Origin of the sequence: Klebsiella sp. KPN54798 (genome assembly GCF_021184225.1) — a bacterium.
In the GTDB taxonomy this organism is placed as follows: domain Bacteria; phylum Pseudomonadota; class Gammaproteobacteria; order Enterobacterales; family Enterobacteriaceae; genus Klebsiella; species Klebsiella pneumoniae.
Genome location: NZ_CP089234.1, coordinates 4,683,477 through 4,741,147, shown reverse-complemented (window position 1 = coordinate 4,741,147; position 57,671 = coordinate 4,683,477). Strand labels below are relative to the sequence as shown.

40 protein-coding genes, 1 tRNA gene, 3 rRNA genes and 11 pseudogenes (2 of these 55 cut by a window edge) are annotated in these 57,671 nt (G+C 55.6%); 24 read left to right on the top strand and 31 right to left on the bottom strand.

Features of this window, described 5'->3' with window-relative positions; all coding sequences use genetic code 11:
* From drmB to LPQ25_RS22795, 4 genes and pseudogenes are all read left to right on the top strand, one after another.
* On the top strand, window positions 1-179 hold the 3' portion of the coding sequence (gene drmB, locus LPQ25_RS22810) for a DUF1998 domain-containing protein (protein ID WP_012737313.1). Its footprint begins 1,693 nt before the window's first position; the window shows 179 of its 1,872 coding nt (coding positions 1,694-1,872); the start codon falls outside the window, past its left edge; the stop codon is at window positions 177-179.
* Window positions 172-933, top strand: coding sequence for a DISARM system phospholipase D-like protein DrmC (gene drmC, locus LPQ25_RS22805; RefSeq protein ID WP_012737314.1), 762 nt, complete (start codon window positions 172-174; stop codon window positions 931-933). The genes drmB and drmC overlap by 8 nt, the downstream gene beginning before the upstream one ends.
* A gap of 173 nt (window positions 934-1,106) precedes the next feature.
* Window positions 1,107-1,220, top strand: a pseudogene (locus LPQ25_RS22800) (FosA family fosfomycin resistance glutathione transferase); the annotation flags it as partial.
* A 325-nt stretch (window positions 1,221-1,545) separates the two neighbouring features.
* Window positions 1,546-1,656: pseudogene (locus tag LPQ25_RS22795) on the top strand (DUF4102 domain-containing protein); the annotation flags it as partial.
* A gap of 12 nt (window positions 1,657-1,668) precedes the next feature.
* Here the strand turns inward: LPQ25_RS22795 and LPQ25_RS22790 are convergent.
* The 3 genes and pseudogenes from LPQ25_RS22790 to LPQ25_RS22780 all read right to left on the bottom strand — a co-directional run.
* Window positions 1,669-1,815: pseudogene (locus LPQ25_RS22790) on the bottom strand (transposase); the annotation flags it as partial.
* Between the two features lie 132 nt (window positions 1,816-1,947).
* Window positions 1,948-2,211 (bottom strand): hypothetical protein, encoded by a 264-nt coding sequence (locus LPQ25_RS22785; protein ID WP_004192273.1) that lies wholly within the window; start codon window positions 2,209-2,211, stop codon window positions 1,948-1,950.
* Window positions 2,201-3,328 carry a PAAR domain-containing protein gene (locus tag LPQ25_RS22780; RefSeq protein WP_012737315.1) on the bottom strand — a complete coding sequence of 376 codons (1,128 nt, stop codon included), beginning with the start codon at window positions 3,326-3,328 and terminating at the stop codon, window positions 2,201-2,203. Before LPQ25_RS22780 ends, LPQ25_RS22785 begins: the two co-directional genes overlap by 11 nt.
* Before the next feature lie 653 nt (window positions 3,329-3,981).
* Here LPQ25_RS22780 and LPQ25_RS22775 point away from each other — a divergent pair.
* Window positions 3,982-5,071, top strand: a pseudogene (locus tag LPQ25_RS22775) (IS3 family transposase).
* A gap of 151 nt (window positions 5,072-5,222) precedes the next feature.
* Here LPQ25_RS22775 and LPQ25_RS22770 read toward each other — a convergent pair.
* The 3 pseudogenes from LPQ25_RS22770 to LPQ25_RS22760 form a co-directional block, all read right to left on the bottom strand.
* Window positions 5,223-6,821: pseudogene (locus LPQ25_RS22770) on the bottom strand (glycosyltransferase); the annotation flags it as partial.
* 51 nt (window positions 6,822-6,872) lie between these two features.
* Window positions 6,873-7,795: pseudogene (locus LPQ25_RS22765) on the bottom strand (IS5 family transposase).
* Between the two features lie 78 nt (window positions 7,796-7,873).
* Window positions 7,874-8,509, bottom strand: a pseudogene (locus tag LPQ25_RS22760) (glycosyltransferase); the annotation flags it as partial.
* A gap of 97 nt (window positions 8,510-8,606) precedes the next feature.
* Here LPQ25_RS22760 and LPQ25_RS22755 point away from each other — a divergent pair.
* A complete protein-coding gene (locus tag LPQ25_RS22755) occupies window positions 8,607-9,416 on the top strand; it encodes a polysaccharide pyruvyl transferase family protein (protein ID WP_004177598.1) in 810 nt (269 codons plus the stop codon).
* Between the two features lie 175 nt (window positions 9,417-9,591).
* Here LPQ25_RS22755 and LPQ25_RS22750 read toward each other — a convergent pair.
* Window positions 9,592-10,307, bottom strand: a pseudogene (locus LPQ25_RS22750) (IS256 family transposase); the annotation flags it as partial.
* 160 nt (window positions 10,308-10,467) lie between these two features.
* On the opposite strand from LPQ25_RS22750, the pseudogene LPQ25_RS22745 reads away from it, so the two are divergent.
* Window positions 10,468-11,105 (top strand): annotated as a pseudogene (locus LPQ25_RS22745) (HNH endonuclease).
* Between the two features lie 82 nt (window positions 11,106-11,187).
* Here LPQ25_RS22745 and LPQ25_RS22740 read toward each other — a convergent pair.
* Together LPQ25_RS22740 and LPQ25_RS22735 are read right to left on the bottom strand one after the other, a co-directional pair.
* Window positions 11,188-12,867, bottom strand: a complete 1,680-nt coding sequence (locus LPQ25_RS22740) for a glycoside hydrolase family 43 protein (protein WP_234599488.1) — start codon at window positions 12,865-12,867, stop codon at window positions 11,188-11,190.
* A 58-nt stretch (window positions 12,868-12,925) separates the two neighbouring features.
* Window positions 12,926-14,365: an MFS transporter gene (locus LPQ25_RS22735; protein WP_004153321.1), complete on the bottom strand. Its 1,440-nt coding sequence runs from the start codon at window positions 14,363-14,365 to the stop codon at window positions 12,926-12,928.
* A gap of 426 nt (window positions 14,366-14,791) precedes the next feature.
* Here LPQ25_RS22735 and xylA point away from each other — a divergent pair, with 426 nt between their 5' ends.
* Both xylA and LPQ25_RS22725 read left to right on the top strand, forming a co-directional pair.
* Entirely contained in the window at window positions 14,792-16,111 is a 1,320-nt protein-coding gene (gene xylA, locus LPQ25_RS22730) for a xylose isomerase (RefSeq protein ID WP_012737320.1), read from the top strand.
* Window positions 16,112-16,380: 269 nt separating this feature from the next.
* Window positions 16,381-17,762 (top strand): annotated as a pseudogene (locus LPQ25_RS22725) (carbohydrate porin).
* Window positions 17,763-18,065: 303 nt separating this feature from the next.
* Here the strand turns inward: LPQ25_RS22725 and LPQ25_RS22720 are convergent.
* The 11 genes from LPQ25_RS22720 to LPQ25_RS22670 form a co-directional block, all read right to left on the bottom strand.
* Window positions 18,066-19,429 (bottom strand): IS3-like element ISKpn1 family transposase gene (locus tag LPQ25_RS22720; RefSeq protein WP_085955203.1). Its coding sequence is split into 2 segments (ribosomal slippage): window positions 18,066-18,961 and window positions 18,961-19,429, totalling 1,365 coding nucleotides; the frame shifts between segments, so codons are not numbered across the junction.
* Window positions 19,430-19,514: 85 nt separating this feature from the next.
* On the bottom strand, window positions 19,515-20,474 hold the full coding sequence (locus LPQ25_RS22715; RefSeq protein ID WP_004178436.1) for a YbgA family protein: 960 nt from the start codon (window positions 20,472-20,474) through the stop codon (window positions 19,515-19,517).
* Entirely contained in the window at window positions 20,471-21,022 is a 552-nt protein-coding gene (locus tag LPQ25_RS22710; RefSeq protein WP_012737322.1) for a DUF3833 domain-containing protein, read from the bottom strand. Before LPQ25_RS22710 ends, LPQ25_RS22715 begins: the two co-directional genes overlap by 4 nt.
* Entirely contained in the window at window positions 21,019-21,543 is a 525-nt protein-coding gene (locus LPQ25_RS22705) for a hypothetical protein (RefSeq protein ID WP_012737323.1), read from the bottom strand. Before LPQ25_RS22705 ends, LPQ25_RS22710 begins: the two co-directional genes overlap by 4 nt.
* Window positions 21,540-22,025 carry a DUF2878 domain-containing protein gene (locus LPQ25_RS22700; protein ID WP_012737324.1) on the bottom strand — a complete coding sequence of 162 codons (486 nt, stop codon included), beginning with the start codon at window positions 22,023-22,025 and terminating at the stop codon, window positions 21,540-21,542. The genes LPQ25_RS22705 and LPQ25_RS22700 overlap by 4 nt, the downstream gene beginning before the upstream one ends.
* Complete coding sequence (locus tag LPQ25_RS22695; protein ID WP_012737325.1) at window positions 22,022-23,242, bottom strand: SAM-dependent methyltransferase; 1,221 nt, start codon at window positions 23,240-23,242, stop codon at window positions 22,022-22,024. Before LPQ25_RS22695 ends, LPQ25_RS22700 begins: the two co-directional genes overlap by 4 nt.
* A complete protein-coding gene (locus LPQ25_RS22690) occupies window positions 23,239-23,961 on the bottom strand; it encodes a DUF1365 domain-containing protein (protein ID WP_004177578.1) in 723 nt (240 codons plus the stop codon). Before LPQ25_RS22690 ends, LPQ25_RS22695 begins: the two co-directional genes overlap by 4 nt.
* Window position 23,962: 1 nt before the next feature.
* Window positions 23,963-25,222 carry an NAD(P)/FAD-dependent oxidoreductase gene (locus LPQ25_RS22685; protein WP_012737327.1) on the bottom strand — a complete coding sequence of 420 codons (1,260 nt, stop codon included), beginning with the start codon at window positions 25,220-25,222 and terminating at the stop codon, window positions 23,963-23,965.
* Window positions 25,219-25,938: an SDR family NAD(P)-dependent oxidoreductase gene (locus LPQ25_RS22680; RefSeq protein ID WP_004152218.1), complete on the bottom strand. Its 720-nt coding sequence runs from the start codon at window positions 25,936-25,938 to the stop codon at window positions 25,219-25,221. Before LPQ25_RS22680 ends, LPQ25_RS22685 begins: the two co-directional genes overlap by 4 nt.
* Window positions 25,935-26,369, bottom strand: coding sequence for a nuclear transport factor 2 family protein (locus tag LPQ25_RS22675; RefSeq protein ID WP_004178448.1), 435 nt, complete (start codon window positions 26,367-26,369; stop codon window positions 25,935-25,937). Before LPQ25_RS22675 ends, LPQ25_RS22680 begins: the two co-directional genes overlap by 4 nt.
* A 232-nt stretch (window positions 26,370-26,601) precedes the next feature.
* Complete coding sequence (locus tag LPQ25_RS22670) at window positions 26,602-27,330, bottom strand: MerR family transcriptional regulator (RefSeq protein WP_004192228.1); 729 nt, start codon at window positions 27,328-27,330, stop codon at window positions 26,602-26,604.
* A gap of 116 nt (window positions 27,331-27,446) precedes the next feature.
* On the opposite strand from LPQ25_RS22670, the gene LPQ25_RS22665 reads away from it, so the two are divergent.
* Window positions 27,447-27,980 carry a lipocalin family protein gene (locus tag LPQ25_RS22665; protein ID WP_002887259.1) on the top strand — a complete coding sequence of 178 codons (534 nt, stop codon included), beginning with the start codon at window positions 27,447-27,449 and terminating at the stop codon, window positions 27,978-27,980.
* A 9-nt stretch (window positions 27,981-27,989) separates the two neighbouring features.
* On the opposite strand, the gene LPQ25_RS22660 is transcribed toward LPQ25_RS22665, so the two are convergent.
* The 5 genes from LPQ25_RS22660 to LPQ25_RS22640 all read right to left on the bottom strand — a co-directional run bounded on the left by LPQ25_RS22660 (window position 27,990) and on the right by LPQ25_RS22640 (window position 34,626).
* A complete protein-coding gene (locus tag LPQ25_RS22660; RefSeq protein WP_004177568.1) occupies window positions 27,990-28,337 on the bottom strand; it encodes a DUF1294 domain-containing protein in 348 nt (115 codons plus the stop codon).
* Window positions 28,338-28,409: 72 nt separating this feature from the next.
* Window positions 28,410-31,559, bottom strand: a complete 3,150-nt coding sequence (locus LPQ25_RS22655; protein ID WP_012737329.1) for a CusA/CzcA family heavy metal efflux RND transporter — start codon at window positions 31,557-31,559, stop codon at window positions 28,410-28,412.
* An 11-nt stretch (window positions 31,560-31,570) separates the two neighbouring features.
* Window positions 31,571-32,833 carry an efflux RND transporter periplasmic adaptor subunit gene (locus LPQ25_RS22650; protein ID WP_004186840.1) on the bottom strand — a complete coding sequence of 421 codons (1,263 nt, stop codon included), beginning with the start codon at window positions 32,831-32,833 and terminating at the stop codon, window positions 31,571-31,573.
* Between the two features lie 45 nt (window positions 32,834-32,878).
* Window positions 32,879-33,223 carry a cation efflux system protein CusF gene (gene cusF, locus LPQ25_RS22645; RefSeq protein WP_012737331.1) on the bottom strand — a complete coding sequence of 115 codons (345 nt, stop codon included), beginning with the start codon at window positions 33,221-33,223 and terminating at the stop codon, window positions 32,879-32,881.
* 17 nt (window positions 33,224-33,240) lie between these two features.
* On the bottom strand, window positions 33,241-34,626 hold the full coding sequence (locus tag LPQ25_RS22640; protein WP_012737332.1) for an efflux transporter outer membrane subunit: 1,386 nt from the start codon (window positions 34,624-34,626) through the stop codon (window positions 33,241-33,243).
* A 171-nt stretch (window positions 34,627-34,797) separates the two neighbouring features.
* On the opposite strand from LPQ25_RS22640, the gene cusR reads away from it, so the two are divergent.
* The 4 genes and pseudogenes from cusR (at window position 34,798) to kacT (ending at window position 37,813) form a co-directional block, all read left to right on the top strand.
* Window positions 34,798-35,481 (top strand): copper response regulator transcription factor CusR, encoded by a 684-nt coding sequence (gene cusR, locus LPQ25_RS22635; RefSeq protein WP_002887273.1) that lies wholly within the window; start codon window positions 34,798-34,800, stop codon window positions 35,479-35,481.
* A complete protein-coding gene (locus tag LPQ25_RS22630) occupies window positions 35,471-36,904 on the top strand; it encodes a Cu(+)/Ag(+) sensor histidine kinase (protein ID WP_014908043.1) in 1,434 nt (477 codons plus the stop codon). The genes cusR and LPQ25_RS22630 overlap by 11 nt, the downstream gene beginning before the upstream one ends.
* A 102-nt stretch (window positions 36,905-37,006) precedes the next feature.
* A complete protein-coding gene (gene kacA, locus LPQ25_RS22625) occupies window positions 37,007-37,273 on the top strand; it encodes a type II toxin-antitoxin system antitoxin KacA (protein ID WP_002887278.1) in 267 nt (88 codons plus the stop codon).
* A 10-nt stretch (window positions 37,274-37,283) separates the two neighbouring features.
* Window positions 37,284-37,813 (top strand): annotated as a pseudogene (gene kacT / locus LPQ25_RS22620) (type II toxin-antitoxin system toxin KacT).
* A 47-nt stretch (window positions 37,814-37,860) separates the two neighbouring features.
* On the opposite strand, the gene LPQ25_RS22615 reads toward kacT, so the two are convergent.
* Window positions 37,861-38,982 (bottom strand): ribosomal protein uL16 3-hydroxylase, encoded by a 1,122-nt coding sequence (locus tag LPQ25_RS22615; protein WP_012737335.1) that lies wholly within the window; start codon window positions 38,980-38,982, stop codon window positions 37,861-37,863.
* Between the two features lie 591 nt (window positions 38,983-39,573).
* Between LPQ25_RS22615 and LPQ25_RS22610 the strand changes: the two genes are divergently transcribed.
* From LPQ25_RS22610 to LPQ25_RS22590, 5 genes are all read left to right on the top strand, one after another.
* Window positions 39,574-41,111 (top strand): 16S ribosomal RNA (locus LPQ25_RS22610).
* Between the two features lie 85 nt (window positions 41,112-41,196).
* Window positions 41,197-41,271: transfer RNA gene (locus LPQ25_RS22605), tRNA-Glu, on the top strand.
* Between the two features lie 182 nt (window positions 41,272-41,453).
* A 23S ribosomal RNA gene (locus LPQ25_RS22600) occupies window positions 41,454-44,349 on the top strand.
* A 100-nt stretch (window positions 44,350-44,449) separates the two neighbouring features.
* Window positions 44,450-44,565: ribosomal RNA gene (gene rrf, locus LPQ25_RS22595) — 5S ribosomal RNA — on the top strand.
* Together the 16S, 23S and 5S rRNA genes with 1 tRNA gene alongside form the textbook arrangement of a ribosomal RNA operon.
* 604 nt (window positions 44,566-45,169) lie before the next feature.
* Window positions 45,170-45,487, top strand: coding sequence for a hypothetical protein (locus LPQ25_RS22590; RefSeq protein ID WP_002887322.1), 318 nt, complete (start codon window positions 45,170-45,172; stop codon window positions 45,485-45,487).
* Between the two features lie 40 nt (window positions 45,488-45,527).
* Here the strand turns inward: LPQ25_RS22590 and LPQ25_RS22585 are convergent, their stop codons facing one another.
* The 4 genes from LPQ25_RS22585 to trpS all read right to left on the bottom strand — a co-directional run bounded on the left by LPQ25_RS22585 (window position 45,528) and on the right by trpS (window position 51,774).
* On the bottom strand, window positions 45,528-46,652 hold the full coding sequence (locus LPQ25_RS22585; protein ID WP_004178466.1) for an ABC transporter permease: 1,125 nt from the start codon (window positions 46,650-46,652) through the stop codon (window positions 45,528-45,530).
* Window positions 46,652-49,396 carry a ribosome-associated ATPase/putative transporter RbbA gene (gene rbbA, locus LPQ25_RS22580; protein WP_012737339.1) on the bottom strand — a complete coding sequence of 915 codons (2,745 nt, stop codon included), beginning with the start codon at window positions 49,394-49,396 and terminating at the stop codon, window positions 46,652-46,654. The genes LPQ25_RS22585 and rbbA overlap by 1 nt, the downstream gene beginning before the upstream one ends.
* Window positions 49,393-50,460: an HlyD family secretion protein gene (locus LPQ25_RS22575; protein WP_004152412.1), complete on the bottom strand. Its 1,068-nt coding sequence runs from the start codon at window positions 50,458-50,460 to the stop codon at window positions 49,393-49,395. Before LPQ25_RS22575 ends, rbbA begins: the two co-directional genes overlap by 4 nt.
* 306 nt (window positions 50,461-50,766) lie before the next feature.
* On the bottom strand, window positions 50,767-51,774 hold the full coding sequence (gene trpS / locus LPQ25_RS22570) for a tryptophan--tRNA ligase (RefSeq protein ID WP_012737340.1): 1,008 nt from the start codon (window positions 51,772-51,774) through the stop codon (window positions 50,767-50,769).
* Window positions 51,775-52,278: 504 nt separating this feature from the next.
* Here trpS and LPQ25_RS22565 point away from each other — a divergent pair.
* The 4 genes from LPQ25_RS22565 to LPQ25_RS22550 are packed head-to-tail and all read left to right on the top strand — an operon-like array spanning window position 52,279 to window position 56,714.
* Window positions 52,279-53,262 carry an autoinducer 2 ABC transporter substrate-binding protein gene (locus LPQ25_RS22565; RefSeq protein ID WP_014908038.1) on the top strand — a complete coding sequence of 328 codons (984 nt, stop codon included), beginning with the start codon at window positions 52,279-52,281 and terminating at the stop codon, window positions 53,260-53,262.
* A 50-nt stretch (window positions 53,263-53,312) separates the two neighbouring features.
* Entirely contained in the window at window positions 53,313-54,797 is a 1,485-nt protein-coding gene (locus LPQ25_RS22560; protein ID WP_012737342.1) for a sugar ABC transporter ATP-binding protein, read from the top strand.
* Entirely contained in the window at window positions 54,790-55,761 is a 972-nt protein-coding gene (locus LPQ25_RS22555; protein WP_004177551.1) for an ABC transporter permease, read from the top strand. Before LPQ25_RS22560 ends, LPQ25_RS22555 begins: the two co-directional genes overlap by 8 nt.
* Window positions 55,758-56,714, top strand: a complete 957-nt coding sequence (locus LPQ25_RS22550; RefSeq protein ID WP_002887352.1) for an ABC transporter permease — start codon at window positions 55,758-55,760, stop codon at window positions 56,712-56,714. Before LPQ25_RS22555 ends, LPQ25_RS22550 begins: the two co-directional genes overlap by 4 nt.
* Before the next feature lie 36 nt (window positions 56,715-56,750).
* On the opposite strand, the gene LPQ25_RS22545 is transcribed toward LPQ25_RS22550, so the two are convergent.
* On the bottom strand, window positions 56,751-57,533 hold the full coding sequence (locus LPQ25_RS22545) for an NAD(P)H-dependent oxidoreductase (protein WP_004177550.1): 783 nt from the start codon (window positions 57,531-57,533) through the stop codon (window positions 56,751-56,753).
* Window positions 57,534-57,619: 86 nt separating this feature from the next.
* On the opposite strand from LPQ25_RS22545, the gene LPQ25_RS22540 reads away from it, so the two are divergent.
* Window positions 57,620-57,671: the beginning of a LysR family transcriptional regulator gene (locus LPQ25_RS22540; RefSeq protein ID WP_012737343.1), read on the top strand. The gene runs 857 nt beyond the window's last position; the window shows 52 of its 909 coding nt (coding positions 1-52); the start codon lies at window positions 57,620-57,622; its stop codon lies off the right edge, out of view.

The following is a 57,671-nucleotide window of genomic DNA, read 5'->3' as shown; positions in this document are numbered from 1 at the left end:
TATGTTCAGAGCATGATCCAGAGAAGGATCGTTCGCTGCATGGAGCTGCTTGCCATGCCTGTAGCTTAGTTGCAGAAACCTCTTGCGAGAAAGGGAATCGCTATTTAGATAGAGCCCTGCTTGTACCAACACTGGAGCATACTGAAGCAGCTTTCTTCAAGGATTTATTAAATGGATGATCTTCTGGACGCTATTACAGCGCTGAGCTCTCTAATATCATCTGAAAAAATAAGAGCTATCGCTGAAAATATTAGCCATATTGATGATAATAAATCTATGGCCACATTATACAATGTGGTCAATACTCCAATAGCTGTAACAATAGTCAAACAACTCACTATGGCCTGGCAAAAAACGTCTGTCAGTTCTAGTGAGTTGGCTGCAATGCTCCTTACTGCCAGCCATGTCTATTCAAAAGCCACTTCAGAGCAATCTACCGAGTTAGTGTGGACGGGCCCCACAACACCATTTGTTTCAGCACGTCGTACTGAACAGGCTTTGCTTCAAGTTATTAGTACCGCTGAGCGCACTCTGTTTATAACCAGCTTCGTCGCTTATGATGTTTCAACGATAGTGAAAGCATTAAATGCTGCAAATGAACGCGGAGTTATGATCTCAATTTTACTTGAATTATCACAAGAGAAAGGTGGTAGTTTAAATTTTGATACCATTGAGAAGATGAGAATACAGGTCCCTTCAGCCAAACTTTATGTATGGAATAATAAAGATAATGAATATTATGGCGGATGTGTTCATGCAAAAGTTGCTGTTGCTGATGCTCGGGAGTGCTTTATCACTAGTGCAAACCTTACTGGGTATGCTATGGAAAAAAATATTGAAGCTGGGGTGCTTATTTCTGGCGGAAGTATTCCAAGGCAACTTAATGAGCATCTTTTTTCCCTTATTAAAACTAAAATTATCTGCTTGGTTTGATAATGCTACCTCAATGGCTTCGGTAACTTATTAAGAGAATGAGGTTCACATAGTCGTTTTCAAATGATGACTTTCCAGAGATGGGAGGGCTGAGAGTGAACCTTCTTAGCCATCATAGATTGAGCCCTAAATTATTACCGCTTATAGTTTGACGCTTCAGTAGCTAACAGGGCTTTCTTTACCCGTATGGTCACAAGCTGGAGCTACATGTGGGAGATTTATCATCTCGACTGGCACAATGTCGGGAGAAGCCTTACTCTGGAATGCGTTTCAGTCCTGGAAAATAATCATGCAACTTTGTGATCTTCCGCACAGTATTCATTTTTATGTCCCATTCTGGGGGCAAATCCCCAAAGTAGAATCTAACAACCCATTAATTTTCAATGAATTAAACGAAAAGGCGAGTCCGGCCTTCGCACCAAAAGATACAATCAAGTCGCTTAAGGGCAGCTTTTTTTGTGCCTGAAATCTAGTGCTTACTTGTCATTCCCGCGCCCGCGATTCTGGCTCTCTCAAGGTCAACCCACTTCAATGCACATCTACAACAGATATTGGTATAAATGATGGTATTCCAAGTTCGTTAACGCTGTTACCAGCAGGGAGGGGATAAGCATGGCGTTAAAAGATATCGAAGTCGGAACAGCTATGCCAGCGGACAAACAATATAAGCTGACCGATGGCAACGGTATGCATCTTTTCGTTCACCCTAATGGCTCTAAATATGGACTGACCCCACGCCCGTAGCCACTTGTAGAGGCTGTGTGCGGGAACGCCCCGACGATTAGATACTTCGGCAACAGAATCACCGCGTTCCATTATCTGACGGACGGCTTCTTCTTTAAATTCAAGTGTAAATCGTGGTGTGCCATACGCTCCTCCTATACTCAAACTTTAGGGCAGAATCGTCTACCGGAGTGGTGGGGGCAGTCCAGGGTGGACAAATTCAGTGTGCCACTACATATTGTCTAAAATGAGGGAGGAGGGAAAAGGCTGGATCTCTCCAGCCTTTGACGGTCATTTCACTTTCTTGAAGATGAGCAGGATCAGAGGGACGCAGACAGCGAAACCAATGATGGAGGCTAAAGCCGAATCAGAGTGATTTTGCGCTAGCTCCTTAACAAACCAGGTACATTGAGAAGGGGTAAATTCTCCGCCTTGACTCATTGTCTCTGTAAAGTTAAGAGCGAAGACCAGATCGAAATAAAGCACGATAGCGTAATACGCTGCACAGATCAGCGCGATACTCACCCATCTGATCCAGAACTTCTTATTCATCATCGTAAGTGCTTCCCAATGAACCGCCTACTGTACCGCCTGAGTAGGAGGATGTTGAGCCAGCAACAGCAGCGGAATCGGCAGCAGATTGTTGAATTTTTGCACTCCCTCCCATTGATTGAGGGCTTTTGTTTTCGGTGTTAGGGTACTGCTGTTTGAATGTATTAGTCATTTCGACAACGAGGATTGATGAGAAGTCTGCACTCTTTGATTCAAGATATCTTTGCAGTGAAACCGGAATAGTAAAATCTTCTTCTATGTCGATTGGTAGCTGTGTTGTCGTGGATGTGTAACCGTGTTCGAATACCTTTGAGCCAGCAAACTTGAGCCCCTCGACTGAGTGAGTGGTACAGTTGCTACCAGTGACATCATACTTATCAATGGTTCGGCCTCTTCGCTTTGTACCATCTTGCATATTTGGCGTTTGAATTGGTGTTACACCGCCATTCCAAAGGTTTTCGAAGAATTTACGGATTATTTTAGGATCTGCATCATCAATGCGGAAAGCGCGAGCTCCCATTTCATAAAGTTCGTATCGGTAATACTTACGCGCATCTTCATCCTGGAAAAAGTCTAAAATCCCATCCCCAGTGAAGGTACTTTTATCAGTGCGTCCATAGCGTCCATAGGTGTAGAGGAAGATATTGTTATTCTCATGCACTGAAACGAAAACATGACCTGCACTTGTCGTTTCAGTCCATATATAAACGCCGTTCAGCAGCGGGTTATCTTCTGACTTGCAGGTGTCAGTCACATTATCAGCTTGGGGATCATAAATCGGGCGGGGGAGAACGGGAAATTCGACGACTTGAGATTGGGCTGTGTCGGCTTTCGCTGCCCCTGTAGAAAATTCATAAGTGTCATCGATGGAAGGAATAAAACGTGATTTGCAGGGACAGGAACTACGGCTGTGCAGTGTTCCGGCTACTCTTTTACCATGTATTTCGTCACTATCAAGGCCACCGCAGATACGATAATGCCCTGGATGTTTGCCGCAGGTTACTTTATGGCCTTCACATGCCATATCTTTATCGAAAAATTGATGGTTGGGGCATCCTTCAAGAATCCTGCCACCGCAAGCGGTCTTATCGCCCCTAAATAAAAAATGACCAATAGCCATTCGTCCTTATCCTTATTTTTGCTTTTAATTCCATGTGGGAAGTGTAAGTTTTTGGTGTTGGCGAGTAAATGAGCAAATGTAATAAAATCAAAGTATGTTAATCAATGGGAGCAGGTCGCCAGCTATGGATAGTGTTTATCCGCACGGTCAGTTGCAGACGAGATTTCCACAATTGCCTGCATTCCAACAGAGCAAGAGCCTGTCTTTTGTGAAGCTGGATCAGGGCGACGGTATCGCGGACCGGTAAATTACTTGTGGTTACCTGTTAGCCGGTGTTGCTGGTAAAGCTGGTGACGCTGGAACTTATCTAGCGAGTATGTTCTTTCACCTTTGGTGGTTGCTTAGAATATGGCACCGCTTGGCCTGCAGTCTGGAGAACACTGGCCGGAACAGAAGGTCGTAAGTTGTTCCAGCAATGGCTGTTGCGGGCTAAGTGCCGACTAACAGATAGCTGTCATAATGGTCGGCTTCCGGCGTGAGAACGGAAGCTACAACCAATTCTTTGAAAATAAATAAAAGCAGGGCTAACGCCAATCGTTTCATTACATCCTTCCGCGAACTACGGTGGGGGTGTTGATCTCCTCCCTGAAAACAGTGCCGGGCTAAACTGAAGTCTCCGGTCTTTCTTCCATCTCACAGAGAGGCACATCGCCATGAAAAAGACCCGCTATACCGAAGAACAGATTGCGTTTGCTCTGAAACAGGCCGAAACCGGCACCCGCGACGGGGAAGTCTGCCGAAAGATGGGCATTTCTGAAGCCACTTTTTATAACTGGAAGAAGAAATTCGCCGGTCTGGGCGTGACCGAACTGCGGCGTCTGCGGCAACTGGAGGATGAAAATCTGCGGCTGAAGAAACTGGTGGCTGACCTGAGTCTGGACAAGGAGATGCTGCAGGAGGTACTGAAACAAAAGTTCTGAGGCCGGCTCAGAAACGTCAGGCGGTGCATTTTCTGCGGGGGGCTTACCGTATCAGTGTCCGACGGGGATGCGGACTGCTGATGCAGAGCAGAACCGTTTACCACTGGCAGAGCCGGCGGGATGATCGGGCGATAACCCTGCGTATCCGGTAAATAGCGGAAACTCGGATCCGCTACGGTTGCCCGCGTATTCATATTCAGCTGCGGCGGGAAGGCTGGCCTGTTAACCACAAGAAAACACACCGGATTTACTGTCTGGAAGGCCTCAACCTGCGCAAAAAGCGCCCCCGCATGCATGTCATCGTCAGCAACGTCCGGTCCTGATCGGTATCGATCAGTGCTGGAGTATGGATTTCGTGTCGGATAATCTGTTTAACGGAACACGTTTCCGGGCGCTGACTGTAGTGGATAATTTTAGTCGGGAGTGTGTGGCGATCCATGCCGGAAAGTCGCTGAAAGGTGAGTATGTGGTCGGTGTGATGGAAAGGTTGCGGGTGCTGGGCAAGCGTCTGCCGGTACGTATTCAGACAGATAACGGCAGCGAGTTTATTTTGAAAAGTCTGGATAAATGGGCGTATGAGCACGGTGTCACAATGGACTTATCCCGCCCCGGAAAACCAACGGATAACCCGTTTATTGAATCATTTAACGGCAGTCTGCGGGATGAATGCCTGAACATTCACTGGTTTCTCTCGCTGGAAGATGCGCAGGACAAACTCGACAACTGGCGTAGGGAATATAATCATGAGAGAACGCATTCATCATTAAATGACATGACTCCGGCTGAATTCATCCGAAGTCTCCGGAAAGACGAAGATCTCTGATTTAGCACTGCACTGAATTTGGGCCAGGGTCAAATCTGGCCGGGAACTCAAAAATGCATGCAACTAAAACAGGGTTATTTACAGACAAATTTAAAATTAGCTGAAAGTTAATATTATTTTTGCGGAGCCCTTTCGGGCCCCGAATATTACTTTATTTTAACATTGATTTCACTTTCCGGGCAACCCGGCGAACCAGGCTGGTGCCTCGTTTTGCGCCTTGGACATGAATTGCTTCATACAGAGCATTAAAACGGTCATGGGCCCAGCCATCTCTTTGCTGAGAAATAAGACCATCAACCTTATTATTTAAAAGTTGTAACTCGTTACTGACAGAATGACCACCATTGATGCTCCGCAAGCGATTCACTTCACTCTCAAGTTCTTGAATCTTCTCGAGGTAGGAAGGTATCAACCCCATTGCATAGTTATATTTAACATTCTCATCCATAAAAGGACGGAAACTGCGGTAGTTATTTTTACTCTTATTTCCACTTAACAACATGCAGGAGTTTGCAACTCTATACCAAAATAGAGGTTCCGGGACGATTTGCAATTTATATCCCTGTAATGATATTTTGGCAAAAAACTCCCAGTCTTCATGACCTAAACCGTAATCTTCAGTAAATCCGCCAACTTTTTCGAAAACCTCTTTTCTGATCAGCGCATTAGCATCGCCAAAGCAGTTACTAAAGCTGGCGATATTTAAATCAGGCCCTAACGGAAGCCAGCAGTGCGTCATTTTACGGAACGGAGAAGGGAACTCCTCACCAAAAATAAGATCGCTTGGTGTGGTTAACACATCGGCCCCAGAGTTTAATGCTGCAGTAACAAACGTTTCTACCTCAAAAGGCTTAGCAACATTATCATCGTCCATAAACATCAGATATTCGCCAGAGGCGTGTCGCGCAGCCAAATTCCTTGCAGCACCCAGATAGTTATTAGAACTACGGACAATTTTCCAGCCTCGAGAGTTAAAATCATTCTCGATGAGATTCAAATAACGATGAGAATCTTCTGTCGTACTTCCATCATCAACCAAGATGACCTCAATATTTTGGTACGTCTGAGATTTTATTGATGCGAGTGCTTGCTGAAGCAAATGGTGACGTTCGAAGTGAGTTATACACACGCTAACTAACGGGCTGTTAGCTTCATCGATTTTCTTGAATGCGCGGTTGTTTTTTCGTTCAACTGCGACAAACCAAGCTTCTTTAATATTGTCTTGTGATTCAGCAAGCCCTGGTTTTATATTTATATTTTTTAAGCGATAGTGGATTTTCCCGTATAAATCGACAGGTGTAGGAATAAATAGAACTTCCGCATGATGCTCCTGCGGAATAAGCTCTGGAATTCCACCAACGTTTGAAGCGAGGAAATTAACGTTATTAATCAAGCATTCATAAACAGTATAGGGTGAGTTTTCTACAAGTGATGGAATGATGACTAATACATTTTTTCTTTTTATATATTCATTAGCGTTGGTACGATCATAGTCGCTGATGACATTAACTGCGAGTCCCAAATTTTTAGTCTGATTCATAATATAAGTAAATGAATCAGTTTTCCCCATAGTGACATTTTTTCCGAGGAAGGTTACTCCAGAAATGCTCTCTTTATCTTCATCAGATAGTTTTCTTAATGCACGCAGGAATATGTCAAGTCCTTTACGGGTTTCAAGGCGGCCGAAAAATACAAGCTCAACGCCAGAAGCTGGCTTTTCATTTATTTTAACTGTAACATCATCTCGGCTTTGTTGAATAAATAAGATTTCGTGCGAACGACCCTGTAGCTGGCTGGATTTTCAGGCAATACGCACGCTTTCTGGCATCCCAGCCTTTGTCATCCTGTTCAACGCACGCACCATGGCCATAGCTTCCGCTACCTGACCATCGTAGTCACGCAGCGTCAGTGAATCTCCCAACAACTGCTTCATTCTGTACATTGCCGTTTCCGCTATCGAGCGACGGTTATATTCCGTTGTCCATTTCCACCGTGCATTGCTTCCGCTCAGCCGCTGATTAGCAACGGCACGGTTGCGGTCTGCGTACTCACCGGGCCAGTAACCTGCTCCTTTTCGGGGAGGAATAAGCGCGCTGATTTTTTTGCGGCGCATTTCATCGTGACAAAGCCGTGTATCGTAAGCCCCGTCTGCCGCGGCTGCCCTGATTTTTCTGTGAGTCTGCCGGATAAGGCCGGGAAGGCTTCTGAGTCCGTGACGTTATTCAGCGACAGGTCTGCACAGACAACTTCATGTGTGTTGCTGTCAACAGCAAGATGCAACTTTCGCCAGATACGACGGCGCTCTTTGCCGTGCTTTCTGACTTTCCATTCGCCTTCACCAAAGACCTTCAGCCCGGTGGAATCAATCACCAGGTGTGCGATTTCACCCCGGGTGGACGTTTTGAAACTGACATTAACCGACTTTGCCCGCTTACTGACACTGGTGTAATCCGGGCAGCGCAACGGAACGTTCATCAGGGCAAAAATGGAATCAATAAAACCCTGCGCAGCCCGCAGGGTCAGCCGGAATACGCGTTTAATCACCAGAACGGTGGTGATGGCGAGATCAGAATAGCGCTGGGGCCTTCCTCGTGATGAAGGCGTTGCCGACTCATACCAGGCCTGAATCGCCTCATCATCCAGCCAGAAAGTGAGGGAGCCACGGTTGATGAGAGCTTTGTTGTAAGTGGACCAGTTGGTGATTCTGAACTTTTGCTTTGCCACGGAATGGTCTGAGTTGTCGGGAGGATGCGTGATCTGATCCTTCAACTCAGCAAAAGTTCGATTTATTCAACAAAGCCCATCATCTCTCGTCACAAACCCTTGAAATGGCTCGCAATTTAAAATTACATGACGTTCTTCAGGAACATTCCAGTGCTTACTCAACATCCAATCAATTAAATACTGAGACGGACTAACAACTTCATCCGCCATTTCAACCACCATTTTCTCCATATAATAGAGTTCAAGATGGTTCTGATCATATGGAAGCTGGTAATTACCTTCATCAGCCCATAACGTTGAACTGTGAGTATTTACAATGAACTTTGTATTTTCAAAATCCGTTCCATTCTTTTTGCTTAATAAAGTGTAATAAAGATCTGCCTGCCACTCACAAGAAATAACAGTGTCATAGATGTTATTTTCTTTCAACCAGAGATAAATTGAATAACTTTTCCTTCTAAAATACGGTGCATCAATATTAATCTCTTTTATCAGTCCGGTTCTTAGCAGATTGATACCAAAGGTACTATAAATACGTGACCAGTCGCTAAATTTCGATACAGATGATTCAGAATAGTCGCCACATGTATACAATACATCAACATCATACCCCTTTTTTGCCAAAGTAGTGGCAAGGGCAGTGAAAGCAGTACCAATACCGCCGTTACGGACAGGCCCCTCAATGTCCGGCGTCATTATAAGAATTTTCTTCATTGTAACCCTTCCTTTGTAACCTAGACTTTTCTATGATATTAGTGAATTGAAGTAGTGTAAGATAGCAGTCGGTAGCTTCTGTTAAACAGGATAAAAAATGACCAATATGAAGTTAAAATTTGATTTGCTTCTAAAATCTTATCATCTATCTCATCGATTTGTCTATAAGGCAAACCCTGGTAATGCTGGTGATGGTGTAATTGCATCTGCGACGTATGACTTTTTTGAACGAAATGCTCTTACCTATATCCCTTACAGAGATGGCGAGCGCTACAGTTCTGAAACTGATATTTTAATTTTTGGAGGCGGAGGAAACCTGATAGAAGGATTGTATTCTGAAGGTCATGACTTTATCCAGAATAATATTGGGAAGTTTCATAAAGTAATAATAATGCCGTCGACAATCAGAGGGTATAGCGATTTATTCATCAACAATATTGATAAGTTTGTTGTTTTTTGTCGCGAAAATATCACCTTCGATTATATTAAATCTCTCAACTACGAACCAAACAAGAACGTATTCATTACTGATGATATGGCATTTTATCTCGATCTTAATAAATACCTGTCACTTAAACCCGTCTATAAAAAACAGGCCAACTGCTTCAGAACGGACTCCGAATCTCTAACTGGAGACTACAAAGAAAACAATCATGATATTTCGCTCACCTGGAATGGCGATTATTGGGATAATGAATTTCTGGCGCGTAATTCTACCCGTTGCATGATAAACTTTCTTGAAGAGTATAAAGTTGTCAATACCGACAGGCTGCATGTGGCAATTTTAGCATCTCTGCTTGGCAAAGAAGTCAACTTCTATCCTAACTCATATTACAAAAATGAAGCTGTTTACAATTATTCACTTTTTAATCGTTATCCAAAAACATGCTTTATTACGGCAAGTTGAAAAAGGCAGCGTATAATAATACGCTGCCTGAAAGCCATATAACTGTTACAGCATTGTTAATTATTGCCTGCCAGCCTTTAGGTGACTATTCATTCGCACGCCTATAGTCTGCAAAACTATCGATTATCGCAGTAAAAAACTTATCAATGAGTTTAGTCGTTGCACCGAGGTTTTAACTTTCCGCATCACTTTTCACGTACAGTATTTTACTGACTCCGTGTTTCTTAAATTCTATTGTATGCTGACAGATTTTCCCACTTGCGTCGTCACGACTTGAGCAACACTGGATACTGCTGATCCCATTTCGCTTCCAGCTCATCCAGCACCGTTTCTGCGGCTTCTTTCGACCCCGCGCGATATACCGGTTTCAGATCAGCCATAAAAGCTTTATGGTCATTTGAGGCCACGTATTTAATCGAGTTACTGATTTGGTGAATGACGCACAACTGAACCTCTGTCTGCGGATAAATGTTGTTTATCGCCTCCGGGAAGCCGGTCAGCCCGCCCACGCAGGCGATCAGGATGTCTTCAATGCCCCAGTTTTGCAGGTCGCTTAATATAGACAGCCAGAAGTTAGCGCCTTTACTTTCTGATAGATACCGGCCCAGAGTTTCTTTCTTGCCTGCCAGATTCAGCGCCATAACGGTATAAACCGTTTTGCTCTGATAACGGCCATTCTCACGGACTTTATAGTGAATACGTTCAGCCAGACGAAGGGGTAAACCTTTTCCAGCGGGTGCTGTTGCCACTGTTTTAGTTCAGGGATAACTTTATCGTACTACACTGATGGTGGCGGTTGACATGCTGAATGCATATAAATCTTCGAACTCTCGGCTAATGTCCTGGTAACTAATCCCCTGCGCAAAACAGCCGAATGATCTTGCGTTCAATAATAAATGCGATAATGCTCGCAAAATCCTTGCCGATCAACCCACCAGATGCGGCGATTCTACGTGGATCGCTATTTAACTATCACTGCTATTTATTTTTTCGAAAAGCCCATAGCTTTCTATTTATACTCAAGCTTCGCGCCATCAGATAGCTATGTCTTATGAAAAAACTACCGGACCATTTATCCAGGGAATGCATCATCGCCGCCATTCGCGCTTACGATGCAGGCGTTGCGCATCAGTTTAAAAACGCGCGTCTGTATGAGATCGAGTTTGAGGGCGTCGGTATCCTTCAAAAGCCATCGTCGGGTTAGCGGCAACGCTTGCCACGGGAACGGAATTTACCCCGGCGGATTTCAGCGGGGGGATTAAATCCAAATGCGTGCGCCTGTTACTGGAGCAAGGATTTACGATCGCGTCGCAGGGCGCTGGCGATGACGAGGCTGCGCTTTTCCCCGATGAGGGACAGACGACTATGGAGTTCGTGGAAGGGGCGGCGATGCAGGTGGTGGTCAATCGCTATGAGCGCGACCGTCAGGCTCGTCAGGCGGCGCTTCGCCTGCACGGCTGCCGGTGTCAGGTATGCGGTCTGGATATGGCCAGCCGCTATGGCGAAATCGGCCAGGGTTTTATCCATATCCACCATCTCATTCCGCTGTCCGGAATAAAGCAGGACTACCGTCTGAACCCTGAAACCGATCTGATCCCGGTTTGTCCCAACTGCCATGCAATGCTGCACCGGCGAGATCCGCCGTTTACCCCAGAAGAGCTGAAGGCCCGGCTGCGCCCCGCAGACTGACATCCGACAGCGCTCGCTTTAATTACATCAAACACACCACAAAACCCACGCTACCTCACCGGTAGCGTGGGCCCGCTCTCTCTTACTTATCCCGCGTCTCGCCAGCCTCCCAGCTGTAACTGCCATCGGCCGCTAACCTATCGCCCAGCTCCTGATACTCGAACTGATAAAACTCAGCCTGGGTGCCGTACCCGGCGTAGTCTACCGCCGCCAGGCCGACGAACGCCCCGGTAAAGAACCCGCCGTAGCTCTGCAACACATAGTCATCGGACAGTACCGCGGCATCCAGCAGGACCGGGATCTCGGTGAACGACACGCCATCGAAGCTGTATTCATAGCTGTAGGTCTGCTTGCGGACCTTGGTCCGGAACCAGACGTATTCCACGCCGTCCGGCACCTTGATGGCGTTATCTTTCAGGTACGACGTGTATTTACCGCGGTTATTTTCGCCGACTTCGATGACCTTGCCGTTAATTTCATTCCAGGTCAGGAAGACAAAGCTCCAGTGGCGGTCGTTATAGTAATTCGTTAACCCGGCCATCTGCTGATAGCTGAAGGGCTCGAATTTCACCTTCACCGCGGCGTCAAAATAGAAGGCCTGCCAGCGGCGGGCAATCAGCGACAGGTCATGCGTATTGGCTAACGAACCCTGGCCGATTAAGGTTAATTTGCCGTCGCCGGTGGTGCCCATTTTGGCCGTAAACGGCACTCGCAGGGTATTCCAGTTCGGGTCGAGCGCTGGCGAGGTAAAGTCATCCTGCTGGCTATTATCGCTGGCGCTTTCGGTGAAGATGGCGTCTTTCGGCCCTTCGACGAAGGTTTTCCCGCCGTGACCGCCTTCAATACGCGGCCAGCCCTTGTCGTCCCAGTACACTTTCTGGATCGCGGTTTCCCGGCCGAGGGTTGACCAGCCGCGCGGGTCGTAGATGGATTCCCCCGGGCGATTCCACGGCCGGGCGCAGAGCGAGGCGTAATACCATTCGCCTTCCGGGGTGGAGACCAGCGCGCCATGGCCCTGTTTCTGGATGTAGCTGTCCGGGGTATCGACGTTGGTTAAGAACACGTCGCCCGGCTCGGTTTCGAAGCTGTCGGCCTCGAGGGTTTTCGACCGCGCCACCACCTCCTGGTGGGTAAACACGGTGCCGCCCTGGGCGGCAAACAGATAGTAGTAGCCGTTCAGTTTATAGAGGTGCGGCCCCTCGACCAGCGCCACGGCGGTGCCGCGGTAGATGGTGCGCGCGGTTTCCGGCATTAACTTCAGCGTTTTGGTATCCAGCTCCGTTAAGGTAATGCCATCGAAGGGGTGATGATACTCCCGGTGATCCCAGGTTTGCTGGACGATATATTTCCGGCCATCGTCGTCATGGAACAGCGAGGCGTCAAACCCGACGCCGTTCAGCTTGATCGGGTCGCTCCACGGGCCCCGAATATCCTTCGCCGTGGTCAGGTAGTTGGTCATGTCTTTAAAGGCGCCTTCGGTGACCTTCACATCGGTATACACCAACCAGAATTGCCCGTCGGCCCAGGAGAGCGCCGGCGCCCAAATGCCGCCGGAGGAGGGGTTGCCCTTCATATCCAGCAGGGTGGTGGTGGAGAGCGGCGAAGGCAGCAGGTTCCAGTTTTTCAGGTCTTTGGACTCATGTAAACGCACGCCCGGGAACCACTCAAACGTCGAGTTGGCAATATAGTACGTATCCTCGACGCGAATAATACTGGGGTCGGCATTAAAGCCGCGTAATATCGGGTTTTGAATAAGTGACATTTCATTACACCTTTTAAAATGGAAAGTTAAGGATCGGTCTGATTTATAATTTTTTTAACTACACGCGGATCTCATCCAGCTGACGGTTGATGTCGGTAACATGTTTATCGGAGATCGGATAAACCTGCATGATCACCATCGAAATAGCGGCCAGCGCGATTGGGATCCACACCGCGGTCATAATGATCCCATCGATGGCGCTGGCGCTCTGCACGGCGCCGCTTTCATTAAATCCATACACCGCCAGCAGCCACAGCGGGATCGCGCCGCCGATGGTGAAGCCGATCTTGAAGAAGAGTCCCATAATGGCATTGATAATGGCGGCATTGCGTTTGCCCGATTTTAATTCGCCGTACGCGATAACTTCCGGTACCAGCGCCCACATAAAGCCGGTGGCGGAGGTTAAGCCCCACTGTTTAATAAAGGTGGCGATGTAGGCCAGCCACAGGGCGTCGTGCATCCCTTCGCGGGACCAGACGTAGGTCAGCAGTTCGCCGACGATGAACATGGCGAGGAACAGATGGAAGAAGCCTTTTTTACCAAAGATTTTTTTCAGTTTCGGCCAGAACACCGGGAAGGCGATGCCGGGAATAGACGCGACGAGACCCACGGCGCCCATCCATTCGGAATGGCCGACGACGAACTGGTTGAAGAAGCCGTTAACGGTGTTCATGAAGAACATGAAGGTAAAGGCCAGCATAAAGAACATGCCGAGAATAACCAGCGGACGGTTATGTCTGAGCTCGTGGAAAAGGTCGGTAGTTTTGACGTTGGCGGTCTGCTCGGCGGTCGCGACAACGCGTTCTTTGGTGCATTTGTAGCAGATAAACAGGGCCACCGCGCCGATGATCATATAGATGGCGTACACGCCGAACCAGGCGTAGTTCGCTGACGGATCGGTATAGTTGCCGAGATTCAGCTCAAGGCCAAAAAAGCCGGTGTCTTTCAGGCTGCGATCTTTCGGCGCCGCCATCTGCACAAACATCGGGAACAGGGTATAGACCAGCAGGTTGGCGCTGTTGGCCAGCATCATGCGGGTACTGGTCAGCTTATCGATCGATTCCGGGTCGCGGGTCAGCGACGCATTCAGCGAGCCATAGGGAATATTGACTAAGGAATAAACCAGGTCCAGCGCCAGATAAATAATAAAGGCGAAAGCCACCGAACCTTTCACCCCAGGGATTGGCGCGAACAGTAATGCCGACAGGATCACCAGCGGCACGCCGGCTCGTAACAGCCAGGGGCGATATTTCCCTGCTTTCGAGGTTCGTTTATCCACGTAGGTTCCGACCATCGGATCCCAAAACACATTAATGATGCGAACAAAAAGAAAAATAAAGCCTGCCGTTGCCGTGCTGATGGTATTTACCGTCAGCATATGCAAAGCCAGAAAACCCCCAATTGTGCCGAAAACCAGGTTTTGCGCAAAGTCGCCCATGCCATAACCAATTCGTTCTCCACGGGTTAATTTATGATATTCATCATGCCGACTGTGCATTATGTTTTTACTCATTCTAAGCAGACTCCGGTTTGTTTTGTGTAGGTGAAACACTTTCTGACACAGTTGACCTGGAAGAATCTATTACGTTTTTAAATTACGTAATTATGTTTTTTTACTTCTGTGATCCTCGAAGCAAAGGCCTGTATCGCCTGCGTTGAACCGTTATCCGCCGCTAATTTTTTGGCAGGCGGGCATTGTGACAAAATCGGCATTTTAATTTGGTATGGATACCTGAATTCCCCAGGAAGTGTACTCTATACGCGCGCGAAGCGAGATATTTAAAATAGTTTTATTTGCGAGATGGCTCACATTTGAGCATTTTCTCAATCGCCGAGTGAAATAACGTAATTGAGCAACCGACGATGAGAATACACGATGTGTCACAGTTGTTAATTTTCCTGTTTCTCAATTTCGGAGTTCATCATGCAAACCTATTTCGACCAGGTTGATCGCGTTCGCTTTGCCGGACCCATAACCGATAATCCGCTGGCGTTTCGCCACTATAATCCGGATGAAATCGTGCTGGGAAAACGCATGGCCGATCATCTGCGTTTTGCCGCCTGTTACTGGCATAATTTCTGCTGGAATGGCGCGGATATGTTTGGCGCCGGCTCGTTTGAGCGTCCCTGGCAGGCCGCGGGCGATGCGCTGGAAATGGCCAAACGCAAAGCGGACGTGGCGTTTGAATTTTTCTACAAGCTCAACGTGCCGTATTACTGCTTCCACGATGTCGACGTCTCGCCAGAAGGCGCGTCGCTGAAAGAGTATTTGCATAATTTCGCCGTGATGACCGAGGTACTGGCGGAGAAACAGCAGCAAACCGGCGTGAAACTGCTGTGGGGCACCGCCAACTGCTTTACCCACCCGCGCTATGGCGCCGGGGCGGCGACCAACCCCGACCCGGAGGTGTTTGCCTGGGCGGCCACGCAGGTGGTGACCGCCATGAACGCTACCCACCAGCTCGGCGGCGAAAACTATGTGCTGTGGGGCGGCCGCGAAGGTTACGAGTCCCTGCTGAATACCGATCTGCGCCAGGAGCGCGAGCAGATTGGCCGCTTCCTGCAGATGGTGGTGGAGCACAAGCATAAGATTGGCTTTGGCGGCACGCTGCTTATCGAGCCGAAACCGCAGGAGCCCACTAAGCATCAGTACGATTACGATGTCGCGACGGTGTATGGTTTCCTGAAGCAGTTTGGTCTGGAAAATGAGATCAAGGTGAACATTGAAGCCAACCACGCCACTCTGGCGGGGCACTCTTTCCACCATGAAATCGCCAGCGCCATCGCGCTGGGCATTTTCGGCTCCGTTGATGCCAACCGCGGCGATGCGCAGCTCGGCTGGGATACCGATCAGTTCCCGAACAGTATTGAAGAAAATACCCTGGTGATGTACGAGATCCTCAAAGCCGGGGGATTCACCACCGGTGGCCTGAACTTTGACGCCAAAGTTCGTCGGCAGAGCACCGACAAATACGACATGTTCTATGGCCATATTGGCGCCATGGACGTGATGGCGCTGTCCCTCAAGCTGGCCGCGCGCATGATTGAGGATGGCAAGCTCGATCAGGGTCTGGCAAAACGCTATGCCGGCTGGCAGGGCGAGCTGGGGCAGAAAATTATGAGCGGGCAGATGTCGCTGGATAATATTGCCCGATACGCTGAGCAGCATAATCTGAATCCGCAGCCTCAGAGCGGGCGTCAGGAATTACTCGAAAATCTCGTCAATACCTATATCTTTGGTTAATTTTTGCTGACATGCCCCGCGGGGCATGTATTCCGCCGTCTATCCGCTGCTGGGAAATAGCGTTTATTGGTTCGTGCTGTGTTTTTTTTGTTAGTCGCGAAAGACCATTTGTTTAATATCAGCGAAGGAGGAAGGGTAACGATAATTGTGTAACGCCTCTGTGACCGTACAAAATAAAAAATAACTTGTTCTGATGATAGCGACATATTCTGTCAGCTCAGAATAGGCTGGTTATTGTCTGAATAAAATTAACCTATATTGAGAAACTCATGACAATGATAAAAAAGCTTCCATTAACCATGGCGGTTATCGCCGCGTTTTTTCCGCTTACCTCTGTAATGGCGCAAGAATTTACTCAGGAACAGATCGACGCCATCGTCGCCAAAGCCGTTGATAAAGCGCTGGCCGACCGCCAGGCAAAAATCGACGCCGCGGCCAACAAAAAGGTCGACGTGATTACTAACCCGGAAACCACCGCCGCCTCGCCGGATATGGCCATTCCGTTCGGCCTCAAGTTCAGCGGCTATGCCCGCTATGGCGCCCACTTCCAGACCGGCGACCAGAAATATGTCGGCGTCGACGGCTCCTATAACGGCGCCTCGGCGATCGGCCGTCTGGGCAACGAAAGCAACGGCGGCGAATTCCAGATCAGCAAGGCCTTCAAAAGCGCGCAGGGGGCTATCTGGGATCTCAACGTGATGTTCGACCACTGGAGCGACGAAGTTAACCTGAAGAAGGCCTACGTCGGGGTCACCAACGTGCTGGAATCCAACCCCAACGCCTATATCTGGGCCGGCCGCGACTTCCACCAGCGTCCGCAACAGGGGATCAACGACTACTTCTGGATGAACCACGACGGCCAGGGCGCCGGGGTGAAGAACTTTGATATCGGCGGCGTGCAGTTCGACGTGGCGGCGGTCTCGCAGGTGAAATCCTGTAGCCCGGAAGTGATGGCCGATGAGACCAACCCGTCGCGCATCACCTGTACCGGCAGCTCCGACACCGGCGACAACGGCCACTACGCGCTGACCACTAAAACCCACAACATCAAGGCCGGGCCGATCGACGTCGAGGTGTACGCCAACTACGGCTTTGACTCAAAGGCGGTGGACAGCGACGCGCGTCTCGAAGCGTGGCAGGGCGGGCTGGTGCTGAGCCACACCAACGACAGCGGGGTGAACAAGGTGATCCTGCGCTACTCCGATAACTCGGATAACAGCGTCTATAACAAAACCGACGACCTGACCACGGTCTACGCCAGCTTCGAGGGCAGCCATAAGTTCACCCAGCAGGCGCAGATCGAGTATCTGCTGGCCTTCCATGACTACGACAACGGCAAGGATAATACCGACAACCGTAAAAACTACGGCGCCATCGTCCGGCCGATGTACTTCTGGAACGATGTGCACTCCACCTGGCTGGAAGCGGGCTACCAGCGCGTGGATTACGACCAGGGCGGGGATAACCACGGCTGGAAGCTGACGCTGTCGCAGAACATCGCCATCGGCATGGGCCGGAGTTCCGCCCGATGCTGCGCTTCTACGTGACCGGCGGCCAGGTGGATAACGAGCACACCGCGAAGGTAAACGGCACCCAGGACCAGCAGCTGGATTCGCTGAACGTCGGCGGGATGTTTGAGGCGTGGTTCTGATGCGATAGCGTTGTCGAAGGAGCGTTCCCGGCTGGCGCTACGCTTAGCCGGGCTACAACTGGTGCGCTCCATTTATGCCGGATGGCGGCATACATGCCTTATCCGGCCTGCGTTCCTTCCTGCGGGACCCCACCCCAGGACCGGCAAGCGCAGCGCCGCCGGGCGGTCAGGCTCCATACCTGCGATAGTGCCGGATGGCGGCATAAATGCCTTATCCGGCCTACGTTCCTTCCTGCGGGCTCACACCCCCCCGTAGGCCCGGCAAGCGCAGTGGACTGACCCCATAAAGTTGGATGGTTCATATTAAGCGGCTCTCAGAGCCTGGGTTCGGTACTCTACCGGACTCAGGCCTTTTAATTTCAGGCTTATCCGCTCGTTGTTGTAGTAATGGATATAGTCCTCTACGGCTTTTCTTAGCGCACTGACACTCCTGAACTCCCTCAGATAAAAACACTCCGATTTCAGGGTCCCGAAGAAGTTTTCCATCACTGCATTATCCAGGCAGTTTCCTTTACGCGACATACTCTGCGTCATCCCATGCGCCTTTAAACGTTCCTGATAGCTCCTCATCCTGTAATGCCAGCCCTGATCCGAGTGCAGCAGCGGAGCATCTCCCGGTCTGAGCTTCGGGAACGCACCGTCCAGCATCGTATTCACCATCTCCATCACCGGCCTTTCCGACAGGCTGTAGGCGATAACCTCCCGGTTAAACAGATCGAGAACTGACGACAGGTAAAGCTTTTTTCCCTGTACCGGGAACTCTGTCACATCTGTTACCCATTTTTCGTTGGCTTTTGACGCACCGAAGTTCCGGCTCAGGATATTGGGCGCGGCCTCGCCCGTTCTCCCTTTCCAGGCACGATATTTTTTCGCCCTTATCACAGACCGGAGTGACAGTTCTGCCATCAGCCGCTGCACTGTTTTATGGTTTATCCGCAGCCCCTGTTTTCTCAGTGCGAGCGTGATCCTGCGGTAGCCATAACGACCTTTGTGATAGTGGTATATCTTCCTGATGTTCTCTTTAAGACCCGCATACCTGTCCCCTTGCTTCAGTGCATTCATATTGTAATACCACGTGCTACGGGACATACCGGCCGCCCGCAGAAGGTCCCGCAGAGCGTGTTCATGCCTTAGTTCACTGATTATCAGGGCTTTTTGCCATTTTTTTCGCTCTGAACCAAGGCTTTCAACTTTTTTAGATAGGCATTCTCTGCCCGCAGATAACGCAGTTCGGCCCTGAGCTCTTCGGGGGAGAGTTTTTCCAGCTCTTTATCTGTCAGTGGTGGGATATTTTTTGGCTTTGTCATTTGTCCGGGCCGTCCGCATTGCATGTTTAAAAGACCTTCCGCTCCGGCATCGTTGTACACGTCGAGCCAGCGCCGGACAAGTATTTCTGCGGAGAGATTAAACCGGGCAGCCGCTTCACGCATCGTCAGGCGGTCACTGATAACCGCCCGGACGACCACGAGTTTAAATTCATCGGAATAATGATTATTTTTTGCAGTCAGGCCTTCTGCACCGTGGAACTGCCATGCCCTGACCCAGCGACGGACAGATGTTCTTTCAATACCAAAAAGGTCGGCTGTACTCTGTTCTCCGTCTTTACCGGACAAATAATGATTAACCACAGCCAGTTTTGTTTCAGGGGAATACTTTGGTTTAGCCATAAAATTGCACCTTACTCAGTTGGGTGTCCAACTTTTGGGGTGCAGTCCAGCAGCGCCGCCGGGCAGCTGGTTCAGGCCAACTCCCTCAGTTCACCGTCAGGCGCAGGGCCAGATCCTGCGGGTAGGGATCGAAATAGTTCTGCGCCTGCAGGTAGCGATCCGGATACTCGGCCAGATAGTGCTTAAGCAGCGTCAGCGGGGCGAGGATCGGCAGCAGCCCGGCGCGATAGTTGAGGATCACCTCCCGCAGCTCGCCGCGCTGGCGGCTGTTCAGCTGGTCGCGGAAATAACCCTGAATATGCATCAGCACGTTGGTGTGGTTTTTCCGCGAGGCGGGCTGCTTGAGGATCGCCATCAGCTTCTCGCGGTAAACCTCGAAGAACGCTTCCAGATCCTCCCATTCATGCAGCGAGGCGACGAACGGGCCGATCTCGCGGTAGCCCGCCTGGTGATGAGCCAGCAGTTGCAGCTTGTAGCGGCTGTGAAAGGCCAGCAGACCGTGACGGGTCAGGCCGCGGGCGCGCAGGGCGTTGAGTTCATGCAGGGCGAAAACGCGCTCGACAAAATTCTCCCGCAGCAGCGGATCGTGCAGCCGGCCATCCTCTTCCACCGGCAGCCACGGGTAGCGCGCCATCAGGGCGCCGGTAAACAGCCCCACGCCTTCCTTACGCCCGCGATTGCCTTTTTCATCATACAGCCGCACGCGCTCCATCCCGCAGCTCGGCGATTTGGCGCAGACGATAAAGCCCGACAGCTCACCCAGGGTTGCCAGGTGGGCGCTGGCGAAATCAGCCATCTTCTCCGTCACATCCTCATGCGGGGCGTGGCTGAAGCGCATGCGGATCTCCCCGACCGGGGTCTGCACCAGGCGGAGCGCCGGGCGGGGAACGGGCAGGCCGATCGCCATCTCCGGGCAGACGGGTTTAAACGCCACCCACTGCGCGAGCTCATCCATCACAAAGCCCATACGCTTATGCCCGCCGTCGAATCGCACGGCTGAGCCGGTTAAACATCCGCTGATCCCAATGACAGGTTGCGTGTTCATGGCGCTGTCCTCTCTTCTGCTGTGGTTCGGGTAAAGAAAAGGGTCACGGTGGCGACCGTAATGCCGAATTTCTTCATCTCGGTTTTGTTAAATAAATGGCTGCCGTCCTGCAGGAACATCCAGTCGTCAAAGTGCAGCAGCCACCGGCTGCCGCTGGCCTCGACGTTCATGCTGTAGCGCCAGTGAAAGACATTGCCTGCCGCCTGGCCGCTGGCCACGCCTTCGATATCCCCGGCGGTGCCCTGATAACGGTTATCGCCGGTGCGGCGAATGCGCCATATCCGCTGCTGCTTCTCGCCGTCGTCATAGACAAAGCGCTCATGGAGGGTCAGGGTGTCGCCGACGACGTCGCCATCGATCTCAACATGGAAGCGGCGCAGCTGCTTGCCGCTGCGATCCTGCACCATCCCCCACGCCTCGGTTCGCCCCTGAAAATAGTGAAAGATGTCGAGGGCGGGCTGCTGCTGCCGGTACTCCGTGACCTCGGTGCTGCAGCCGGCGAGGATCAGCATCAGCAGCGCCAGGCCAAGGGTCAGAATGCGTTTCATGGTGTACCTCCGATCAACTGCTGACGCAGTTCGGGATAAGTGGTGCGCGGATCGAGCCAGATGGCGAGAAAGCGGGTGCTGAACGCCGCCGACTGGCGCGGGCCGAGCGGGGTAAAGGCGGTCTGCGCGGCGCTGGCGCGGTACCAGAACTGCCCCTCGCCGCCGCTGACCACGAACGCCAGCTGGCTGCCCGGCGCGACGTCCGGCCAGATCCCCTGCAGCATGCGTAGCCAGGCTTCGCTGCGCGGTTCCTGCTGCAGAATGCCCTGCGCCTGCCACTGGTCGCGGGTGGCCTCCACCAGCGCCTCGCGATCGATGTCGCGCCGGTAGGTGATGATCAGCGCCCGATCCTGCTGCGGGCCGTCATACCGGCCATTGGGCGTGCGCAGCTGCGAGTGATAGACGGTGAACGGCCCCCAGGTGAGGGTCGCCTCGCCGACGCGGCGCCACGTCAGCCAGTCGGCGGCGTGGGCCGCCGGGGCAAGGGTGGTCAGCCACAGCAGTAACAGGGCGAATCTCATTTTCGCCTCCCCATCCCCAGATGGAATAACAGCATGAGCACCAGCCAGCCGCAGGCCATGGCGGCCACGCCAAGCGCCGTCGGCACCAGCAGGGTCATGGCTCCGAGGCGAGCGCCGATCAGGTAGGCCACCGGGCCGCCGAGGGTCGCCGCCGTAGCCAGCACCCAGCCGGGAAGCGTCGCGGCGCGGGTCAGTCGGGTCCAGACGACGGCGAACATCAGCCACAGGGCCACCATCCACAGGGGCAGCAGGCTGTCGCCGGGAAAATCAATCAGTCCCGCCAGCGCCCAGCAGGCGTCCAGCCCGCAGCCCGCCGCGGCCAGCAGCAGGGCGGGCGGACGACTGGCCGCCGGCAACCGCAGCCAGGCGAAGATGGCCAGCGTCAGCCAGATCAGCAGGCCGCGCTCGCGCAACATCACCACCAGCGTCCAGTAAACATCGAACGCGAGGGCCATCAGCAAGTGCTGCGCCGGGCGTGTCATACCCGCTCCGCGGTGAGCTGCACCACGCTGATGGTGCGGGCGTTAAATCCGGCTTCGCAATAGCCGAAGTAGTAGAGCCACATCCGGCGGAAGCGCTCATCAAAGCCGAGCTTTTCAATATCCTGCCAGGCGTGGGTAAAACGCTGCCGCCAGTGCGCCAGGGTGCGGGCATAGTCCGGGCCCATGTCGAACAGGTTGCGCACCACAAAATCGGTATGGCGGGTCATCAGCTCGCTCATTGCCGTGATGCTGGGCAAAAAGCCGCCCGGGAAGATGTAGCGCTGGATAAAATCGACGCTTTTGCTGTAGTCGCGATAGCGCTGATCCTGAATGGTGATCGCCTGCAGGGCCATTTTACCGCCCGGGCGCAGGCGCGCCTGACAGGTGCGGAAGAAGGCCGGGAGGTAGCGCTGGCCCACCGCCTCAATCATCTCCACCGACACCAGTTTGTCGTACTCGCCGCGCAGATCGCGGTAGTCGCAGAGCAGCACCTCGACGCGATCCTGCAGCCCGGCGCGGGCCATGCGCTCGGTAGCCCAGCGGTGCTGCTCCCGGGAAAGGGTGGTGGTGGTGACCCGGCAGCCGTAATGGCGGGCGGCGTACTCGGCCAGCGCCCCCCAGCCGGTGCCAATCTCCAGCAGATGATCGCCGGGAGTGAGCGCCAGCTGGTCGCACAGGCGCGCCATCTTGGCCCGCTGGGCCTGGGTCAGATCCTGCTGGTCGTCGGTAAACAGCGCGCTGGAGTAGAGCAGGTCGTCATCCAGAAAATGGGCATAAAATTCGTTGCCGAGGTCGTAATGGGCGGCGATGTTCTCCCGCGCCTGGGCGCGGGTGTTGCGGCGGGTCCAGTGGCGCAGGCGGGCGACGGGCTTGCCCAGCAGACGGAAGCCGCGCTCCAGACGCCCCAGCACCTCGCCGTTGCGCGCGAGGATCTGCAGCAGCGTCGTCAGCTGGTGGCTCTCCCAGTCGCCGTCCATCCAGGCCTCGGCCGCCGCCAGGCTGCCGCCGGTCAGCAGACGCCAGTACACCTCCGGCGTGCAGACCCGCGCCTCGGCGCGCAGCGCGGCGGCGGGGTCGCCAAAATGAAACGTCTGCGCCCCTTCGCGCACGGTGAGCGAGCCTTCGCGGAGGCCGCTCAACAGACGAAAAAGCAGCCAGCGCGCGAGCCGCACGTTGCGCGGCACATCGGGTTCAAGCGCAAAGACGGGATCGGTCATGAGCGTTCACTCCTGCTGACAGGATGGTTGTACAGCGGCACGCGCTTCAGCCACAGCCGCAGCGCCTGCCAGTAGATGGCGAGGACGGTTTTCAGGGTCATCAGCGGCAGACGCAGCAGCAGCCCGCGCAGGTTGGCGCGGGTCAATGGCACGCGGCTCAGGGCCAGGGTGGCGTCAAACACCTTGCTGGCCTGATGGTTTTCAATATGCATGTGCAGCGTTTTGCCGGGCGCGTTGAAGCGCCAGTGATAGACCATGTCCATCGGGTTAAACGGCGAAACGTGAAAGGCTTTCTCCAGCGGGCGTGCCTGCTGGCCGTCCACCGCGTAGTAATGACGCTCATTCCACGGCGTGTTGCGCACTTCGGCCAGCACCCAGCGCAGGGTGTCGGCCTCGTCATAGCAGTAGTAAAAGTTGACCGGATTAAAATGGAAGCCGAAGTAGCGCAGCTGGGTCAGGAGCATCACGCGGCCCGCCGGGCGGCAGCCGGTCAGGCTCTCCAGCCGGTTCAGCGCCTGGGCCTTCAGCGGCGCGCCCAGCGGATAATCGGCGTCGTACCAGGCGGCGGCGGCCAGGCGGTTGCGGCGGATGCCCGCCTCAGGCAGCTTGTCCAGTTCGTCGAGGTCGAGCCAGGCCATAAACAGGCGGTAGACGAAGTGGTGCGCCTTCGGCTGCAGGCGACGGTGGCGCAGGACGCCCTGATAGAGGCAGCTGTTCATTTCAGTTGCCCTCCGCCGCGGCGATGCCCTGCACCACGTCGAGCGCGCTGCGCACCCCATCCTCATGAAAGCCGTTGTACCAGTAGGCGCCGCAGTACCAGCTCCGCTGCTGGCCGTTAATCTCTTCGCGCCGCAGCTGGGCCGACCAGCTTTGCGGGTTAAACAGCGGATGCTCATAGACGAAGCGCTGCCAGACGTAGCGATCGTCCACCGGCGCGTCCGGGTTCAGGGTGACGCAGAACAGCGGCGCGCCCGCGGGAAGCCCCTGGAGAATATTCATGTTGTAGGTGACGCAGGCCCGGGCCCGATCCCCGTCGCTCAGGCGATAGTTCCAGCTGGCCCAGGCGCGCTGGCGCTCCGGCAGCCAGCGCGGATCGCTGTGCAACACCACCTCGTTACGCTGCCAGCCGATGTCCCCGAGGACTTCTCGTTCGGAATCGGTGGGCGCCGCCAGCATCGCCAGGGCCTGCGCGGAGTGGCAGGCGAAGATCACCTGGTCAAAATGCGCCTCCCCGGACGCCAGCCGCAGGGTGACCCCCGCCGGGTGGCGGTCCACCTGCTGCACCGGCGCGTTGAGGCGTAGATCCAGGCGATCGCCGAGCCTGGCGAGCAGGGCGCGAACGTATTCCCGGGAACCGCCGGGCACCACGTACCATTGCGGGCGATCGCGAATATCCAGCAGACCGTGGTTTTCAAAGAAGCGCAAAAACAGCGGCAGCGGGAAGCGGCGCATCTCCTGCAGCGACGACGACCAGATGGCCGCCCCCATCGGCAGAATATAGTGGCGGGCGAAGAAGGGGCTGAAGCGGTGGCGGGTGAGGAAGCTCTCCAGCGTCGCGCCTGGATCCAGCGCCTCGGTCAGCGCCAGTTTCGCCAGGCGGTTGAAGCGGACGATCTCGCTCAGCAGTCCCCAGAAGGCCGGCTTCAGTAGATTGCGCCGCTGGGCGAAGAGCGAGGTCAGGCTGTGGCCGTTGTACTCCAGGCCGCTGGCCGGGTTGTGGACCGAGAAGCTCATCTGCGTTTTTTGCCCGGCGATCCCCAGCTCGCTGAGCAGGCCCATAAAGCGCGGATAGGTGCGATCGTTGTAGACGATAAATCCGGTATCGATGGCCCAGGTGCCCTGCGGCGTGGCGACATCCACGGTGGCGGTGTGGCCGCCCGGCGTGGCGCCCGCTTCGAACAGCGTTACCTGATGGTGTCCGGCCAGTCGCCAGGCGCAGGTCAGCCCGGCGATGCCGCTGCCGATGATGGCGATATTCATGAGCGCACCATCCTGCGCAACAGCAGGCGCTGGATACCCGATGGCAGACTGGCCAGCAGACGCAGGGCCAGGCTGAAACCGGTGGGGAAGGCGATGTGGTTTTTGCCCTTCGCCAGACCGTGGCGGATCGCCGCCACCGCCCGATCCACGCTCACCCGGCCGGGCATGGCGAAGTCGTTTTTGCGCGTCAGCGGGGTGTCGACGAAGCCCGGAGAGACCACCGTGACGGCGACCCCTTTCGGCTCCCAGTCCAGACGCAGGCTATTGGCAAACCAGGTCAGCGCCGCCTTGGAGGCGCCATAGGCTTCCGCGCGCGGGAAGGGCAGCCAGTGCGCCATGGAGCTGACCAGCACCACCCGATCGCCAGCCTCCAGCTGCGTCTGCAGCGCCGCCAGGCAGTTCACCGGCCCGAGGAAGTTGGTGGCCATCACCCGCTCCACGAGGGCGGCATCCACCTGTCCGTGGTCGAGGTATTCGCAGGTCCCGGCGCAGAGAATGATCAGGTCGGCAAAACAGCCTGTCAGCGCCTGGCGACAGGCGTCCCTGTCTGTCATATCGAACAGGCGTACGCTGATGTTGGGGCTGAGCTGCTGGAGCGCTGCCAGGCGCGACGCATCGCGCCCGCAGGCGATGACCAGATGGCCATCCGCCGCGAAGGATTTCGCCAGGCCGGCGCCGATCCCGGAGCTGGCGCCGGTGATGAGCACCGTCATCATGAGCGCACCCTCCGCTTCACGCCGCGTACCGCCCAGCCCAGCAGGGGAAGATGCTCGTAGATCATCTCCCCGGCGTCGTAGTAGTCGCGCTGATGGAGAACCTGCTCCCCGGCGATGTCCACCACCGAGCAGCCCGGCAGGGCCAGGGTTTCTCCACCGGCAATGCGCGGATGCGACCAGTGCATGGTCCAGGTCACGGCGAACCGCTGGCCGTCGCAAAGCGGCGTGTCGATGGTGAACCGGCACTGCTCCACGTTGGCCAGCAGATGGGTAAAGTAGCGCTGAATGGCGAACAGCCCCTGATGCTGACCAAAAGGATCGCTCAGCGTGGCGTCCGGATGGTACAGCGCGGCCAGCGCCGCGGGCGGCTGCGCGTCCAGCCCGGCGTAGTACTCAACGAAACGACGAATCACGGACGGCGAGGTGCTCATGGATCACATCCTGGCTAGATACGGTAGCGTAATGGCATACTTAAAACTTACACAAATAAAATTATTTGTCCAAGTTTGTAGAAAAATATATTTTATTTATGTTAAAAATCATGTTGTTATGATTGGTGTTTTAAGGAGTGAAAATCGCGGGTGGCGCAAAGGGCAAGCGTGAGCCCGCCGCGCCACCGGGCGCTGGCGTCTCAGAGAGGGGATGTAGGTTAAAACAGGGGGGTTAGAGCGGAATTATCTCGAGGGAGACGACCTGCTGCTGCCAGAGTTCGACCTGCCTCTGGCGGGCGGCAGAAAGTTTGCCGCTGGTAACCAGCAGCCAGTTGCGCTGGGGGAAAATCTCCGGCGCCAGGGCGGCGGGAGGCACCGGCAGAACGTCGATGCGATGGCCCTGGCCGGTACGTTTGAGCGCCTCAAGCCAGATTTCGCAGGCGTCGGTCAGGTGCCAGCCGGTGATCAGAAAGTTGTCCCCGGGCGCCTTCTTGTCGCCTTCGAGGCAAAACGAGGTATAGGCGATGATGATGCCGTCGAGAATTTCGCGCAGCGTCATGATGGCCGGCACGTTGGCGGAGACCTGGCTGCGCAGCGGACGCAGCACTTCGGTTACCAGCTCCTGGCGCGGATATTCGCGCCCGGCGTCGTAGATCAGCTGGCGCAGGGACTCGATTTTTCCCTCTTTCAGCCGCTGCAGCATGGTCTCCTGCAGCGTCAGCCAGTTATTGGTGCGCCGCGCGCCGGGGCGCGACAGCAGGGGTTTCACCTGGCTGACCGGCACCCCTTTTTTCACCCAGTCGAGGATCTTCAGCGCCTGCTGGACGTCGTCATCGCTGTACAGACGGTGTCCTCCATCGGTGCGCAGCGGCTTAAGCAGGCCGTAGCGGCGCTGCCAGGCGCGAAGCGTGGTCGCATTTATCCCGCATAGTCGGGCAAATTCGCCGATGGAGTAAGGCATGGAGGCCACCTGTTAACAAAGAATATTCTCAATATACTACGAATCACGACGGCTGGCGTGAAGTGTAGTGGCTTTGCACTACACTTTCCCCAACCGCGTAAATGAAAGGAGTTCTCATGAAGCTATGGCCTGTTGTCACCGGCGTCGCTATCGCGTTAACCCTGGTGGCCTGCAAATCGCCCACGCCGCCGAAGGGCGTTCAGCCGATTAGCGGGTTTGACGCCAGCCGGTACCTTGGAAAATGGTATGAGGTCGCCCGCCTGGAGAATCGCTTCGAGCGAGGCCTGGAGCAGGTGACCGCCACCTACGGCGCCCGCAGCGACGGAGGGATCAGCGTCGTCAACCGCGGTTATGACCCGGTCAAAAAACGCTGGAATGAGAGCGACGGGAAAGCCTATTTCACCGGCGCCCCCACCACTGCGGCGCTGAAGGTGTCGTTCTTCGGGCCGTTCTACGGCGGCTATAACGTGATCCGCCTGGACGACGACTACCAGTACGCGCTGGTCAGCGGCCCCAACCGCGACTATCTGTGGATCCTGTCGCGAACCCCCACCATTCCGGCGGCGGTGAAGCAGGATTACCTGAATACCGCGCGCGAGCTGGGCTTTGACGTCGATCGCCTGGTGTGGATCCGCCAGACGCCGCGCTAGCCTCGCCGCTTAGCGGCTGAGCAGATGGGTATAAACCACGTACAGCCCGGCCAGCGCCGCCACGTTGAGCGCTACGCTGATGAAAAACCGCGTCCGGAAGGGCTGCTTTTGCGTTTTATGGCGAAAGCACTGCTGGCCGAGGATGGCCCCCGGCCAGCCTCCCGCCAGGCCCAGCACCAGCAGCGTGGTTTCCGGCACCCGGCGCCAGGCTTTGCGCGCCGCCAGCTTGTCGGCGCCATAGATAAGCCATGTCAGAAGGCTGCTCAGTAAAAACCACATCGCCAGCGGGTAGGGCAGCAGGGCGCTGCCCACGGCGGTGAGCAGCAGCAGGGAATAACATACCAGGTTCAGATTCATAGGGACGTTCACGCCGGCCAGAAGAATGGCGCCACTATAGCCAATTTCCCGGACCGGCGTAAACGCGGCGGGCTATTGGCTACGCTTGCCCCGATGCCGATACAGCCACATCAGCTTATACGCCGCCGGAATGATAAACAGCGACAGCAGCGGGGCGGTGATCATCCCGCCAATCATCGGCGCGGCGATACGGCTCATGACTTCCGAACCGGCGCCGGTGCCCCATAAAATCGGCAGCAGGCCGGCGATAATCACCGCCACGGTCATCGCCTTCGGCCGAACGCGCAGCACCGCCCCCTGGTACAGCGCCTCGTCGAGCTTATCGACGCTGAAAGTCTGCGGATTCTCCAGCGATGGCTCGGCCTCGATGGCGTGGCGCAGGTACATCAGCATCACCACGCCAAATTCTGCCGCCACCCCGGCGAGGGCGATAAAGCCGGTACCGGTGGCCACCGACAGATGGAACCCCATCCAGTAGAGGAACCAGATCCCGCCCACAAGGGCGAACGGCACGCTGGTGATAATCAGCAGTGCTTCGCCGACGCGGCGGAACGCCAGATACAGCAGCACGAAGATAATCATCAGCGTCATCGGCACCATCAGCTTCAGCTTCTGATTGGCGCGCTCCAGCAGCTCAAACTGCCCGGAGTAGGACACACTGATGCCCGGCTTCAGCTTCACCTCCTTGCCGATGGCCTGCTGCAGATCGTGCACTACCGACACCATGTCGCGGTCGCGGGCATCGATGTAGATCCAACTGGTCGGGCGGGCGTTCTCGGTCTTCAGCATGGATGGTCCGGTGACCACTTTCACCTCAGCCACGTCGGCGAGGACAATCTGTTGCTTCAGCGGCGTGAGGATCGGCAGCTGTCGCAGGGTCTCCGGGCTGTCGCGATAGCTCTGCGGGTAGCGGATGTTGATCGGATAGCGCTCGACGCCCTCTACCGTTTCGCCAACCATCGCCCCGCCGATGGCGGACGAGACGAACAACTGCACGTCGCCGACGGTCATCCCGTAGCGGGCCGCCTTCTCGCGCTGAATATCAATGTTGAGGTAGCGCCCGCCGACCAGCCGCTCGGCTAATGCCGAAGTGACTCCCGGCACGCTGCGCGCCACCCCTTCAATTTGCCCGGCGATGGCGTCGATATCGGCCAGGTTAGTGCCGGAAACCTTAATGCCGATCGGGCTCTTGATACCGGTGGAGAGCATGTCGATGCGGTTGCGGATCGGCGGCACCCACAGGTTCGCCAGCCCTGGCAGACGCACGGTTTTATCCAGCTCGTCGACGATCTTCTCCATGGTCATCCCCGGCCGCCACTGATCCTGTGGCTTAAGCTGAATGGTGGTCTCCACCATCTCCAGCGGCGCCGAGTCGGTGGCGGTCTCGGCCTTGCCGGTTTTGCCGAACACCCGGGCCACTTCCGGCACCGCCATGATCAGCTTATCGGTTTTCTGCAGCATATCCGCCGCCTGCGCAGCGGAGATCCCCGGCAGCGTGGACGGCATATACAGCAGATCGCCCTCGTTGATCTGTGGCAGAAACTCGCCGCCGACCCGGTTAAGCGGCCAGACAACCGTCAGGATCGACAGGAGCGCAATCAGCAGGGTAGTCTTCGGCCAGTGCAGGACCTTCAGCAGCAGCGGGTGATAAATGCGGATCAAAAAGCGATTCAGCGGATTGCTGCTCTCCGCCGGGATCCTGCCGCGGATCCAGAAGCCCATCAGGATCGGGATCGCCACGATCGCCAGCAGCGCCGCCCCGGCCATCGACCAGGTTTTGGTGAAGGCCAGCGGACCGAACAGTTTGCCCTCCTGGCCTTCGAGGGTGAAAATCGGGATAAACGACAGGGTGATGATCAGCAGGCTGATAAACAGCGCCGGGCCGACCTCCACCGAGGCCTCGGTAATGATTTTCCAGCGTGTGTCGTTGCTGAGCTTCTCTCCCGGGTGCTGATGTTCCCACTCCTCCAGCCGCTTATGGGCGTTCTCAATCATCACGATGGCGGCATCGACCATCGCTCCCACCGCAATGGCGATCCCGCCCAGCGACATGATGTTGGCGTTGAGCCCCTGGAAATGCATCATGATAAAGGCGAAGCACAGGCCGAGCGGCAGCGAGATAATCGCTACCAGCGCCGAGCGCACGTGCCACAGGAACAGGGCGCAGACCAGCGCCACGACGATAAACTCTTCTAGCAGCTTGTGGCTGAGGTTGTCGATGGCGCGGTCGATAAGCTGGCTGCGGTCGTAGGTAGTGACCACTTCCACCCCTTCCGGCAGGCTGCTTTGCAGCGACGCCAGCTTCGCTTTGACCGCGGAGATCACTTCGCGGGCGTTTTTGCCGGAGCGCAGGATCACCACGCCGCCGGCCACTTCGCCTTCGCCGTTAAGCTCGGCGATTCCGCGGCGCATCTCCGGGCCGATCTGCACCCGCGCGACGTCGCCAAGATAAACCGGCACGCCGTTATCCCCGGTTTTCAGCACGATATTTTTGAAGTCGTCGAGCGTCTGCAGGTAGCCGCTGGCGCGCACCATATATTCGGCTTCCGCCAGTTCGACGGAAGAGCCGCCCGCCTCCTGGTTAGAGGCGTCCAGCGCCGATTTCACCTCGCCGAGGCTGATGCCGTACTGGGTCAGCTTCATCGGGTCGACGACAATCTGGTACTCCTTGACCACACCGCCCACCGACGCCACTTCCGAGACGTTAGGAATGGTTTTCAGCTCATATTTTAAGAACCAGTCCTGCAACGAGCGCAGTTCGGCGAGGTCGTGCTTGCCGCTACGGTCGACCAGCGCGTATTCGAAGACCCAGCCGACGCCGGTGGCGTCCGGGCCCATTTCGGCGCTGACCCCGGCGGGAAGTTTGCCCTGCACCTGGTTGAGATACTCCAGCACCCGCGAGCGCGCCCAGTAAGGATCGGTGCCGTCTTCAAAAATCACGTACACGTAGGAGTCGCCGAATTGCGAGAAGCCGCGAACCGTTTTGGCGCCGGGGACCGACAGCATGGTGGTGGTCAGCGGCCAGGTGACCTGGTTTTCGACGATCTGCGGCGCCTGCCCCGGATAGCGGGTTTTGACGATCACCTGTACGTCAGAGAGATCCGGCAGGGCGTCTACCGGGGTGTGGATGATGGTCCAGGTTCCCCAGATGCTGAGAAACAGCGCCGCCATCATCACCAGGAAGCGGTTGGCCACCGAGCGGCGGATAATCCATTCAATCATGGTTCCGTTCCTTAGTGCGCGTGGGCGGCAGAGGCCGCGGCATCAGGGGCCTGCGCGCGCATGCGCTCCAGCGCGCCGGCGATATTGGCCTCCGAGTCGATCAGGAACAGGCCGCTGGCGACGACTTTCTCACCCTCCTGCAGCCCGCTGCGAATGGCCGTGACGCCGGCGGATTCATGGAATACCTGCACGATTTTCGGCACGAAGCGCCCCTCGTTATCGACGGTGATCACTCGCTGCTCGCTGCCGCTGTCGATCAGCGCTTTGGAGGGGATCAGCAGCATCGGGGCGCTTTCGCTGGTCAGCTGCAGATAGGCGTTCATCCCCGGCTTCAGCGCTTCATCCGGGTTGTTGACCTGCAGGCGCAGCTGCAGGGTGCGGGTGGCGCTATCGACGCTGGGGAGAAGGGTCCATTTGCTGATGCGGAAGGTTTTGCCCGGCCAGGCGGGAACCTGAATGCTGAACTGCGAGGCGTCTTTAATCAGCCAGGCGATGGATTCCGGGACCGCCACGCTGACCCACACCGGATCCATGCCCTGAATTTTCGCCACCACGTTATCTTTGGCGATGTTCATTCCGGCGCGCAGATCGAAGGCGGTAATAACGCCATCGATCGGTGCTTTGAGAGTAAAGCGGGTCTGGATTTTACGCGTGGCTTTCAGGCGGCGGATATCGTCATCCGGCATTCCGGCGAGACGTAGACGCTCGAGGATCCCCTCGACCTGCGTAGCGGTGCCCCCGGTCTCCTGCAATAGCAGATATTCGCTCTGCGCTTCCACCCAGTCCGGGATGGTCAGCTCGAGCAGCGGCGTGCCTTGTTTCACTTTGTCGCCGACGGTCAGCGGATAGACTTTATTGATAAAGCCCGCCGCCCGCGCCTGCATAATCACATACTGGTACTCGTTATAGCTGATATTGGCTGGGAAGGTCTGAGCGTAGCGCAGCGGCCCGCGGGTGACGGCGACGGTTTTCACCCCAAGATTCTGGGTCTGCGTCGGGTCGATACGCACCCCCGGCGCACCGGCGGCGGCATGCTCCTCATCGGCGTATTTCGGCACCAGATCCATATCCATAAACGGCGATTTACCCGGTTTATCGAAGCGGGTGTTCGGGTACATCGGGTCGTACCAGAACAGCACTTTACGCTGCTGCTCGGCCGCCGGAGCGGCAGAGTGGGTCGGTGCCCATCGGGCGTACAGCGCCGCGGTAAGCGCGCCGCCAATCAGCATGCTGCCGAGGATCAGCGCCGTATTTTTCAGTGTCAGGGATGCCATGTGTCGTCCATTCAGTTGTTGAGGGGGCCTACCGTCGCCGGGCTGTTATTGGGCGCGGATATCCTGTAACAGCGACAGATTGCCCTGCTGAACGAAGGTGAAGTCCACGCTGTCGCCATCCTTCACATTGTTGAGCTGCGTCTGCGGGATGATGGTGAAGCGCATGGTCATCGGCGGCCAGTTCACCGCCGGGATGGCCTCGTGGGCGATAGTGATTTTTTTACTATCCATATCAATGGTTTTAATGACCCCTTTGCCGCGGATGCTTTGCGCCTGCGCGGCGGCGGGCTGCTCGTGCATCGCCATGCCGGCGTGCGGTTCGGCAGCCTGGGCGGCGAACACTGCGCCAGAGAGCAGGGTAAACAGGGCGATTTTAGACAGTGAATTCATAATCAAGACTCCTCGGGTTATTCCATCCAGCCGCCGCCGAGAGCGGTGAACAGGGTGATTTCATTCGCCTGACGGGAATAGTTGAGTTCCAGCAGGGTTTGTCGGGTGGTGAAAATGTCGCGCTGGGCGCTCAGGACTTCGATGTAGCTGACCGCGCCGTGGCGATAGAGCGCAGTGGCGCGCTGCAGGGTGATATTTAGTGAAGCGAGATAGCGCTGCTGGGCGGCAATCTGATCGGCCAGGCTTTGGCGCTGGGCCAGCGCGTCGGCCACCTCTTTAAAGGCGGACTGTATTTTTTGTTCATAGTTGACCACCTGCTGCTGCTGGCGGATTTCCGCCAGATCGAGGTTGGCCTGATTACGCCCGGCGTTGAAAATTGGCAGTTCAATTTTGGGGATAAAGTTCCACATCGCGCCGCCGGCGTTAAACAGGCTGAAGAGCTCGCTGCTGCTGCCGGAGAGCGAGCTGGTCAGGGTGATCGACGGGAAGAAGGCCGCCCGCGCGGCGCCGATGTTGGCGTTGGCCGCTTGCAGGCTGTGTTCGGCTTCCAGAATATCCGGCCGCTGCAGCAGGATCGCTGAGGAGAGCGATGGCGGCAGGGTTACGCCTTGCAGGTCTACCGCGCTGCTGGCGCTATCGTCCGGCAGATGTTGATAGCTGCCGAGCAGTAGCTGCAGGGCGTTATTGGCCTGCGCCAGCTGGCCCTGACGTTTGGCGATATCGGCGCGGGTGCTCTCGATCATGCCGCGCGCCTGTTCCAGCGCCAGCACGGTGGTGCTCCCGGTCAGCAGCTGTTTTTCAACGAAGGCGTAAGACTGCTGATAGTTCTGCAAGGTGTCGTTGGCCACCTGCAGCTGCGCTGCCGCCAGCCGCTGGTTGAAGTAGCTTTGTGAAACGTTAGCAATCAACAGGATATGCACCGCGCGCCGCGCCTCTTCGCTGGCGAAGAAGTTCTGTCGGTCGGCTTCGCTAAGGTTTTTCAACCGGCCAAAGAAGTCGAGGTCGTAGCTGAGGTTTAAGCCGGCGGCATAATCGCTGCTGGTGGTGGTGTCGCCTTTGAGCTTGCCGCCATAGGTGGTGCTGCCGTCACCGTTAAGCTGCGGGTAGCGGTCGGCGTCGGTTACCCGGTACTGGGCGCGGGCTTCCTGCACTTTCAGCGTCGCCATCCGTAGATCGCGGTTGTTGGTCAGCGCGGTGCTAATCAGGCTTTTCACCTGCGGGTCGACGAAAAAGGTGCGCCAGCCGGTCTCTTGATAGCCCACTTTCGCAGTAACCAGCTTGTTCTGGCTGAGAGAGAACTGCTGCGGCACCGGCGCGACAGGGCGCTGGTAGTCCGGAGCGAGCGAGAGACAGCCGGTTAAGGCAAATATCACGCTGAGGGTAAGTAGCTGTATTGAGCGCATGGTGGCAGAAGTTTCGACGATTTATCCATGGCGGCTACTTTACGTAGCGGGCTCTGTTCAGGGCGTGACGGGAAAATGACAAAGCTGTCATTTTCCTGATATTTCATTGCTATCCGGAGGCGCTCCTCTAAAATTGAATACCCGCACAAAGCGCGCGTGAAGGAGCCTGCCGTGAAGATTTTGATTGTCGAAGATGAGAAGAAAACCGGAGAGTACCTGACCAAAGGGCTCACCGAGGCCGGCTTCGTCGTCGACCTGGCCGATAACGGCCTCAACGGCTATCACCTGGCGATGACCAGCGATTACGATCTGCTGATCCTCGACATCATGCTGCCGGATGTGAACGGTTGGGATATCGTGCGCATGCTGCGCGCCGCCGGGAAAGGCATGCCGATCCTGCTGCTTACCGCGTTGGGCACCATTGAGCATCGGGTGAAGGGGCTGGAGCTGGGCGCTGACGACTATCTGGTAAAACCGTTCGCCTTTGCGGAGCTGCTGGCGCGGGTGCGTACTCTGCTGCGCCGCGGGGCGGCGGTCATCGTCGAAAGCCAGTTTCAGGCGGCCGATCTCAGCGTCGATTTGGTCAGCCGCAAGGTGACGCGCGGCGCCACCCGCATCACCCTGACCAGTAAGGAATTCACGCTGCTGGAGTTCTTCCTGCGTCATCAGGGCGAGGTGCTGCCGCGTTCGTTAATTGCCTCGCAGGTGTGGGATATGAACTTCGACAGCGACACTAACGCCATCGACGTGGCGGTGAAGCGGCTGCGCGCCAAAATTGATAACGACTTCGAGCCGAAGCTCATCCAGACCGTGCGCGGCGTCGGCTACATGCTTGAGGTGCCGGATGGCCGCTAAGCGCCCCTTTTCCCTGGCCACCCGGCTGACCTTCTTTATTAGCCTCGCCACCATCATTGCTTTCTTTGCCTTCACCTGGATCATGATCCATTCGGTGAAGGCCCACTTTGAAGAGCGCGACGTTCACGATCTCAGACAGCTCAGCACCACCCTGGAGACGGTCCTCGACCACGCTGACTACCCGCCAGCGCGACGGCTGGAGATCGTGAAGAATATCATTGCGGGCTACGCCAACGTCTTCATCTGCCTGGACGATGGCCAGGGCAATATTCTCTTCCAGTCGCCCAACGGGCCGGATCTCAGCCATATGCTGAGTACGCCGGGGCTGGCGATGCAGCTCCGTGACGGGAATGTGATTTCATGGACCGACCCGCAGCCGCGGGCAATGGCGCACGATAATCATCCACTGGAGACCCGCGCCTGGCGGTTGATCATGCTGCCGCTGGGCAAGCAGGCGGACGGTAAACCGGCGTACCATCTGCTGATGGCCTTATCCATCGATTTTCACCTGCACTATATTAATGAGCTGAAAGCGAAGCTGATCTCCGCGGCGTCGATAATCAGCCTGCTGATCATCGCCATCGTGCTGTTTGTGGTCTACCAGGGGCATAAGCCGATCCGCCAGATCAGTCGCCAGATCCAGAATATTACCTCGCGGGATCTCGATGTGCGCCTTGACCCGCAGGCGGTGCCTGTCGAGCTGGAGCGGCTGGCGCTGTCGTTTAACCATATGCTGGAGCGCATAGAGGATGTCTTTACCCGCCAGTCCAACTTCTCCGCCGATATCGCCCATGAAATCCGCACGCCGATTACCAACCTGGTGACGCAAACCGAAATCGCCTTAAGCCAGAGCCGCAGCCAGCAGGAGCTGGAAGAGGTGTTGTATTCCAATCTCGAAGAGTTCTCGCGGATGTCGCGGATGGTCAGTGATATGTTGTTCCTCGCCCAGGCGGATAATAACCAGCTGATCCCTGAGCAACAGGCGCTGGATCTGGCCGAGGAAGTGCATAAAGTGTTTGAGTTTTTCGAGGCGTGGGCGGAAGAGAAGGCGGTGGCGCTGCGTTTTGTCGGTAGCCCCTGCCGGGTGACGGGCGATCCGCTGATGCTGCGGCGGGCAATCAGCAACCTGCTGTCGAACGCGATTCGCTATACGCCGGCCGGGCAGGCGGTGACCATCCAGTTGAGCGAAAGCGCGGAGACGGTACGCCTGGTGGTGGAGAACCCCGGTACGCCGATTGCCGCCGAGCATCTGCCGCGCCTGTTTGACCGATTCTATCGCGTCGACCCCTCGCGCCAGCGCAAAGGGGAGGGCAGCGGCATCGGCCTGGCGATTGTGAAATCGATTGTCGGAGCCCACCACGGCAGCGTGGCGGCACAGTCCGATCTGCGCTCGACGCGGTTTATTGTGGTGTTGCCGAAATAGGCGCAATCCGCGAGTGATAGTTGAGTATGTGGCTTTCTGTCGCTATATTAAATGTACGGAAAATAACCGTACATGAAGTTTGCAACAGGCCGGAGATAACGTATGCCCGCACTTAAAAAGCAGCGTATAGATTTGAGATTAACCGATGATGATAAGAGCATCATCGAGGAAGCTGCGGCAATTTCGAATCAGACGATTACCCAGTTTGTGGTTGCCAGTGCCTCAGAACGTGCTGCGGAAGTGATTGAGCAGCACCGCAGAATGGTCCTCAATGAGCAATCATGGAGCCTGGTGATGGAGGCGATTACCCAACCGCCAGCCCCGAATGATCGACTGAAACGTGCAGCGAAGCGTCTACAAACCAGGTAAGGTAGAGCTAATGGAGCAGCAACTGACGATTGAGATGATTGCCGATGCGTTCAGCTACGATATCACTGGATTTGATTGCGGCGAGGAAGCGCTGAATACGTTTTTAAAAGAGCACCTCAAGCGGCAGCACGATGGACAAATCTTAAGGGTTATGCGCTGGTCTCCGGGGATACCGTTCCCAGGTTGCTGGGTTATTACACCTTATCGGGAGTTGTTTCGAGCGAGGCATGTTGCCGTCTAAAACTCAGCAAAAGAAAATCCCGTATCAAAATGCGCCAAGCGTAACCCTCGGCGGCTGGCCATTGATAAATCTGTTCAGGGCTGGGCTGGGGAGAGATGTTGGTTGCCCATGCGATGCGAGTGGTGTGGGGAGCGTCTAAAGCCGTTGGCATCTACGGATTGTTTGTTGAAGCCCTTAATGAGAAGGCTAAAGCATTCTATCTTCGTCTGGGGTTTATACAGCTCGTGGATGAAAATAGTAACTTACTGTTTTATCCGACCAAATCGATTGAACAGCTCTTTACTGACGATGAGTCATAAAAGAAACCGGGCAGCGCCAGGCGGCTGCCCGCAGTATCGCGACTCTCTTACTCTTCGAAGTACCAGTAGCCCTGATTAATCAGCCGCGTCAGTTCGCTCACGAACGCCTGATTCTGCAGGCCGCTGCCGAGCTCTTCCTGGCCTAATGAGGTATAGCGACACAGCGCATCCAGCGCTTCGGCATCGGTGGTGTCGAGTTGTTCGCTATGCACGAAGAAGCTGTCGCCGATATGCAGAACGCGCAGGCCGCTCAGGCGGGAAAGCTTTTCACCACCCAGCAGCGCATCGACCACTTCCTCTTCTTCATACGGTGGTTCCGCCGGCGCAATATCCAGCTCGTGACGCGGGGTGGTGACGAAACTGCCGAACCACTGCTTGAAGTCTTCCGGCTGGCGAATCATATCGATCATCATGGTGCGCAGACGTTCGAGTTCATACTCTTCAACCCGGCCCGGATGCTCGCGGCAGGTGAGGTCCGGATCGCTGTAGTGCTCGCCGCCGAGATCGTTCTCCAGCACATAGTCGGCGAAGCTGCTGATCAGGTCGCGGCCGTTTGGCCCGCGGAAGCCGACGGAGTAGTTCAGGGCGGTTTCGTGGGTTATGCCGTCGTGCGGGAATCCCGGTGGAATGTAGAGGATGTCGCCCGGCTGCAGATCTTCATCAATGATCGGTGGGAACGGATCGACGTGCAGCAGTGCCGGATGCGGACAGAACTGACGCATCGGCAGCTTGTCACCCACGCGCCAGCGGCGGCTGCCCATGCCCTGAATAATAAAGACGTCATACTGATCGATATGCGGACCGACACCGCCGCCGGGGACGGAGAAGGAGATCATCAGGTCGTCCAGGCGCCAGTCCGGCAGTACGCGGAACGGACGCACCAGCTCGGCGGCCGGCATATGCCAGTGGTTTACCGCCTGGGCCAGCAGGGACCAACCGGTTTCGCCCAGCCCGTCGAAATGTTCAAAAGGACCATTGCTGGCCTGCCATTTGCCGTTTTTCAGGCTGACCAGCCGGCTGTCGACTTCCGGCTCCATGGCTAATCCGGCCAGCTCGTCCGGAGTAATCGGGTCGACGAAGTCCGGAAACGCGTTTTTTAATACCACCGGCTGTTTCTGCCAGTATTTTTCTAAAAACTCGGGCCAGTTAATGTTGAGTTGATAAGCCATCGATTATTACCAGTAAGAAGAAACGGGCCTGATTATAGAAATGAGGGCCGGGCGGGCGCATTGTCGTGGGTCAAGAGTGGTGCTTAATTCACCATCGGCGCGATAATGGCGTTGGGTAAGAGAGAAAAATCACATTTTCGCCAAAAACCGAACTTAGCGTAAATTGCGCTGCAGGCCGCATGAACACTGGGATTGCGCCTTTAATGGTAAGAAGATGAATTAGCGAAAAGTTCAAATAATGAGCGGTCGATAAGATTTTTCTATTTTAACGCTTGCTACTTCCGGCGAACTCCCTATAATGCGCTCCCACTGACACGGCAGATGTGAATCACTTCACACAAACAGCCGGTTCGGTTGCAGAGAAAAATCCTGAAAAACGGGTTGACTCTGAAAGAGGAAAGCGTAATATACGCCACCTCGCGACAGAGCGCTAAAGCGCGTCGCAACTGCTCTTTAACAATTTATCAGACAATCTGTGTGGGCACTCAAAGTGACATGGATTCTTAACGTCCTCGGACGAAAAATGAATACCAAGTCTCAAGAGTGAACACGTAATTCATTACGAAGTTTAATTCTTTGAGCATCAAACTTAAATTGAAGAGTTTGATCATGGCTCAGATTGAACGCTGGCGGCAGGCCTAACACATGCAAGTCGAGCGGTAGCACAGAGAGCTTGCTCTCGGGTGACGAGCGGCGGACGGGTGAGTAATGTCTGGGAAACTGCCTGATGGAGGGGGATAACTACTGGAAACGGTAGCTAATACCGCATAACGTCGCAAGACCAAAGTGGGGGACCTTCGGGCCTCATGCCATCAGATGTGCCCAGATGGGATTAGCTAGTAGGTGGGGTAACGGCTCACCTAGGCGACGATCCCTAGCTGGTCTGAGAGGATGACCAGCCACACTGGAACTGAGACACGGTCCAGACTCCTACGGGAGGCAGCAGTGGGGAATATTGCACAATGGGCGCAAGCCTGATGCAGCCATGCCGCGTGTGTGAAGAAGGCCTTCGGGTTGTAAAGCACTTTCAGCGGGGAGGAAGGCGGTGAGGTTAATAACCTCACCGATTGACGTTACCCGCAGAAGAAGCACCGGCTAACTCCGTGCCAGCAGCCGCGGTAATACGGAGGGTGCAAGCGTTAATCGGAATTACTGGGCGTAAAGCGCACGCAGGCGGTCTGTCAAGTCGGATGTGAAATCCCCGGGCTCAACCTGGGAACTGCATTCGAAACTGGCAGGCTAGAGTCTTGTAGAGGGGGTAGAATTCCAGGTGTAGCGGTGAAATGCGTAGAGATCTGGAGGAATACCGGTGGCGAAGGCGGCCCCCTGGACAAAGACTGACGCTCAGGTGCGAAAGCGTGGGGAGCAAACAGGATTAGATACCCTGGTAGTCCACGCCGTAAACGATGTCGATTTGGAGGTTGTGCCCTTGAGGCGTGGCTTCCGGAGCTAACGCGTTAAATCGACCGCCTGGGGAGTACGGCCGCAAGGTTAAAACTCAAATGAATTGACGGGGCCCGCACAAGCGGTGGAGCATGTGGTTTAATTCGATGCAACGCGAAGAACCTTACCTGGTCTTGACATCCACAGAACTTTCCAGAGATGGATTGGTGCCTTCGGGAACTGTGAGACAGGTGCTGCATGGCTGTCGTCAGCTCGTGTTGTGAAATGTTGGGTTAAGTCCCGCAACGAGCGCAACCCTTATCCTTTGTTGCCAGCGGTTCGGCCGGGAACTCAAAGGAGACTGCCAGTGATAAACTGGAGGAAGGTGGGGATGACGTCAAGTCATCATGGCCCTTACGACCAGGGCTACACACGTGCTACAATGGCATATACAAAGAGAAGCGACCTCGCGAGAGCAAGCGGACCTCATAAAGTATGTCGTAGTCCGGATTGGAGTCTGCAACTCGACTCCATGAAGTCGGAATCGCTAGTAATCGTAGATCAGAATGCTACGGTGAATACGTTCCCGGGCCTTGTACACACCGCCCGTCACACCATGGGAGTGGGTTGCAAAAGAAGTAGGTAGCTTAACCTTCGGGAGGGCGCTTACCACTTTGTGATTCATGACTGGGGTGAAGTCGTAACAAGGTAACCGTAGGGGAACCTGCGGTTGGATCACCTCCTTACCTTAAAGAACCTGCCTTTGTAGTGCTCACACAGATTGTCTGATGAACGTAAAGAAGCAAGGCGTCTTGCGATTGAGACTTCAGTGTCCCCTTCGTCTAGAGGCCCAGGACACCGCCCTTTCACGGCGGTAACAGGGTTCGAATCCCCTAGGGGACGCCACTTGCTGGTTCGTGAGTGAAAGACGCGTGCCGATATATCTCAAAACTCATCTTCGGGTGACGTTTGAGATATTTGCTCTTTAAAAATCTGGATCAAGCTGAAAATTGAAACGACACACAGTTAATGTGTGTTCGAGTCTCTCAAATTTTCGCAATCAGAAGTGAAACATCTTCGGGTTGTGAGGTTAAGCGACTAAGCGTACACGGTGGATGCCCTGGCAGTCAGAGGCGATGAAGGACGTGCTAATCTGCGAAAAGCGTCGGTAAGGTGATATGAACCGTTACAGCCGGCGATGTCCGAATGGGGAAACCCAGTGCAATTCGTTGCACTATCGTTAACTGAATACATAGGTTAACGAGGCGAACCGGGGAACTGAAACATCTAAGTACCCCGAGGAAAAGAAATCAACCGAGATTCCCCAGTAGCGGCGAGCGAACGGGGAGCAGCCCAGAGTCTGAATCAGCTTGTGTGTTAGTGGAACGGTCTGGAAAGTCCGACGGTACAGGGTGATAGTCCCGTACACCAAAATGCACAGGTTGTGAACTCGAAGAGTAGGGCGGGACACGTGGTATCCTGTCTGAATATGGGGGGACCATCCTCCAAGGCTAAATACTCCTGACTGACCGATAGTGAACCAGTACCGTGAGGGAAAGGCGAAAAGAACCCCGGCGAGGGGAGTGAAAAAGAACCTGAAACCGTGTACGTACAAGCAGTGGGAGCACCTTCGGGTGTGACTGCGTACCTTTTGTATAATGGGTCAGCGACTTATATTCTGTAGCAAGGTTAACCGTATAGGGGAGCCGCAGGGAAACCGAGTCTTAACTGGGCGTTAAGTTGCAGGGTATAGACCCGAAACCCGGTGATCTAGCCATGGGCAGGTTGAAGGTTGGGTAACACTAACTGGAGGACCGAACCGACTAATGTTGAAAAATTAGCGGATGACTTGTGGCTGGGGTGAAAGGCCAATCAAACCGGGAGATAGCTGGTTCTCCCCGAAAGCTATTTAGGTAGCGCCTCGTGAACTCATCTTCGGGGTAGAGCACTGTTTCGGCTAGGGGGTCATCCCGACTTACCAACCCGATGCAAACTACGAATACCGAAGAATGTTATCACGGGAGACACACGGCGGGTGCTAACGTCCGTCGTGAAGAGGGAAACAACCCAGACCGCCAGCTAAGGTCCCAAAGTCATGGTTAAGTGGGAAACGATGTGGGAAGGCACAGACAGCCAGGATGTTGGCTTAGAAGCAGCCATCATTTAAAGAAAGCGTAATAGCTCACTGGTCGAGTCGGCCTGCGCGGAAGATGTAACGGGGCTAAACCATGCACCGAAGCTGCGGCAGCGACACTATGTGTTGTTGGGTAGGGGAGCGTTCTGTAAGCCTGCGAAGGTGACCTGTGAGGGTTGCTGGAGGTATCAGAAGTGCGAATGCTGACATAAGTAACGATAAAGCGGGTGAAAAGCCCGCTCGCCGGAAGACCAAGGGTTCCTGTCCAACGTTAATCGGGGCAGGGTGAGTCGACCCCTAAGGCGAGGCCGAAAGGCGTAGTCGATGGGAAACAGGTTAATATTCCTGTACTTGGTGTTACTGCGAAGGGGGACGGAGAAGGCTATGTTAGCCGGGCGACGGTTGTCCCGGTTTAAGCATGTAGGCTGGTTATCCAGGCAAATCCGGATAATCAAGGCTGAGGTGTGATGACGAGGCACTACGGTGCTGAAGTAACAAATGCCCTGCTTCCAGGAAAAGCCTCTAAGCATCAGGTAACATCAAATCGTACCCCAAACCGACACAGGTGGTCAGGTAGAGAATACCAAGGCGCTTGAGAGAACTCGGGTGAAGGAACTAGGCAAAATGGTGCCGTAACTTCGGGAGAAGGCACGCTGGTGTGTAGGTGAAGTCCCTGCGGATGGAGCTGAGACCAGTCGAAGATACCAGCTGGCTGCAACTGTTTATTAAAAACACAGCACTGTGCAAACACGAAAGTGGACGTATACGGTGTGACGCCTGCCCGGTGCCGGAAGGTTAATTGATGGGGTTATCCGTAAGGAGAAGCTCTTGATCGAAGCCCCGGTAAACGGCGGCCGTAACTATAACGGTCCTAAGGTAGCGAAATTCCTTGTCGGGTAAGTTCCGACCTGCACGAATGGCGTAATGATGGCCAGGCTGTCTCCACCCGAGACTCAGTGAAATTGAACTCGCTGTGAAGATGCAGTGTACCCGCGGCAAGACGGAAAGACCCCGTGAACCTTTACTATAGCTTGACACTGAACATTGAGCCTTGATGTGTAGGATAGGTGGGAGGCTTTGAAGCGTGGACGCCAGTCTGCGTGGAGCCAACCTTGAAATACCACCCTTTAATGTTTGATGTTCTAACGTTGGCCCTTACCGGGGTTGCGGACAGTGTCTGGTGGGTAGTTTGACTGGGGCGGTCTCCTCCCAAAGCGTAACGGAGGAGCACGAAGGTTAGCTAATCTTGGTCGGACATCAGGAGGTTAGTGCAATGGCATAAGCTAGCTTGACTGCGAGCGTGACGGCGCGAGCAGGTGCGAAAGCAGGTCATAGTGATCCGGTGGTTCTGAATGGAAGGGCCATCGCTCAACGGATAAAAGGTACTCCGGGGATAACAGGCTGATACCGCCCAAGAGTTCATATCGACGGCGGTGTTTGGCACCTCGATGTCGGCTCATCACATCCTGGGGCTGAAGTAGGTCCCAAGGGTATGGCTGTTCGCCATTTAAAGTGGTACGCGAGCTGGGTTTAGAACGTCGTGAGACAGTTCGGTCCCTATCTGCCGTGGGCGCTGGAGAATTGAGGGGGGCTGCTCCTAGTACGAGAGGACCGGAGTGGACGCATCACTGGTGTTCGGGTTGTCATGCCAATGGCACTGCCCGGTAGCTAAATGCGGAAGAGATAAGTGCTGAAAGCATCTAAGCACGAAACTTGCCCCGAGATGAGTTCTCCCTGAGACTTTAAGTCTCCTGAAGGAACGTTAAAGACGATGACGTTGATAGGCCGGGTGTGTAAGCGCAGCGATGCGTTGAGCTAACCGGTACTAATGAACCGTGAGGCTTAACCTTACAACGCCGAAGATGTTTTGGCGGATTGAGAGAATTTTCAGCTTAGATTCAGAGTTGAGTACGCAATATAAAGAATTGCGTACTGAGCACAAAGAATTTGCCTGGCGGCACTAGCGCGGTGGTCCCACCTGACCCCATGCCGAACTCAGAAGTGAAACGCCGTAGCGCCGATGGTAGTGTGGGGTCTCCCCATGTGAGAGTAGGGAACTGCCAGGCATCAAATAAAGCAGAAAGCCCGGTCGAAAGACCGGGCTTTTTGTTTTTGTGTTTAAAAAGAACCCCGTCCCGAAAGGTGCGGGGTTTTTTGCTGTGTGGGGTATATCTCCCCCGGTGGCGCTGCGCTTACCGGGGCTACAAAACCGTACCCCGGACAAAGTGCGCAGCACCGCCTTTATTGCTTCGCAAAATAGCGTGACGAATGCTTGTGGCATGGTCAACCGGATAGTGAATTTACCGGATGATACAAGTCGGAAAATAATTATCAGCAGCTACGATTAATATTATCTCTTTATTTCAGCGCCATTATATTGTGCCCCGGTAAAATAATGATGCGGCCTCTTCCTCCCACAAAATAACGCGTTTACGCTTCAGAAAAAATATTTCCGTGACTGGATACTTCGCTTCCGGATGTATTGTGGCGAACGGTATGCTTCTTCCCTGTTTTTGTCTAAATGAGCTTTATCATTAACACTTTGTTAACTTGATCTGGTTTATATGGCAGCAAATTTGATATACAAAGAGGGATGATTGCCTGTATGGATGCTGCCCGAAATACCTTGCGAGACATATGCAGGTTCTCGGCTGGCAAATGAGAATAGAAATGAAAATCCTGCTTAACTGGTCGCCATTGCGCCAGCTCTTCACTTACATTCAGGAGCGCTTTACCTTTCTGGTGCTGCTCTGCTGGCCAGCGATTATCTGGTTGTTCTGTCGGGTCGGCGTGTGGCTCACCGATAACGTTTATGAACTGCTGGGAAAATCACCCGCCCAGTCGTTCACCGTCTACCTGCAGCCGTTTATGACCCCCGGCACGCTGCTGCGCATCTCCATCAGCTGGGTGGTGTTGCTGTTCATTCTCTTCAGTATGGCGATGGCCTTCACCTGGGGTTTACGTCGCTTTATGAATCGCCATAAATAAACCATTCGGCCGCCGTAAGTCGACGGCCCTTCTTAAGCCTTTATGCCATCTCACCGATAGTCTTACGAAAACGCAGCAACGCGATAGTAAAGAACACTCCGCCGATAGCCAGCAAGGTTAAGAACTGCGGCCAGACGATGGCGAAGCTGGCGCCTCGATACAATATCGCCTGCGCCAGGCTGACGAAGTGGGTGGTCGGCATGGTCAACATAATATCCTGTACCAGCTGCGGCATACTTTCTCGCGGCGTGGATCCGCCGGAGAGCATCTGCAGCGGAAGTAAGACCAGGATCATCAGCAGCCCCAGCTGCGGCATCGAGCGGGCGAGGGTGCCCATAAAAATGCCGATCGAGGTCGTGGCGAACAGGCTGAGCGCCACCCCCAGCATAAACAGTGGAACCGATCCCTCAATGGGTACCTGCAAAATCCCCTGCACCATCAGCACCAGCGACAGCCCGGAGACCACCAGCACCACCAGACCCATCGACCAGATCTTGGCCAGCATAATTTCAAACGGCGTGACCGGCATCACCAGCAGATGCTCAATGGTGCCATGTTCCCGCTCGCGGATCAGCGCCGAACCGGTGAGGACAATGGCCAGCATGGTGATATTGTTGATGATCGCCATCACCGCGCCAAAGCGCTCCTGCTCAAGGTTAGGATTAAAACGCATCCTTACCGCCAGCTCTACCGGCAGCACGCTGTTATCCCGATAGCGGGCGATAAAACTGTTTACTTCGCCGGTGATAATATTCTGGATGTAACCGTTGCCGGTAAAGGCCTGGCTCATGCGTGTGGCGTCGACGTTGACCTGGATTTCCGGCTGCCGACCGGCCAGTACATCGCGCTGGAAGTTAGGCGGGATGTTGATGGCGAACGTGTAGCGCCCGGCATCCAGCCCGGCGTCCATCTCATCAGCGGTGATCAGCTCCGGCTCAAGAAACCAGGGACGGTAAAAAGCGTTAATAATGCGTGAGGAGAGCTGTGATTTATCCATATCAGCAACCGCGATCGGCGCCAGGTGCAGCGAACCGGGCATCACCGTGGCCGAGGAGTACACCGACACGGTAAACGCAAACACGATCAGCGCCAGCATCGCTTTATCACCGAGCAGGCTGCGCAGCTCTTTGACGCCAAGATTATAAATATTGCGTAATCCGCGCATCATCCCTCCTGTTTCTTCAGCAGCAGCACGCTCAACCCGAGCACCAGCGGCACCGCAATCAGTAGCGGAATGAATGAGCCCCACAAATCGCTAATATTCAGCGCTTTCGAAAAGGTCCCGCGGGCGATAGTCAGGAAGTGGCTGGTCGGGTAGATTTGCCCAATCCAGCGCCCGGGACCTTCCAGCGAGGCCACCGGATCGATCATTCCGGAAAACTGGGTTGCCGGGATCAGCGTAATAATCGCGGTACCGAAAATAGCGGCGATTTGGCTCTTCATAAAGGTTGAGATCAGCAGCCCCAGACCAGTGGCGATGGTGACATACAGCAGCGCCGCCAGGGTCAGCGTCAGGAAACTCCCCTTATGCGCGACGCCAAAGACAAAAACCGACAATGCGCACAGCAGGAAGAAGTTAAACATCCCCAGTACGATATAAGGCAGCTGTTTGCCGAGCAGGAACTCGCTACGGGTGGTCGGCGTCACGTACAAGTTGATAATCGACCCGAGCTCTTTTTCACGCACTACGCTCAGGGCGCTGAGCATCGCCGGGATCATCATCAGCAGCAGCGGGATCACCGCCGGGACGATGGCCGGCAGGCTCTTCACGTCTGGATTGTAGCGATAGCGGGTCTCGATGGAGATGAGCGAGGTATCGCGCTGCGGGCTGCTCTGCCGGCCGGCCATCTCCTGCAGCCAGGCCAGATGCATCGCCTGTACGTAGCCGCGCACGGTTTCCGCGCGGTTGGGCATCGCGCCGTCCACCCACACGCCGATTTGCACCGGCGTGCCGCGGGCGATATCGCGACCAAAGTTCGGCGGGATCTCTATCGCCACCGCCAGCTCGCCGTCGCGCATCCGGCGGTCCAGTTCGTCATAGCTGTGCAGCGGCGCCTGTTCGATAAAGTAGCGTGAGCCAGCGAGATTCTGCGACCAGCCCTGGCTGCTGAGGGTTTGATCGCGGTCGAGGACGGCAAAGCGCAGATCCTCAACGTCCATGCTGATCCCATACCCCATGATAAACATCAGGATCACCGTCCCCAGCAGCGCCAGCGTCGATCGTACCGGATCGCGGCGCAGCTCCAGCGCCTCGCGGCGGCTATAGCTAAACAGCCGGCGAAGACTGAAGGCCTGCCGTGGAGCCGTGTGTCCGGAATACGATGCCACAGCAGACGTGGGTTCTTCTGGTACTGGAGAGGACGGCTGGGCCTCTTTAAGCCAGGCGATAAACGCCTCTTCCAGGCTGTTTGAACCGCGCTGCTCGACCAGCGCCTGCGGCGTATCGCTGGCCAGCACTTTGCCGGCGTGCATCAGGGAGATACGATCGCAGCGTTCCGCCTCATTCATAAAGTGGGTGGAGATAAAAATGGTCACCTGATCCTGCCGCGCGAGGTCTACCATCAGCTGCCAGAACATATCCCGCGCCACCGGGTCGACGCCGGAGGTCGGCTCGTCGAGGATCAGCATCTCCGGGCGATGGATGACCGCCACCGCTAACGACAGGCGCTGACGGATCCCCAGCGGCAGATCGACGGGAAGCGCGTCTTCAACCTCGGTCAGCATAAAGCGCTCGCACATTTCCGCCACCCGGCCGGGGATTTCGCCGTCCGGAATATGGAACAGGCGGGCGTGCAGCTCGAGGTTTTGCCGGACGGTCAGCTCGCTATAGAGCGAGAAGGCCTGCGACATATAGCCCACCCGCTGGCGGGTGGCGATATCCTTCGGGTCGACCGGCTGGCCGAACAGCCAGGCTTCACCTTCGCTGGCGGGCAGCAGGCCGGTGAGCATCTTCATGGTGGTGGATTTGCCGCAGCCGTTGGAGCCGAGGAAGCCGAAGATTTCACCGCGGGCGATGCGGAAATTAACGTGGTCGACGGCAACAAAGTTGCCGAAGCGCATGGTCAGGCCGCGCGCTTCGATGGCGATCTCTTCCTCACGGCTGTCGCGCGGTGGGATAACTACCGCCCTATGCGCCTGACGCTGTGCTTCTGGCAGCAGGGCGATAAACGCCTGCTCCAGGGTCTGGCTGCCGGTCTGGGCTTTGAGCTCTGCGGCGCTGCCGGTCGCCAGCACCTCGCCGGCGTTCATCGCCACCAGCCAGTCAAAGCGCTCGGCCTCTTCCATGTAGGCGGTGGCCACCAGCACGCTCATCGCCGGCTGGCGCTGGCGAATACTGTCGATAAGCTCCCAGAACTGCGCCCGGGAGAGGGGATCGACGCCGGTGGTCGGTTCATCAAGGATCAGCAACTGCGGATCGTGGATCAGCGCGCAGCACAGGCCGAGCTTTTGCTTCATCCCACCGGAGAGTTTACCGGCGGGGCGATCGCGAAACGGCGCCAGCCCGGTACTCTGCAGCAGCTCGTTGATGCGCAGTTCGCGCTCGGCTTTATCGTGGCCGAACAGGCGGGCGAAGAAGTCGACGTTTTCATACACCGAGAGAGTGTGATAGAGGTTTTTCCCCAGCCCCTGCGGCATCCACGCGATTTTCGGGCACACCTCGCGGCGGTGATGCACATCGCGCATATCGCCGCCAAGCACCATCACGTTCCCCTGCTCGATGGTCCGCGCCCCGGCGATCAGCGAAAGCAGGCTCGATTTGCCGACGCCGTCCGGGCCAATCAGGCCAACCATACGCCGTGCCGGGATCGCCAGACTGATATCGCGCAGCGCGATGGTGGCGCCAAACTGCTGACCAACGTGTTCCAGCAGGGCGACGGGGGGCGAGGTATCCTGCGGCGTTAGTTTCATTGCGGCAACCTCACCGCCAGGGCTTCAGGCCAGGGTTGTTGTTTATCCAGTCGTACGTAAGCCATACCGGGCAGGCCAGTTTTGACATACTCCAGGTGCTGCGCCAGCAGCTCCGGCGGGATACGCGCTTTGACGCGGAACATTAGCTTCAGGCGCTCGTCGCTGGTCTCGACCGTTTTCGGCGTGAACTGGGCGACGCTGGCGACAAAGCTGATATTGGCCGGGATCACCAGATCCGGCGCGGCATCAAGGACCAAGCGCGCTTCGCTGCCGAGCGCCAGCAGACCTGCCTGTTCGGTGGGCAGAAAGAAGGTCATATAGACATCGGCGAGATCGACCATGTTCAGTACCCGGCCACCGGCGGCCAGGACTTCGCCTGGCTCAGCGACGCGATACTGAATGCGGCCGTCGCGGGGGGCTTTCAGCTCGCTATCGTCAATATCGGCGAGGATCCGCCGCTCGGTCGCCTGGGCGGCTTCGACGCGGGTTTGCGCCTGAATAATGCTGGTGCGGGCAGCTTCGATGGCGGCGCGGGCGGCGGAGACCTGGGCTTTCGCCGATTCCAGCGCCGCGCGGGCGCTCTCTGCGGCCGCGCGATCGTCATCCAGCTGCTGGGCAGAGACGGCGCCACGCTGGGAGAGGGTGTTGGAGCGAACATGGCGTTTCGCCGTGGAATCCAGCTCCGCCTGGCGCTGCTTCACTACCGCTTCGCTGGCGCGCATTTCACTTTGTCGCTGATCGAGCAAGGCTCTGGCGGCCAGGACCGCGCTTTCCGCTTCCTTGATTTGCGCGGCGGCTTCAAGACGCTGCTCGTTCAGTACCCGGGTATCCATTCTCGCCAGCACCTCTCCCTGGTGCACGAACTGACCCTCTTTGACCAGAATGGTGTCGATACGCCCGGCGATTTTACTGGCAATATCAACTTCGGTGGCTTCGATTCGGCCGTTGCTGCTGGCAAACCCCGCCGGGAGTCCCGGCGGGCGCAGCAGCCACCATGCGGCGGCGGCGAGCACCACCAGTAAGCCGACAAAATACCCTGCCCAACGTTTCTTTATTTTGTCCATACGCGACTCGCTTGATTCCCTGTGCTGAGTGGTGCGCGTGTTTCCTCCGGCGGGCGGAGCGTCCTTCTTGCGAAGGACGAAAAAGTGGAGGGAGGGCCGCTGACGCCGCGCTCTGCCGCGCCGATGCGCAGCCGCTCGCTGGGCTACTTATGTGGTCATCATCAGCGATCCTGGCCTTAATGAAACACGCATAGTGAGAGCTACCGTTAACGCGATAGTAACAGCCGGGGCGATATTGTCCATACGAAAGACAGGGTCTTGTCGGCGTGTTAACAAAATTATCCGCACAGGGAGTATTTCACCATCTCAGAACAGCACCGGCAGACCCAGCCCACGCTTCACCTCATGCAGCGTCTGCTGTGTGAGGTGGTGGGCGCGTTCGCTGCCCTGGCGCAGCAGCTCCAGCAGCATCCCTTTATCCTGAATAAAAGTGGCCCTGCGTTCGCGGATCGGCGCCAGTAGCGTCTGCAAGCAGGTCTCCAGCTCATTCTTACACTGGCGATCGCCCAGCCCGCCGCGCTGATAGTGGGCTTTCATCTCTGCCACCCGCGCCTTATCGCTGTGGAATGCATCGAGATAGGTAAACACCACGTTGCCCTCGACATGCCCCGGATCGCTGACTCTCAGGTGCGTCGGGTCGGTATACATCGCGCTGACCGCGCGGTGGATCTCCTCTTCACTGGCCGATAACGTCAGCGTATTGCCCAGCGATTTCGACATTTTGGCATTACCGTCGACGCCCGGCAGGCGACTCACTTCGCTGAGTAGCGCCTTGCAGTGGCGCAGCACCGGCTCGCCGGTGAGGCTATTCATCTTGTGGACGATCTCGTTGGTCTGCTCAATCATCGGTAGCTGATCGTCGCCCACCGGCACCAGTTCGGCCTTGAACGCGGTGATATCGGCCGCCTGGCTAATCGGATAGGCGAGAAAACCCACCGGCAGCGAGCGGGCGAATCCCTTCTGGGCAATCTCATTTTTGACCGTCGGATTACGTTCTACGCGGGCGACGGTGACGATATTCATATACAACGCGCTGAGCTCCGCCAGCGCCGGCAGGGCGGACTGCAGGCAAATAGTGGTGAGCCTGGGGTCGATGCCGACGGCCAGATAATCGGCCATGACTTCGAGGATATGGTGGCTGATTTTTTGCGGATTGCTGCCGTTGTCCGTGAGCCCTTGCAGGTCGGCGATCAGGATAAATTGCTGGTGGTTATGCTGCAGCGCGACGCGCTGGCGCAGCGAGCCGACGTAGTGGCCAAGATGAAGTTGGCCGGTCGGGCGGTCGCCGGTGAGGATGGTTTGTGGATGGTTCATCAGGGACTCCTTATCAGACTGTTCAGCCGAAAGACGTCCTGAAAACACCAAAGCCGCCTTCCGGCGGCTTTGAAAATGGAAACGTGTATCGTGCCGCCTGTTATGCAGGCAGCCACCAACGGCGGGGGTAGGTAACGATAACGTTTCTGTTCATAGGGAGTATCCTGCCACGGAAGGGGCTGGAGGCGCAATCAAAAATCACATACTTTTCCTGATGTTATTTATGTGATTGTTTTTCGGTAAATAACGAAGCGGGAAAAATATATTTTCTCTGCGACCCGATCATTATTCTGGAACAACAAACTATGTTGCATTTTTTTTGTGAAAAAGCTCACGCCACAGGATTATAGTATTATTATCCATATTTATAGCTGAATATTACCTGTCTGCTGTTACAGCTTGTGTTTATTCTCTTCTAAATTATTAACATTATTACAATTTCTATCTATTTTTCCGCTTTGCGTCATACCCCTGTCTGACTACAACGTATTGAGGCTAATTATTATGCATAAACGTCTGGTCGTTAATATTTTTTCATCATTGCTGTTGGGGGCTGCGCTTATTTCCACGCCGGTATATGCGGCAGAAAAAACCGTAGTCAATATTTCAAAAGTGGACGGCATGCCATGGTTTAACCGGATGGGTGAAGGGGTAGTCCAGGCCGGGAAAGAGTTTAACCTCAACGCCTCCCAGGTAGGGCCGTCCAGCACCGATGCGCCGCAGCAGGTGAAAATTATTGAGGACCTGATTGCACGTAAAGTGGATGCCATCACTATCGTGCCTAACGATGCCAACGTGCTGGAGCCGGTATTCAAAAAAGCCCGTGACGCCGGCATCGTGGTGCTGACCAACGAATCGCCCGGGCAGCCGAGCGCCAACTGGGATGTGGAGATCATCGATAACGAGAAGTTCGCTGCTGAATACGTGGAGCATATGGCCAAGCGGATGGGTGGCAAAGGCGGCTACGTTATCTATGTCGGTAGCCTTACGGTACCGCAGCACAACCTGTGGGCCGATCTGCTGGTGAAATACCAAAAAGAACATTACCCGGACATGCATGAAGTCACCCGCCGAATGCCGGTGGCGGAAAGTGTTGATGATTCCCGCCGTACCACGCTCGATCTGATGAAAACTTACCCGGATCTGAAAGCGGTGGTCTCTTTTGGTTCGAATGGCCCGATTGGCGCGGGGCGCGCGGTGAAAGAGAAGCGTGCGAAAAATAAAGTCGCGGTCTACGGGATGATGATCCCCTCGCAGGCGGCTTCTCTTATTAAGAGCGGCGATATTACCGAAGGGATCACCTACGATCCGGCGACAGCCGGCTATGCCCTCGCGGCCGTCGCCAGCACCCTGCTGAACGGCAAAACCATTGAGCCGGGATTTGAACTGAAAGAGCTCGGTAAAGCGGAGGTCGATAGCGACAAGCATATTATCCGCTTCCATAAAGTGCTGCTGGTAAATAAAGACAATATTGATTCGCTCTACTAATCCACCTTCCGGGGCGCCAGCCGCCCCGGCTTAACCAGCCAGGGGATGCTATGGAACCTTTCCTTTCCCTTCGACACGTCAGCAAAACCTTCCACGCCAACCGCGCGCTCAATGATATCAGCATCGACTTTATGCCCGGAGAAGTGCACTGCCTGGCCGGGCAGAACGGTTGCGGGAAGTCGACGTTGATCAAAATTATCTCTGGCGTCTATCGCCCGGATGAGGGCGCAGCGATGACGCTGGGCGGCAAGACGTGGCCCAAACTGACGCCAGCGGCCTCTGTCGCCCATGGGATCCAGGTGATTTATCAGGATCTGTCGCTGTTTCCCAATCTCAGCGTGTGGGAGAACATTGCTATAAACCACTATCATCGCGGCGTGCTGGTGAGGCGCAGCGAACTGCGACGCAGTGCGGAGCAGGCGATGCGCAGTATTAACGTCTCGCTGCCGCTGGATGCCGCCGTGGAATCGCTCTCCATCGCTCGCTGTCAGCTGGTGGCTATCTGCCGCGCGCTGGCGCAGGATGCCCGGCTTATCATTATGGATGAACCCACGGCCTCATTGACCCATCAGGAAGTGGAGGGACTATTGCATGTGGTGCGCCAGCTGCGTGAGAGTGGGATCTGCATCGTCTTCGTAAGCCACCGTCTGGAAGAGGTCATGGCCGTATCGGACCGCATCAGCGTGCTGAAGGATGGCAATCTGGTCGGCACCATGCCGGCGGCAGAGGTAACCACCCGCCGGCTCGGTTTTCTGATGACGGGCCAGGAGTTTGACTTTCAGGTGCGCGATCTGTGGCAGGGGCAGGGCAGTACGCCGGTGCTGGAGGTGCGCAATCTCAGCCGCAAAGGGGAATATCATAACGTCTCCCTGAAGGTCGAAGCCGGAGAAGTGGTGTCGATAGTCGGCCTGTTGGGCGCCGGGCGAACAGAGCTGTGCCTGAGCCTTTTCGGCATGACCCGCCCTGACAGCGGCGAGATCCTGATAAATGGCCAGCCGGTGCGGTTGCGTAGCAATCAGGACGCTATCCGCCACGGTATCGGCTATGTCTCCGAGGACCGTATGTCGCGCGGCCTGGTGATGAGTCAGTCGATTGAAAACAACATTATCAGCACCGTGTTTCATAAAGTGAAAGGCGCTTGCGGACTATTGAGTGATAGTAAAGCTCAGCAGCTGGTCGCAAGAATGGTCAACGCGTTGACCATTAAGGCGCCGGATACGCATCTGCCGGTGAATACCCTCTCCGGTGGTAATGCCCAGCGCGTTTCTATCGCCAAATGGCTGGCGATCTCTCCTAAGCTGCTGATCCTCGATAGCCCAACCGTGGGGGTGGATATCGCAAACAAAGCCGGGATCTATCATATCATCAGCGATTTGGCTGCCCATGGTATCGCCGTGCTGATGATTTGCGACGAGATTGAAGAGGCGTGGTACCAGAGTCATCGCATCCTGGTGATGAAGCAGGGCGAGTTGACCCATAGCTTCCTGCCGGACAGCAGTACCCAGCAGCAGATAGCGGAGGTGGTCAATGGCTAATCTGTTGAAACGACATGAATTCTGGTTAGGCATGTTCATTATTGCGCTGTGCCTGCTGCTGGGCTGGCGCAGTGAGGAATTTTTCACTTTCGGCAATCTTTACGACCTCGCTAATAACTATGCGATGCTGACCATTCTCGCCTGTGGTCTGTTCGTGGTGCTGATCGCCGGCGGGATTGATATCTCCTTCCCGGCTATGACCATTATCGCCCAGTACGGCATGGTGGTGATGCTGCAAAAAGTAGGCGGCAACTTCGCGGTGGCTTTTGTGCTTGCCGGCGGCATCGGCGTGCTGCTGGGGCTGGTGAACGCGCTGTTGGTTAATCGTCTGCGGGTCCCCTCGATCATTATCACCATTTCTACGCTCAACATTTTCTACGGTTTGCTGCTGTGGTTAAGCAAAGGTGTCTGGCTCTACGACTTCCCTCCGTGGTTTGAAAAGGGGGTTATGCTGTTCAAATATACCGATGCCGATGGTTACGATTACGGCCTGGGGCTGCCGCTGCTGACGATGATCGCCGTGGTGCTGTTGACCGCGTTTATCATGAATTTCACCACCGTTGGCCGCAAGATCTATGCCATGGGCGGCAACCGGGAATCCGCCAGCCGCGTCGGCTTCAGCGTGCTCCGCCTGCAGTTGTTCGTTTATGGCTATATGGGGCTAATGTCGGGGGCCGCAGGTGTCGTGCAGGCGTGGACAGTGATGACCGTTGCGCCGGATTCACTGCTGGGCTATGAGCTGACGGTGCTGGCGGCGGTGGTGCTGGGCGGCACCAGCCTGATTGGCGGGCGCGGAACTCTCACCGGTACGCTGCTGGGGGTGATTTTACTGGCGGTGATGCAGAACGGCCTGAACCTGCTAGGGGTCTCCTCCTACTGGCAGACCCTGATCACTGGGGCGATCATCGTCGTCAGCATCAGCGTAACGGCATGGAGCCAGCATCAGAACCGGAGCTTGTTATGAAAAAATCGTGGCGCAACAACGTTGAGTTTTACCTGATCGGCCTGCTGCTGCTGATGGTTATCGCCTTTAGCATCGCCATGCCAAACATCTTCTGGTCTGTCAGCAATTTCCAGTCGATTGCCTCGCAAATGCCGGTGCTGGGGATCCTGGCGCTGGCGATGGCCATGACTATGCTTTGCGGCGGCATTAATTTGTCAATTATCGCGACGGCTAACGCCTGCTCGCTGGTGATGGCCTGGGTGGCGACGAGCTATCCGCCTGGGGGCGCTACCGCGCTGGCGACGCTGCTGGCCGGCGGAGGGGCGGCGATGATCATTGGCCTGTGCAACGGGATATTGATCGCCGGGATCCGCGTTTCGCCGATCCTGGCTACCCTTGGCATGATGACCCTGCTCAAAGGGATAAATATTCTGATCACCGGCGGCAGCGCCATCGCTAACTATCCGCAGTGGGTGCTGTGGCTGAATCACGCCCAGTGGTTCGGTATTCCGCTGCCAATGTGGCTTTTTGCGGTGGTGGCGGCCGGGCTGTGGGTGCTGCTGGAGAAAAGCCCGCTGGGTCGGGCGATCATGTTGATCGGATCCAACGAACGGGCGACCCATTATTCCGGGATCAATACCCGGCGGGTGTTGATGTGGGTATATGTCATCTCGGCCCTGCTCTGCGCGGTGGCTGCGTTTCTGATGATGTCGAAGCTGAACTCAGCCAAAGCATCTTATGGGGAATCGTATTTGCTGGTGTCGATCCTCGCGGCGGTGCTTGGCGGCGTGAATCCGGATGGCGGTAGCGGGCGCATCGTTGGGATGGTGCTCGCGCTGTTCCTGCTGCAGATTATTGAGAGTGGGTTCAATATCCTCGGTATCAGCCCCTATCTGACGATGGCGCTGTGGGGCGTATTGCTGCTGTGCTTTATCCAGGCGCGAGGCATGCTGGGACTGGAGAGAGCCGGGTAAATGACCCGTCCTCGGGGGCGAAGACGGGATAGCCAGTTATTCGCTACGCAAATGCACCGCCAGGCCGCTTTGCCCTGGCGCCAGCTCCGGGCGCAGCGTCAGCGACGGGATCAGATAATCGCCATGATTCTGGCGGCGGAATGGAATGGGCTCGGTTTGCCACAGCGTGTCCAGCCGCTCGGCCAGGGCGGCGCACTGATCGGCGAACTGCCCGGCATCGGTTTTATCCGTGCGGTAGAACACCAGCGGCGGAAGCACCTCAAAGCCGGGGTAGAACAGCATACCGTGCTGAATGGGGAACAGGATGTCGTCGATGGGGCCATTGATCCCGCGTGGTGAATAGTGTTCCGCCCAGCCGCCGGCGGTGACGATCAGCATCGCCCGCTTGCCGACGAAAGTGCCTTCCCCGTAGCGATCGCCCCAGTGGCGGTCGCTGTGCTCGCCGACGCCATAGGCAAAGCCCCAGGCGTACACCCTGTCGATCCAGCCCTTCATGATGGCGGGCATCGAGAACCACCATAGCGGGAACTGGAAAATCACCGTATCGGCCCACAGCAGCTTTTCCTGCTCGGCTACGATATCCGCACTTTGGGTGCCCTGGGCAAAGGCCTGTTTGGAATCGAGGGTCGGCCGCCAGAACTCGCCGACCGGCGGGGCGCCGCTATCGTCGGCGTCATACCCGGCCTTCCAGCGCATAGCGTAGAGATCGGAAACCTGCACTTCATGCCCGGCCTGCTGCAGATGGCGGATGGCGAAATTTTTCAGCGCGCCATTGAGCGAGCGCGGTTCCGGATGGGCGTAAATCAGCAGTACTTTCATAATATCACCTCTGGCGTATGGAGAGCTGCAGAGTAGGAAAGCTGACGCTATAGTAGAAATTAATTACTTAAATTACCGGTATAGTCGTGATTAATTTACAGCGTCTGGATCTCAATCTGTTGCGCACCCTGGATGTGC

What these genes read in the sequence shown, in the direction of transcription:
- LPQ25_RS22735 (WP_004153321.1), bottom strand. Translation starts at nt 14,365, where the DNA reads ATGCACAGTCGGCATGATGAATATCATAAATTAACCCGTGGAGAACGA.
- cusF (WP_012737331.1), bottom strand. Translation starts at nt 33,223, where the DNA reads ATGAATTCACTGTCTAAAATCGCCCTGTTTACCCTGCTCTCTGGCGCA.
- LPQ25_RS22660 (WP_004177568.1), bottom strand. Translation starts at nt 28,337, where the DNA reads ATGAATCTGAACCTGGTATGTTATTCCCTGCTGCTGCTCACCGCCGTG.
- LPQ25_RS22690 (WP_004177578.1), bottom strand. Translation starts at nt 23,961, where the DNA reads ATGAACAGCTGCCTCTATCAGGGCGTCCTGCGCCACCGTCGCCTGCAG.
- LPQ25_RS22680 (WP_004152218.1), bottom strand. Translation starts at nt 25,938, where the DNA reads ATGATGACGGTGCTCATCACCGGCGCCAGCTCCGGGATCGGCGCCGGC.
- LPQ25_RS22550 (WP_002887352.1), top strand. Translation starts at nt 55,758, where the DNA reads ATGAAAAAATCGTGGCGCAACAACGTTGAGTTTTACCTGATCGGCCTG.
- LPQ25_RS22685 (WP_012737327.1), bottom strand. Translation starts at nt 25,222, where the DNA reads ATGAATATCGCCATCATCGGCAGCGGCATCGCCGGGCTGACCTGCGCC.
- LPQ25_RS22695 (WP_012737325.1), bottom strand. Translation starts at nt 23,242, where the DNA reads ATGACCGATCCCGTCTTTGCGCTTGAACCCGATGTGCCGCGCAACGTG.
- LPQ25_RS22545 (WP_004177550.1), bottom strand. Translation starts at nt 57,533, where the DNA reads ATGAAAGTACTGCTGATTTACGCCCATCCGGAACCGCGCTCGCTCAAT.
- LPQ25_RS22785 (WP_004192273.1), bottom strand. Translation starts at nt 2,211, where the DNA reads ATGATGAATAAGAAGTTCTGGATCAGATGGGTGAGTATCGCGCTGATC.
- LPQ25_RS22615 (WP_012737335.1), bottom strand. Translation starts at nt 38,982, where the DNA reads ATGGCTTATCAACTCAACATTAACTGGCCCGAGTTTTTAGAAAAATAC.
- LPQ25_RS22700 (WP_012737324.1), bottom strand. Translation starts at nt 22,025, where the DNA reads ATGACACGCCCGGCGCAGCACTTGCTGATGGCCCTCGCGTTCGATGTT.
- LPQ25_RS22590 (WP_002887322.1), top strand. Translation starts at nt 45,170, where the DNA reads ATGAAAATCCTGCTTAACTGGTCGCCATTGCGCCAGCTCTTCACTTAC.
- LPQ25_RS22650 (WP_004186840.1), bottom strand. Translation starts at nt 32,833, where the DNA reads ATGGCATCCCTGACACTGAAAAATACGGCGCTGATCCTCGGCAGCATG.
- trpS (WP_012737340.1), bottom strand. Translation starts at nt 51,774, where the DNA reads ATGAACCATCCACAAACCATCCTCACCGGCGACCGCCCGACCGGCCAA.
- LPQ25_RS22655 (WP_012737329.1), bottom strand. Translation starts at nt 31,559, where the DNA reads ATGATTGAATGGATTATCCGCCGCTCGGTGGCCAACCGCTTCCTGGTG.
- LPQ25_RS22565 (WP_014908038.1), top strand. Translation starts at nt 52,279, where the DNA reads ATGCATAAACGTCTGGTCGTTAATATTTTTTCATCATTGCTGTTGGGG.
- LPQ25_RS22560 (WP_012737342.1), top strand. Translation starts at nt 53,313, where the DNA reads ATGGAACCTTTCCTTTCCCTTCGACACGTCAGCAAAACCTTCCACGCC.
- LPQ25_RS22665 (WP_002887259.1), top strand. Translation starts at nt 27,447, where the DNA reads ATGAAGCTATGGCCTGTTGTCACCGGCGTCGCTATCGCGTTAACCCTG.
- LPQ25_RS22670 (WP_004192228.1), bottom strand. Translation starts at nt 27,330, where the DNA reads ATGCCTTACTCCATCGGCGAATTTGCCCGACTATGCGGGATAAATGCG.
- xylA (WP_012737320.1), top strand. Translation starts at nt 14,792, where the DNA reads ATGCAAACCTATTTCGACCAGGTTGATCGCGTTCGCTTTGCCGGACCC.
- LPQ25_RS22555 (WP_004177551.1), top strand. Translation starts at nt 54,790, where the DNA reads ATGGCTAATCTGTTGAAACGACATGAATTCTGGTTAGGCATGTTCATT.
- LPQ25_RS22675 (WP_004178448.1), bottom strand. Translation starts at nt 26,369, where the DNA reads ATGAGCACCTCGCCGTCCGTGATTCGTCGTTTCGTTGAGTACTACGCC.
- LPQ25_RS22630 (WP_014908043.1), top strand. Translation starts at nt 35,471, where the DNA reads ATGGCCGCTAAGCGCCCCTTTTCCCTGGCCACCCGGCTGACCTTCTTT.
- LPQ25_RS22740 (WP_234599488.1), bottom strand. Translation starts at nt 12,867, where the DNA reads ATGTCACTTATTCAAAACCCGATATTACGCGGCTTTAATGCCGACCCC.
- drmC (WP_012737314.1), top strand. Translation starts at nt 172, where the DNA reads ATGGATGATCTTCTGGACGCTATTACAGCGCTGAGCTCTCTAATATCA.
- LPQ25_RS22715 (WP_004178436.1), bottom strand. Translation starts at nt 20,474, where the DNA reads ATGAACACGCAACCTGTCATTGGGATCAGCGGATGTTTAACCGGCTCA.
- LPQ25_RS22710 (WP_012737322.1), bottom strand. Translation starts at nt 21,022, where the DNA reads ATGAAACGCATTCTGACCCTTGGCCTGGCGCTGCTGATGCTGATCCTC.
- LPQ25_RS22780 (WP_012737315.1), bottom strand. Translation starts at nt 3,328, where the DNA reads ATGGCTATTGGTCATTTTTTATTTAGGGGCGATAAGACCGCTTGCGGT.
- LPQ25_RS22640 (WP_012737332.1), bottom strand. Translation starts at nt 34,626, where the DNA reads ATGCGCTCAATACAGCTACTTACCCTCAGCGTGATATTTGCCTTAACC.
- LPQ25_RS22755 (WP_004177598.1), top strand. Translation starts at nt 8,607, where the DNA reads ATGACCAATATGAAGTTAAAATTTGATTTGCTTCTAAAATCTTATCAT.
- rbbA (WP_012737339.1), bottom strand. Translation starts at nt 49,396, where the DNA reads ATGAAACTAACGCCGCAGGATACCTCGCCCCCCGTCGCCCTGCTGGAA.
- LPQ25_RS22575 (WP_004152412.1), bottom strand. Translation starts at nt 50,460, where the DNA reads ATGGACAAAATAAAGAAACGTTGGGCAGGGTATTTTGTCGGCTTACTG.
- kacA (WP_002887278.1), top strand. Translation starts at nt 37,007, where the DNA reads ATGCCCGCACTTAAAAAGCAGCGTATAGATTTGAGATTAACCGATGAT.
- LPQ25_RS22585 (WP_004178466.1), bottom strand. Translation starts at nt 46,652, where the DNA reads ATGCGCGGATTACGCAATATTTATAATCTTGGCGTCAAAGAGCTGCGC.
- LPQ25_RS22705 (WP_012737323.1), bottom strand. Translation starts at nt 21,543, where the DNA reads ATGAGATTCGCCCTGTTACTGCTGTGGCTGACCACCCTTGCCCCGGCG.